Source organism: Bacillus luti, assembly GCF_001884105.1.
Lineage (GTDB): Bacteria > Bacillota > Bacilli > Bacillales > Bacillaceae_G > Bacillus_A > Bacillus_A luti.
On sequence record NZ_MACI01000008.1, the window covers coordinates 1 to 41,223 of the forward strand.

Genomic DNA, 41,223 nt, shown 5'->3' on the forward strand with positions numbered 1-41,223 from the left:
AGCTCGCTAATGTGTTAACTCCCCTGACGTTAATCGTCCGTTAGGTCGAAACGTTAGAAACCCCCACTTCAAACTTCGCTAAGTGGGGGAGTGTTCATCACTTTTGTAAAAATTTATTAATTTTTATTTCTATGTATATGATAACAAATAAAATACCTAAGTTCAGAAAGTGGTATCTACAATCTGAACTTAGGTATTAACAATTAAATTATTCACTTATACTAACGTTTCATCACAAAGCTCTGTTACATTTTTAAAGTATTGCAAGTTCTCCTTCGCTTCAGCTTCATTAAATAAATTGAGTTGATTCATTATTTCAGTAGCAAATTCAACATAAGCAGACCCTACCGCTGTTATTATTTTTCCATCAACAGTTACATCTTTATTTTGTTTATATTCCCATTCATGTAAATGCGCTAAGTGTTTTTCATCTGATGTTAATGATGTTGAAAATTTCTTCTTATTAAGTACTCCTGCTGCATGTAGTAAAGATGTTCCTGCACAAATACCCGCTATCCATTTATTTTGCTTATGTAATCCGTTCACGATAGATAACAATTGTTCATTTTCTAAATGATCAAAAATATGTCCTCCTGGTACAATAAACACTTCATAGTCCACTATTTCAATATGCTCGATAGAGACATGTGGTTGACACAAAAAACCACCTTCTCCTGTAACTGTTTTTCCATCTACAGTTGCTGTTACTATTTCAAATTCCTTACTTATCAAAAATAAAGTGAAACTTTAATCAGTGGGGGTTTTCTTCATCCCCCACTGATTATTAGTTGAACCAATCGGACTTTTATGGGCAGTTGATCCCCCACCTGACTTCTTTGCTTTCGCTGAATTTTGAGGTGGGGGTCTTACTGCCCATTAAAGCGGGATAAACTCGCTATATTCACTTCAAATTCTGCAAATCCATCAAATAAAAAGATTAAAGCTTTTTTCATATTATCCCCTCCCCCTATATTTATTCGAAGACAATCATATTTCTCCTCCCAAAAAGGCGGACCTGCATGCAAGTCCGCCTTTTTACTCATTTCTTATTAAGTCCTTTTTCACTTAAAAATTCTTTCATATGCATTCTTTTTTCTTTAGACATAAACGAACTCATTGATTCCGTCCATGTTATGTTTTTTTGATTTGATGATCTTTCTTTGTAATAGGCACTCATCGTTTCATCGTATTCGCTTAATAATTCATCATATTTCTTTTCATCATATCCATTTTCATGAAGAATTGCCGCTACTGGTAAACGTGGTTTCACTCCATGTTCTTCATTTGGCACGCCAACTGTCATTCCGAATACAGGATATACTTTATCCGGCAAATGCAGCAATTCACTCACTTCCCTCGGGTTATTACGAATACCACCAATATAACAAATACCATATCCTAACGATTCTGCTGCTAATGCTAAGTTTTGCGCAAAAAGTGAAGCATCTACCGTCGCAACGATAAAATCTTCCACCCCTTCATGCTTTATCTCTGTACCATGCTTTTCACAAGCCATTTCAAGTCGCTTTAAGTCTGCACAACAAACAAAAAATGCTGCACAATCTTTCACGTGACGATTTCCGGATAGTTCTGCTAGTTTAGCCTTTAGGTCTTGATCGGTTACATATATAACAGAATACGCCTGTACAAAATGCGAGGAAGCAGCATGCTGCGCAGCTTGAACCATTCTTTCTACTACATCTTTCGGAATTGATTCTTCTTTATATTTACGAACTGAAACGTGTTGCTCCATTTTATGTATGATCTCATTCATGAAAAACACTCCTTTTTTCTCTTCATAATGAAAAATTAACATATCTTTTTCAATATTCACAACTTATAAGCACAAAAAGAGCAATTCTTTTTGAATTGCTCTTTTTTAAAACACCTATTAGTACGGTAAATGAAATTATACCGACTTACCGACAAATAACGACAGATTTACATCAATTTATTACGCTGCTTTCAAAACTTTAATACCTTTTACGATATTCCAAATGAAATAGTAAATTCCTACAAGAATGAATACTGCATATGTGATAGCCATCCCAATTCCCGCGCCATCAGATTGATCGAAGCCTAAACCGTATACGCCTGATACTGCTAATCCAGCAAATAAGATTGCGTACGGAAAAACATGTGACCAAAATGCTTTTTTCGCGTGATATTTCACTTCATCTTCCGCAACGAAGTACACGATAATTGGTAGTAAAAATGGTGCAAAAAAGATACTAAAGTAACAGAGTGAAGATAATATATTATTTCCTTTCATCCGATTCACCTCTAAATAGTTTTTGTTATCTTCATTATGTCAGGAATCTACTCCAGAAACTATCGCTTTACCTTTCATGAACATGACATATTTGTAAGATTTCCCTCAAAAAACCCCGCCTGGAATGCTGGCGGGATCACTTTCACTATATTCGATTCATAAACCAATATTGCGTAATCGCTAAATATTCTCGTACATTTGATGAAATGATAATGGGCTTCGGTGTCTTGGCCGGCAGACCTTCTAACTGCAAACCTTGCTTTGCTGCTATTTTTTTCGCCCTAAACATATGGAAATCGTTCGTTACGATCATACCTTTTTTCATATTGGCTGGAATTAACGGTTTTGAGAATGTAATATTCTCATCTGTACTCGTTGATTTATCCTCCATTATAATACGCTCTTCTGCAATATTTTGTTTCATTAATCCTTGTTTCATCGCTAATGCTTCTGAAATATCTTCACCTTTTCCTTGTCCGCCAGATACGATAGCGATTGTTTTCTCATGTGATTTTAAATATTCAGCTGCTTTATCAATACGATATTGTAATGAGTACGATGGTTTCGTCCCATTTACTTTCGAGCCTAATACAATGATATAATCAGCATCGTCAGTGGCATTCATATGCCCATGCTTATAAATGTTATATTGTAAAAAACCCGCGTACACGGCGCAAACCGTTATAATTGCTATAATATACTTAATTATTTTCTTCTTTCTCATATCCATATACTCCTATGTTCTTTGCTTCTTTCATCATAATATCCATTTATTCGTTTGTATACAGACAAATTCCAACTAACCCTTATTTATCCTCTAAAAGGTAATATTTCTATTATTTTCGGGAATAGTAAGTACAACTTCGCACGAAGGAGTGTCCCTATTGCTTCTCTTTTTATGTAACGTATCATTCTTTTTTATTTTATTTTTACTATCGCTTAAGCTACTCGGTAAATCCGCATTAGCACAACTAACTCCTCATGATTTTGGTGCTATTATCTTTTTATCTTATTTAGCTTTTCAAGCCATACCAGTCTCTGGTGCTTTGCAAGCCTTTCTCGGTATGGTTGTTATTACTTGTTTACATTTGCTCCTTACAAAATTAAGCCTATTCAACAAACTAAATCGTTTCATTCTCGGACACCCCATTATTTTAATTAAACATGGTGATATTATTTTTGAGAACTTGCAAAAAAGTAGATATCCAATTGCTGAACTACTTTCTAACCTTCGCGTCGCAGGGTACCCAAGTGTTCATGAAATTGAATATGCAATTTTAGAAGCGAATGGAGCGATTAGTATTTTACCAAAGAGGGAGCTTGTACCATTAACCCCGAAAGATTTAAACATTGATGTTACATATGCTGGGTTACCAATCGCCCTTATCGTTGATTCACAAATTCAATACGATAACTTAAAATTAATTCATAAAGACGAAAAGTGGTTATATAAAGAATTAAAAGAAAAAGGAATTACAACTATTAAAAACGTTGCTTTTGCGTCTGTTCAAGAAACGGATGGATCTTTTGCGATTAGTTTGAAAGAATAAAAAATCCCCTTAATTGCTTAAGGGGATTTTCTTCATTATATTGCTTCTTTCTCACCTGCCATATTTAATGGAACAGGATGTTTCATACGATTCATCGTAAATACGATAATCGCTGTCATTACTTCAGCAACTGGCATAACGAGCCAAATTCCATTTATACCAAATAATTTCGGCATAATCCATAACAATGGGATAATAAATAGTAATCCACGGCTCATTATAATAAGCACTGATTTTGTCGTTTGTCGCACTGATTGGAAGTACTCTCCATACACAATGTTATAACCTAAAAATACATATTGGATAAAGAATAAGCTAATACCTGTTAAGGTTAACTCCAATAATTCTGGAGATTGAACATCAAATAAACCAATGATATATTTCCCGAAGAATAATCCGACAATTATCGCAACGCCTCCGAGGACAACTGCAATTTTCACAGCAAACTTCAATCCTTCACGAAGTCTCTCTGATAAATTTGCCCCGTAATGGAAACTAGCAATTGGTTGCAATGCAGCACCGACACCGAAGAATAATAGTAATGTCATCGCGTGAATACTGTTCACCATTGCATAGGAAGCAACTCCTACTTCTCCTGCATATTGAACGAATGCGATATTAAAACCAATCGTTACGATTGCCACTGTACTTTCTGCTGTAAAGCTCGGGAAACCTATTATCATAATTTGTTTAACTGTACTCCACTCAAAATGGAATTTCGTCCATTTTAAAATACTACTTTTTCTAAAGAAGTGCGTTAATAATACAAGGAAACCAATCGCCGCTGAAAGAATAGTCGCTGAAGCAGCACCAGTTACACCCCATCCAAAGATGAAAATAAAGATATAGTCAAACACTATATTTAATACAGCCGTTACAACTAAACCTGCCATTGCTAAATTAGGATTTCCATCGTTACGTATAAATGTACTTAAAATATTTTCTAAAACGTATATCATTCCAAATGTTAATAACACATGTAAATAGTCTAACGCATACGGTAAAATCACTTCATTTGCACCGAATACGTATGCTAAATCTTCTATTCTCCATAAGCAAATCGCCGCTAAAACACCTACGATAATTACTGCTACTGTCATGGATTGCGTAAAAATAGACCTTGCTTTTTCTATTTTATTTTCACCTAGTGCAATGGAATATAGCGTTGCCCCGCCCATTCCAATCCATAATGAAATAGAGAAGAAAATTGAAAACGCTGGAATAGCTACGTTTACTCCTGCTAATCCGTTTGCCCCAACCCCTCTACTAATCATAATCGCATCAATTACAACATTCACTGACATTAATACCATTCCAAGAACAGCTGGTATTAAATATGAAATAAATAAACTTTTAATTGGTTTTTCTCTTAATTTTTCTGTTGCTTCCATACTATTATGCTCCTTTTTCAACGCTCTGTTCACAGTTTAAACCTTCAAGTAACTTGAAGGTCAAGAGAGAATTAAAAAAATAGGAAATTTAATTATCAGAATTGATGCAGGTTTGTAATTAATAAAAGTCCTACACTCTATTTTTTCATTACTGGAATTTGAATTTCTGTTACTTGCTCCTCTGGATTTTCTGTTACAGACCAATCAATTAATCCAATCTCAATCGAATCTCCACTTATTTCGTATCCTTCTTGATCAATGTATTCCATTAATTTCTTATATGTTTCACCTGTTTCTTCATATGATCCATGATGATAAGCGCACGCAAACATACCTTCTTTAATTTCATCTGAACTATGTACTTGAAAAGGCATGTAATCCAAAAGAATAAAAACACTGCTATATGCTTGAAACTCATTTTGCATTAATCCCTTTTTGGCAACTGTTACACCGATATCTCCAGAAAATAAACTATCATCCATTTGTCTCATATTTTTTTGCAACGAATGGATATAGTACTCAAACATATCATCTGTCGTATTCGGGGCAACCGCAATTGCTGTAATTTTTCGCTGAGGGATCTTTTTAATTATCATTCGGTCAGCTTTTGCTTTTGTTGCTTCCTTAATTAAATGAATTCTATGTTCCATTTTCGCCAAAGCATACTCAATTTCTCTTTGTTTTTTTAACATCAGTTCTTGTTGTTTTTCCAGTAAATTGAGTGCATATGCTGGATTTCTTTCATCAATATATTTCTTAATTTCCTTTAATGGAATATTTAATTGGCGTAAAAACTTAATCGTATCTAATAGTGAAAATTGATCGATTGTATAATAGCGATAATTCGTTTGCGGGTCTACAATAGACGGATGAAAAATTCCTTTTTCATCATAATAGCGTAAAGTCGATTCCGCTATATTATGCATTTTTGCCATTTCTCCAATTGTAAAACGTTTATTTAATAACATATTCCCTTCTCCAATTCATTAATAGCGTAGTCTTATTTCTTCTTATTATATATTGATTCCCTCCATACCTAAATCGAATCCCATTATGAAAATCTGCTATTTTTTCATTGATTTTTAATAAATTTTATTATATATTAATTACAGGTTCAAATTACGAGTTCAAAAGAACTTGTAATAAGACCCTTTGTTTAATGGGTTTTACATATTTTCATTAGGCAAATTCCGAGAAATCGTATGATAAAAATAAAAATGATGAGGAGAGGATCCGATGGAATTCGAATTTTTCTTTCAAATTGCACTTATTTTATTAAGTACAAAGCTTGCTGGTGATCTTAGTGTTAGATTAGGTCAACCTTCTGTACTAGGTAAATTAATTGTCGGTATCGTTATCGGTCCAGCTGTATTAGGTTGGATTGAAAATTCAGAGCTTCTAACACAATTAAGTAATGTCGGTGTTATTCTTTTAATGTTTATGGCAGGACTTGAAACAGACTTAGAAGAATTAAACGCAAATCGTAATTCTTCTTTAGCTGTTGCACTTGGAGGTATCGTTCTTCCGTTCGTAGGTGGCTACGTTTCTGGTCTTGTTATGGGAATGGAACAAGGAAATGCTGTCTTCTTAGGATTACTTCTATGTGCGACAAGTGTTAGTATTTCTGTTCAAACACTTCGCGATTTAGGGAAGATGAAAACACGTGAAAGTACTACTATGCTTGGTGCTGCTGTATTTGATGACATTCTTGTCGTTATTTTATTAGCATTTGCAATGAGCTTCTTAGGTACAGACGATGTTAACTTAACAATGGTTATCTTGAAGAAAGTTGTATTCTTCGCTTCTATTATTTTAATCGGATGGAAAGGTGTTCCTGCGATTATGCGCTGGTTATCACCATTACGCGTATCTGAGTCTATCGTGAGCGCGGCTCTTATCATCTGTTTCTCATTCGCATATTTCGGCGAACTATTAGGAATTGCTGGTATTATCGGTGCTTTCGCAGCTGGTATCGCTATTTCTCAAACGAACTACAAACATGAAGTAGAAAAGAAAGTTGAACCAATCGCTTACGCTATGTTCGTTCCAGTATTCTTCGTAAGTATCGGTATGAATATTACATTTGATGGTATCGGCAACCAAATTTGGTTCATCCTAGCATTAACAGTAATCGCTGTACTAACGAAACTAATCGGTTGTGGATTCGGTGCACGAATGACTGGATTTGACGCTAAGTCTTCTGCAATTATCGGTGCCGGAATGGTTTCTCGTGGTGAAGTTGCACTTATCATCGCAGGAACAGGACTCTCTTCAGGTCTACTAGCACAAGATTACTTTACAGCTATAGTTATTGTCGTTATTTTAACAACGATGATTACACCACCGATGTTAAAATACACTTTTGGTGCAAAAGATAAAGCAATGAAAGCAAGTAAATAAGTTTACTATAATAAATAAAAGGAGATTACTATCTTATAAGATAGTAATCTCCTTTTTGTTATCTCTTTAAACAATCTCGTTCTTTTTTTACCAGTTTTCAAAAGTAGTTCGCGCTTCTTCATCATCGATATCATCACGAAATGAATATACTTTAATTCCATAATCATCGATATATTCACCTAACTTCATTTCCTCCACTTTCTTATAAAGTGAAACTTTAATCAGTGGGGGTTTTCTTCATCCCCCACTGATTATTAGTTGAACCAATCGGACTTTTATGGGCAGTTGATCCCCCACCTAACTTCTTTGCTTCCGCTGAATTTTTGGGTGGGGGTCTTACTGCCCATTAAAGCGGGATAAAAATTCCCTGCCTCATAGTGCGGAATATAAGCATCCCAAACTGGTTCATTTATTCTTTTGTATGCCGTCACTTCTAAATCATGTCCATCTTCATAATATCCAATGTGATAATGTTGACTAAGATCATATTTCTCCATTAATATCCCCTCCCTAAAGAAACTACAATATTTCACGTAATAAACAAAAGCGAGCCTTATATTACAGCTCGCTTTTGTTCTTTTATTTTATTAAATACGTTCCATCGCCGTCTTCAACGTTCCAACAACGAAAGCAATTTCTTCACTTGAAATAACAAGTGGTGGTGCTAATGTTAAGACATTATTATATCCTGCTGTTGTCATGCCGTTTCTTCCTATAATTAAACCTTTTTCTTTACAAGCATTTACAACACTTGCAATTTTGTCGTTATCAATTGGCTCTTTCGTCTCTTTATCATTTACTAGTTCGATTCCAACTAACAGACCTTTTCCTCTAATATTTCCAACTAACGGATGTTCCCCGATTTCTTCTTTTAATTGCTCTAATAAAAGAGAACCCATTTGTGCAGAGCGCTCAATTAAATTTTCATTTTCCATAATCTCTAAGTTTTTAAGAGCTAATGCACAAGCTGCTGGATTTCCACCAAATGTATTAATATGACGGAAGAATTCATATTCTCCCTTCCCTTTAAATGCTTCATATATTTCTTTTTTCACAGCTGTCGCTGATAATGGTAAATATGCGCTCGTAATCCCTTTTGCCATCGTAATAATATCAGGCTTAACATCATAATTCATAAATCCAAATGCTTTTCCTGTACGTCCAAAACCGCAAATCACCTCATCGCTAATGAGTAATGCACCGTGTTTTTGACACGTTTCATGAACAGCTTTCATATAGTCTTGTGGCGGCATTAAAATGCCCCCTCCTGTAATAATTGGTTCCATAATAAAAGCTGCAATCGTTTCACTTAATTCCCATGTCATAACACGATCTACTTCTTTCACACACTCTACGTCATAAATATTTTGTGATTCGATTTCTGGCATGCGATAACAATCTGGCGGCGTTACATGTAAAAATCCTGAAGCGAATGGCTCATATTGATATCTACGCTGTGCTTGTCCAGTTGCTGCCATCGTTGCCATTGTATTTCCGTGATACCCACGGTAACGTGACATAAATTTATAACGATGCGGTTCACCTTTTTGAGCATAGTATTGTCTTGCTATTTTAAAAGCTGTTTCGTTCGCTTCCGAACCACTATTAGAGAAGAAAATAACATACTCTCCACCAAGCCACTCATTTAATTTTTCTGCAAGCTTTATAGCTGGCTCATGTGATTGTGACATTGGAAAGTATGATAAAGTTTGTAATTGCTTATATGCCGCCTCTGCGAGCTCTTTTCTTCCGTATCCACTATTCACACACCAAAGACCACTCATACCATCTAAATATCTTTTTCCTTGTATATCTTCAACCCAGCACCCTTCTGCTTTTGCCCCTACCATTGTACTATTTGGACTAAAGGGACGCATTCCGTGCCAAACATATTGCTCATCTTTTGCTAATAATTCATCAGTTTGTTTCGTTTTCATCATTTCTTCCACCTTCCATAACAACTTATTTTTCACAAAAGCTGCACTGGTGCCATGATGATTTAAATTTCTCCCTGCTATTTTCATTCCACAAAATTAAGACAAAATCCTACTTACAATACAGTAATATTTACAAGAAAATCCCAAAAGAAAAAGGAGCTTTTCTTTTGTATCGAAAAGCCCCTCCTTTTTAATGTGAAGATGCATCGCTAATACCATGACCAGTATTAGATTTTACAAGAATTTCATCAAATTTCGCTGCGTCCTCTTTCTTGCTAGATAAAACAGTTCCTAAATAGGCTGCAAGAAAACCGAGCGGAATCGAAATAATTCCAGGTGTCGTATATGGGAATATCGCTTCTCCAACAAATATAGCTTTTCCAGCTACAGGGTTCCATACGTTTGGACTTAACGCTACGAGAACTATTGCTGATACAAGACCTACGATCATACCAGAGATCGCACCGGTCGTATTAAAGCGTTTCCAATATATTGTAAACAATATAACTGGTAAGTTTGCACTCGCTGCAACTGCAAATGCTAATGAAACTAAAAATGCTACGTTCAATGTTTGAGCAAATAACGCTAGTATAATAGATAATACCGCTACTCCAATAGATGCATAACGAGCCATTGATACTTGCTCTTTTTCAGTTGATTTTCCTTTACGAATAATCTCATTATAAAAATCATGTGCAAAAGCGGATGCCGCTGTTAATACAAGTCCTGCTACTACAGCTAAAATCGTTGCAAAGGCAATAGCTGATACGAAAGCAAATAAGAAATCTCCGCCTAACGCTTTAGCTAATAAAGGTGCTGCCATATTACCAGCTGGATTTGCTTTAATAATTGCCTCATTCCCTACAAACGCCGCTGCTCCAAATCCTAAGAAAATCGTCATAATATAAAACGCGCCAATTAACCATGTCGCATATACAACAGATTGACGTGCCGTTTTTGCATCACGTACTGTAAAAAAGCGGACAAGGATATGTGGTAATCCTGCTGTACCGAGAACTAGTCCCAAATTTAAAGAAAGCGTATCAAGGCCATCTTTATACTTTACACCTGGATTTAAAAACGACTCTTTTAACGGAGTAGCTGTTTTCATTTGAGCGAACATTTCAGTCACGCTAAAATTAAATTTTGAGAAAACGATAACAGAAATAATAAATGTTCCAGCCATAAGTAGTACAGCCTTAACAATTTGTACCCAGCTCGTAGCTGTCATGCCGCCAAAAATAACATATACAGTCATAAGTGTACCAACGATTAATACAGATGTTGTATATTCGATTCCTAATAATAATTTAATAAGTGCACCCGCACCAACTAATTGGGCAATCATATAAAAAATCGAAATCGTCATCGTATTAAGCGCTGCAACTCCGCGAACTTTTTTCGCATCAAAACGTGCTGCAATCATATCCGCCAATGTGTACTTCCCTAAATTTCTAAGTGGCTCTGCAACGAGATATAGAACAACTAAATAAGCAACTAAAAAGCCGATACTATAAAAGAAACCGTCAAATCCAGTTAACGCTATTGCTCCAGCAATACCGAGAAATGAAGCAGCAGACATGTAATCTCCGGCAATAGCCAGGCCATTTTGCCAACCCGTCAATCCCCCTCCAGCTGTGTAAAACTCACTCGCATTTTTCGTTTTTTTCGATGCAAAATAAGTTATGACTAGTGTACCAAGGACAATAATTAAAAACAGTGCAAACGCTGTCGTATTCAAGTTCAGCCCCTCCCCTTTTTCATGTCTTGCAGAATGTTTTGCGAAATTTTATCAAAGGATTCAGCTTTTTTACTATAAATCATACATAATGACCACGTCATAATAAATTGTGCAAAAGCAAACACCCACGCCCACGTCACATCACCAAATGCTGGTGTATTGAGCACTTTTGAATACGACGTTAAAATAGGCAATGCAATAAAAAAACTAAAGAAGAAAATACTCATCGGAACGATAAACTTCTTTTTCGTATTTAATAGCAATTGAAATTCTTCTGACTGAACAACCTCTGTATAATTCACCTCATTTTGCAGCTTACGTGCTGACGTATCATCTCGTTTCATTCTCTAATCCCCTCTCTGTACTTGAAGTACAATTCCCCCTTGCATACACAAAAAACTAAATTTTATAAATATTCAGAAACTTATTTCCATTTTAGACAATCCACACATCCCTGCAAAGATTTTTCGATAGACATTTTTCGGCATTTTCTCCTAAATTTTTAATATACTTTTTCAACATAAAGTGAAACTTTAATCAGTAGGATTTTGTCCATCTCCCATTGATTATTATCCTTCGCCAATCAAGGTGTTACGGGCGGTTATCTCCCGCTTCAATCCCTCGCACTCACCAATTTTTAAGGTAGGAGTCTTCCTACCTAGCAAATAGCGAGATAAAATTTCCATACTTTAATCCATCCCACTCAAACTTTTATCACATTAAAACAAAATAAAAAAGTAGTGCTTATCGCACCACTTCCGTCTTTTTCTCCTTTTCTAAATTACGGGCTGTTTCACTTAATTCCACGTCTTTTCCATCTTTAAGCGTTCCAAATATAAAATCGAACACTGGATTTGAAACACCGAACCAAAATTTTTCATTTTTATAATGATGTAATATATGCTGTTTTTTGAGCCATCTTCCAAACTTAGTGAAGGGACGAATCGGTCTATGTGCAATATAATGTTTCCATTCGTAAACGAGGAGCATAATAATCATTCCGATTCCAAATGAAAGTGTTACAGTAACACTTTTTGTAATACCATATGCTATAAGTAAATAAATAGTAAAGCTAGGTATACTAAACCATACAGGCAAAAATAAAAGTTTTAAATCATCTGGATATACGTGATGGTCATAATGTAATCTTCTTAACATTTTTAATAAAAATGCATTTTTAGGTGGCTTTAAATGGAATAAAAAACGATGTGTCATATATTCGTTAAACGTATAAAAAATAATGCCAAACAGACACGCTAACATACCAATCCATGTGAAAAATTGCATTTTTAAAATAATGATAAAAATAAATAGAATACTATACATAATAACGATATCATGTTGTAAAAAGAACTCTTTCCCCACTCTCTTCATCTTTCTTCCCCCTTTTCCCCAAAAAACAGCCGCAACATATCGTTACGACTATTTCTTTTCTATTCTTATTCTATTCACTTTACAAATTTGCCTGCTGCTCTATTGTCGAGAAAAAATTGTTTGATCCAAATATATTTTGCTTCGGAATAATATGTTCCACTGCAAATACAGTTACTTCGCCCCTTTGTACTTCTCCAATAATGAGTCCAAATAATTCATTATTTACTGCAAACGTCGGTTGCTTCGTTTGGAGTAATCTTGCAGCATTCTGAAAGACTGCCTCATATAATGGATTCCTATCAGTAATTTCTTTTCGGATTTTTGGTGCTAACGTAATAATAATTTCTTTTCCGTCAATAGTGGTTCGATACATAAAAATCTCCCCTTCAATCTTATGTGAACAACTGTAAAGCCTTGTATGCAAAATGGATAGAATATCCTACTAAAATAATACCTGCTCCGGCTGTTATATAGCCAAGTGCTTTTTTCTTTAATAAAGTCCTTCCGAAATGTACGGAAAAAGCAATATTTAAGTTCCACAAAATAATACCAACAATAATGCAAAGACTGTACAAAAAGGCTTCTTGTTTCGTTACCTTTGTAAGTAATGAGCTAAGCGTACTGCCGTATATGCCAAACCAAAAAACAAGATTTAATGGATTGGATATCGCAATTAAAAAACCTGCCATAAAAGATTGCTTAAGGCCACCTACCTCTTCTTTGTTATATTCCATATTCGAGTGGGAAATTCCTTGTTTTACGCTTTGAAATCCTAAATAAAATAACAAGAAAAAACCAATGCAATACATAAATGCTTGTACATATGTATACATAAACACAGAAGATAAACCGAAGTAAATGAGAAACATAAACAAAATATCTGCAGTCATTCCACCAATTCCAACAACCCATGCATGCCAAAACCCTCGTTCAATTCCTCGTTTTAACATTTCAATATTAATCGGACCTACTGGCGCAGCTAATGAAATACCTAATACAATTTGTTGTATAATCGCTCCAAACATCGCTCTATCCTTTCTACTTTCTTTACTATTAAGTAATGATGTAATGATTAAAAATAGACTAGCTTTCATCAAAATATTTACTACTAAAATACCCTTTTTTATCCAAAATATGCAAAAGAGCCATCCAGATGATGGCTCTTACTTTTCTATCTTATGAAGAAAAGGACATTTTCCTTTTATCGGTTCTATATCATCTCCTATGAAGTATTGTTTCCATTCACGATGATCCGGGTCACCATAATGACTAATGTTAGGATGTTTCGGCAGCTGATCCCACTTTTCAACTCGCTCGCGGACCGTTTGTCTCGAATATGCTCCTTTAGGACGATCGCCTTCTAATCCATCAAAAATGGTGCGTGGCTGAAATCCAATAACGAGGGAATTTCCTAAATGTCTCGTTTTTCTCTGTTTATAAGCTGGCGCATTTCCAAACGCGAATATTGGCTCACCACCAAATGAAAATTCCCATAAATAATGGTCTGGGTCTTGTGGAATTTGCCTAGGCCATGTTTGATTATCGTTTTTATGTAAATACTGTAGTACTTTCCAAAAGTATTCACGGTAATATTCCAATGATTGTTCTTCACATTCTGGTTCTACAAAGAGAAAAAAGCCCCTTCTTACAATCGGCCGCTCTTTCATTAACTCCAAAAAAGATAACATTGTATGCGGCAAATGACTCCAATCATTATGAGAAAGAAACGAATAACGAAGTTCATTCTTTTTCAAAGCTGTTAAACCGAAATAACACGGGAAAGTTGGTTCTAGCACAACACTCGAAAAATTTTGAAATTCTTTTGTAACCCAATTCGGTATGTCAGTTCCCGTTTTCATTCCTTCATTATCTAATAAGTAAGACTCCTTCATTCTTTCACCTCATTATGTATAGCATTCAATTAAGACTATTACATACTTGGCCTGTCCTATACCTATTTAAAAATTCGGCTGAAAAAGTTATTTAAAAATACAAAAAAATAAAATCGCTTACTTGACTAAATTCTACCAATTCGTGTATATTTAAATTAATCATTTAGCAGAATATTCAAGATTATAGCATTTTTAGTTTATATTATCTTTTTAAATGAAGTTCACTAAATGAAAAAAGCAAACGTTTTTAGGAGGAATTGTAACATGCAAGGAAAAGTAAAATGGTTTAACAACGAAAAAGGTTTTGGATTTATCGAAATTGAAGGTGCTGACGATGTATTCGTACATTTCTCTGCTATTCAAGGCGACGGCTACAAAGCTTTAGAAGAAGGTCAAGAAGTATCTTTCGACATTACTGAAGGAAACCGTGGACCTCAAGCTGCTAACGTAGTAAAACTTTAATCCAACATATGATAGGAGGCTACCTTACTTGGTAACCTCCTTTGTTATTCCTTTGTATATTTCCGTTTTACAGAGCAAAAACTATGTGAAATGCGCACTATACAAAGGAGGAATTATTAATGGGATCAGAAGTAAATGATTTTGAAGAAGTAAAATTCCGCGTAGAAACAGCACAAAAAATGGTAGGATCAGCAACAATTTCAATGGATCCAGACACATTAGAGCATGCCACTACTGCTGTAGAAGCAGCTCGCTCTCAACTTGAAATTATGAAATCTGTGGCGACAGATTTAGATGAGCCATTTCTAATGAATGAGGAAAAGAAATTAAGCAAGTGTGAGCATCAATTAAACGAAGCAAAGCACTAAAAAAACATCCAGAGAATTTTCTCTGGATGTTTTTTATGACAACTGTTCTCCATACTTTTTCAATGTTTCTCCAACTGTACATTGCCTAATACAAAAGGAATGGGCATAATATTTACTATTTGTCTTTCGATTATGATCTCGCAAAAAGCACCCTTCACAATATGTTTCCAATAAGTCATTTACCTCCGTAATGAGTTGCTTTTTATCCATCTTTGCACCTCTCTATTCGGTTATTTCTTTATGACTATCAATGACCGTTCCTTCTAATGCTTGCGTAGCTAATTGATGTGCTTCTTTATTTTGTTTTCTAGATATTGGCTCACATACAAGTTTTAATTTCATTTGCTTCGCCTTTTGTTCAATTTGGTCTAAATAATGATTTAAATGCTCATCATAGCAAGGCCATTCTCCGGCCAATTGCTGCAGCACCACTTGAGAATCTCCGCGAAGTGTAACTGCTTCATACTTAATCCCTAATTCCTCGAGTATATTCATACCGTATAATAATGATGCATATTCCGCTTCATTATTATCATATATACCTTCCATATATGCATTGCGGCGAATTCGGTAGTTTGTATTTCCTTTTTTATAATACACACATATACCGACTCCAGCTTCTTTCGTCTGTACATCATAACCACCATCAAAATAAACGAGTATTTCTTGAGGTTCTTCCTCCACTTGTTTACTCAGCTTTTTCATTTCCTTTAATGACCATTCTGCATCCATTTCATCGTAAAATGAAATTTCTTTCACTCTTCCTGTTTTCTCGAAGTCCTCTGCAAATTGAAGTACTTCCTCTATGTTCATATAATCTGTTGTTAATTCAGTATGCAAACCACGCTTCGTTTTATACAGCCAATGAATTTTATATTTCATACTAGATTCCCCTTATGTAAGACTTCTTATATATATTTTATTATATTTTATCAACAGTCACAGTATTATATTCACTATAATCACATACAAAAAGAGCTATCCCCTATAGGAACAGCCCTTTCATCTATTACATAAATCTTTCAAATTGTACTCGCTTATTAATCCAGTACATTACAGGCATACCAATTGCCATTACTACGAATTCACCAACTGCACATGTTAACCAAGTCAACATAAATGGTAAATCAAATGCAAGATGAAGTTCGATCGCAATCATAAACATTGTAATCGTAAAGATAACTGTATTAAAAATCATACGAGCCCAAACACCTTTAATAAATCGCATAGAAATAATTGTTGCAACTAATGCAAGAATAGATTGCCCTACTCCAAATACTAAATCGTAAGCGATCATTGGTGAGAAAAAGAGATTCGTTAAAAATACACCTAATACAATTCCGTAAATTGCTTTCTTATTAAATACAACGAGATGATTAAACATCTCTGAAATACGAAACTGTACATTCGTAAAGCCAAATGGCTGAATAAGCATAGAAACAGCAATATATAATGCCGCTAAAATACCATTACCGACTAATGTTCTTATATTCATGACAAAATCTCCTTAGTTTTTTTACGTGGGATGGTTTCGAACCACGTTATTCGTTTTTTAAGCAACAAGATTATATTTTACGTGGTAGCCACTCTTTCGTCAATAGATTCCTATCATAAACTACCTTTTTCCTTGTAGACAACGTATAATGAAACATATGAAATATTTAGGAGGTTTCACTTCATGACTGCAACAATTCAAAACGAAAAAGTGATCGTTTCCATCTCTGACAAAGGTGCAGAATTACAAAGCGTTCGCTTAAAAGAAGACAACATAGAATATTTATGGCAAGGTGATTCTACTTATTGGGGACGCCGTGCACCAATTTTATTCCCGATTGTCGGCCGATTAGTAGATAATACATATTATGTAGATGGAAAATCTTATTCTTTAACACAGCACGGCTTTGCTCGTGATCTTACATTCTCTGTAAAAGAACAAAGTGAAACGAAAATTACTTATATTGTTACGAGTAATGAAGAAACATTAAAAAAATACCCATACGAATTTGAATTACTCGTTTCTTATGAGCTGGATGGACAAATCGTTCATGTGACATATGAAGTAAACAACCCTACTTCAAAGGAGATGTTCTTCTCAATCGGAGCACATCCTGGATTCAATTTCCCGTTATTAGACGGCGAATCATTTACAGATTATCATCTATCTTTTAATGGTCCAGAACGCTTAGAAACAAGTGTACTAGAAGGACCTTATCTTTCAAATAACAAACAACTAATCGCTGAACATACGAATGAATTACCACTTACATACGATTTATTCAAAAATGATGCGCTTATTTTTGAAAATATGAATACGAATGAAATTTCGATTCGTTCTCATAAACATAATAAATTTGTAAAAGTAGAATTTGATGGATTCCCATTTGTCGGTGTGTGGACACCAGGGGATAATGCACCTTTCTTATGTATCGAACCTTGGTATGGAATCGCTGATGAAGTAAAACCAGCAAAAGATTTCAAAGAAAAAAAAGGAATTCAGTCTTTACAAGCGAATGAAACATTTACATGCCGTTATAGCATTACAATTGGATAAATACTCTATCCCCTACTTTGAGAACACTTGTGAGTAGGGGATAATCTTATAATTTGGAGGTTTCTCATTTTGATTGAAGTATATATTGATGGTGCAACAAAAGGAAATCCTGGTCCTTCTGGTGCTGGAGTGTTTATTAAAGGCGTACAACCACCTGTACAATTGTCATTATCACTTGGGACAATGTCCAATCATGAAGCAGAATACCACGCTTTACTTGCAGCATTAAAGTATTGCACGGAGCATAATTATAGCATTGTATCTTTTCGTACAGATTCTCAGCTTGTTGAGCGAGCGGTTGAAAAAGAATACGCAAAAAATAAAATGTTTGCACCACTTTTAGATGAAGCATTGCAATACATAAAAAGTTTCGATCTCTTTTTTATTAAGTGGATTCCAAGTAGTCAAAATAAAGTAGCTGATGAATTAGCTAGAAAAGCTATCTTACAAAATTAATGGGGGTATGAGTGTGAAAAGAGAGTGGATTGCTCCTCTTGCTTTATTATTTGTCTCTTTTATTTGGGGAGCTACGTTTGTTGTCGTTCAAAATGCTATGTCTTTTGTCGGGCCATTTACTTTCAATGGCATTCGCTTTTTATTCGCCGGAATTATTTTATTATTCGTTCAAATGATTTTCTCACAGAAAACTTCAAAACAAGAATTAAAACATAGTAGTTTAGCTGGATTAATGGTGGGATTTTTCTTATTTGTCGGCTATTTATTACAAACATTCGGCTTACTTTATACAACATCTTCAAAAGCTGGTTTCTTAACTGGACTTAGTATCGTTATGGTTCCAATCCTGTCTTTTATCTTTTTAAAACAAAAGGCTACCATTTTTATCGTAATTGGCATTGCTGTGGCAACAGCAGGTTTGTACTTATTAACGGCTGGTGATTCTTTCCAATTAAACATTGGAGATATACTCGTTCTCGGTTGTGCTGTCGCATTCGCTGCACATATTCTCATTAACGGATTCTTTTCTAAAAAAATATCCCCTTTATTATTAAGCACGTCACAAGTATTAGCTGTTGGTATGTTTTCTTCTATTTGTGCTTTTTTGTTTGAAGATTGGGAAAAAGTATTTTCAGTATCACTATGGACGAATCAGTCCTTTTTATTCGCTCTCTTTCTAACTTCCCTGTTTGCAACATCCATTGCTTTTTTCATCCAAACATCAGCACAAAAACATACGTCTCCAACAAGAGTAGCAATTATTTTCGCAATGGAACCTGTTTTTGCTGCATTAACTGGTGTTCTCGTCGCAAACGAGCAACTTTCCGTCTCTGCTATCGTTGGGTGTCTTTGCATTTTCTTAGGAATGATTTTTGTTGAATTACCTTCCAAAACAAAAAAAGAAGCGCAGGCTGCGTGAAGTTACGCTTGTAACTTCCGCATAAAAGCCTTAGCGCTTTTTTTATCTGTAATTGCTTCCTCTTTCAATCGTTCTAATAACGCAACAAAATAACTGCCATCAAACTGCAATTGATGTTTAATTGTCGCTTCTATTGCTGCATTTACAATCCCATCAGAAGCACCCGTATATCCTTGTCCGAACATAATAAATCCTTGTGCTTCCTCTGATAATTTAAATCCTTTCGTATGTAAGAATGAAAGATAATCTTCTACTGTTTGCATGTTATTCCCACCTACTCAAAAATTCTCCATCTCCTATCATACATGTTTTTACACGCTATGAGAATGAAATTTCTTTGACAACTTTGTAAATCAATCGTCTACTTCGCTTGTAATGGAGGATTTCCTAACAATGTAAAGGAATATGTACAGTGGAACTTATTTCATATTTAAAGGGGAGACACGATGAAACAAGCACTATTAATTATTGATGCCCAGCAAGAGTTAATTGATGGAAATGAACAAGAAAATGAAGTATTTCGTAAAACCGAGCTATTATCTACACTAAATACAGCCCTGCAGAAAGCAATAGATGCAAATGCTCTTATTGTTTTCGTAAGAGATATCGATGTTGCTTCTGGTAGCGGAGAAGGATTTGAAGTACATAATCAAATTAAAGTACCTCAGTCTGCAATCCTTATTAATAAAGCAGCAACAAATTCATTCTACGGTACTTCGTTACTTGAACTTTTAAAAGAAGAAAAAATCAACCATATTGTTATAGGTGGCTGTAAAACAGAACATTGCATCGACACCGCCGTTAGAACAGCCACTGTACAAGGCTTTGATGTTACATTAATTAAAAATGGTCATTCAACAACTGACTCTAACGTGTTATCTGCAGAGCAAATTATTGGTCATCATAATAAAATTTTACATGGTCATTATAACGTTGATCACTTTTCTATGGTAAGAGATATCGAGGAAGATCTCTTTCAACCATCCCATGACCAATATCGCGATTAAATGAACGATAAAAAAGAATCCTTATGTGAAAAGGATTCTTTTTTATCCAAAAATTTGTGCTGCAATACTATATAGCTCATTATTCCTTTTTAATAATTGATTGCTATTTTTCATCATAATTGGCGGCATATTTACCTTTCGAAAACCAGAATTCTCTAACCTTTTCATGAAATTCACTTTTCCTTCTGGTACATCCATTCTTAATTTACCATTATTCCCTTTTGCTAAATAATGAACAATATCTATTGCCATCTCATCATTTTTAGCAACTACCGGTCCTATTATTCTATTTTCCGGCGTTTGTACACTCAAACCATATCCTAGTACCTTTTGTTCCTTACCCTTCACAACGATACACTGTTCACTTTGTATAATCCTTTTCTTTAAAAATGCTTTTCTATTTGTTCCAAACGCATATTCATCTATTTTTATAATTTCTTCTAAATCACCCTCTTCATAATTCATCATATAATCATCATTTCCTACACAATGATCAGTCGCATTGTACGAGTTACATATGTATTTAGAAACATAACTTACTGCCCTAAATCCTAACTTTTCGTATAAAGGCTTCCCCTCATCTGTAGCAATAAGCATAATTGGAGTGCGAGCTGATACGCTATTCATACAAGAATTCATTATCGCCTTTCCAATCCCTCTTCCCTTATAATCCGGATGTACAATTACCATTCCTATTGACACTAACGTCTCTTCGTATAATATAATTGCAGCGCTAGCAATTAGTTCCTCTCTCTCATTCCAAACACCGTATACAATCCCTGCGTTAAAAATAGTCTCAATTTCTTCTCTGTTATAATCCCACCCAATATAAGAAGATAATGATACAACATCCCCTATTTTTTCTTCCCTAAGACGCTCCACGCTATATGCCAGTTCTCTCATTCTCCACCTCATCACTTAGACGTTTGAATCAATCTTCCCAATTCAACTTGTACATGTTTCCCTTTATTTGTCACACACATATCCTATTTTGACCAAGACTATATTGTAAATGAGGTGACAACATGCCCATTACGAATCGATTTTCTACCACCACTAACGGCGCACTCGCTATTACAGGAAATACTTTAGGCTTAAGTAAAATTAGTAATCAAAACCGTGCTGGTACAATCGGGGCAATTGGTGCATTCGCAACTACGAATACGGCTTTACAAGTCCCTACTTTCCCTGCAGGTACAACATTAACCTATACACAAAATAGTTCTACCGCTATTTTAAATATACCTGCTGGTAGTACGATTCTTTACGCAGAACTCGTTTGGGGTGGAAACTATTTATCTCGTGATCAAAACATTACAAGTGTATTAGGCAACCCCGTTTCTTTTACAACACCTGTTTCAACATACTCGGTTACTCCTTCAGCTGTTACAGCTTCTAATCAAACATTCGTTTCTGGATCAGTCACATTTGGATTTTATACGCGTTCAGCAGATGTAACGTCACTCATTCAAGCTGCGGGAAGCGGTTCTTATACGACTGGATCTGTTCCTGGACTTGTGGATCCTATAGATGCTTCTAATGGAACAATTAATTCAGCTGGATGGACGCTTATCGTTGCTTATCAAAATGGGACATTACCCGCAAGAAACTTAACCATTTATGTAGCAGGCAACCGTGTTTCTGCAGAAACTGGTAGTGCCGATGTATCTGTCTCAGGATTTTTAACACCTTCAGGGGGACCTGTAAGCGGGAGATTATTTTTAAGTTCTACTGAAGGAGATGCTGATTTAACCGGGGATCAAGCATTATTTGGACCCAATTTCAGTTCATTAAATGCTTTATCTGGGCCAAATAATGCTGTAAATAATTTCTTTGGTTCTCAGGTCAATAATGCTGCCGGAAACTTAGATACAACTGGGACATTTGGAACGCGAAATCAAAGTGCTTCTACAGGCACAAATATCTCCGCTGGTCGGCAAGGTTGGGACATTACTTCTATTGATATTTCTCCTTATTTAACAAATTCTCAAGTGTCCGCCGCAATCCGTTTAACAACTAACGGAGACGCGTATATGTTAAATACAGTCGGTTTACAAATCAACATAAATTCACCTAATATACAAGCAACGAAAAGCGTGAATAAAAGCGTCGCTGCAATTGGAGATGTCGTCACTTATACCGTTACTATCCCTAATACCGGGCTTCTTCCCGCCAATAACGTTATTTTTATAGATAATCTTCCTAACGGTACTTCCTTTATACCTGGCACTGTAACGGTAGATAGCGTACCACAAACAAATGCAAATCCTGCCGCTGGTATATCTCTTGGAACAATTAATAACAGTGCTTCTCGTACAGTAACTTTTCAAGCGACTGTCGTTTCTCTTCCAAATCCAAATCCGATTTCTAACACTGCTAATATTACATTTCAATATACACCAATTGCTGGAGGAACAACCTTTAACGGTCTTGCAACAAGCAACTCTGCAGGAACACAAATTAACCTCGCAGATATTAATGGAACAAAATCAGTTAACAAACTTTTTACCGATATTGGTGAAACGTTAACTTACAATATTGCCTTAGCTAATATAGGAAATATCGCTGCAACTAACGTTATATATACGGATCCGATTCCTAGCGGGACTACTTTCATTCCAGGGAGTGTAACTGTTAACGGGGTTACTCAAGCAGGCGCAAATCCTGCCACTGGTATATCAATTGGATCTATTGCTGCAAATTCTACTACTACTATTTCATTTCAAGTATTCGTTCCATCTATTCCCCAAACAAATCCAATATTAAATAGTGGTACAACGACATATCAATACGTTCCTGTACCAAATCAACCGGCAGTAAGCGGGACTGATACGACGAATATTGTCTCCACTCAAGTGAATAACGCTACTGTAACAATGACGAAAGCGGTAGATAAAAATTTTGCAGATATTGGTGATACACTAACGTACACCGTTTCCTTTACAGGTACAGGTAATACGAATGCGAACAATGTGATTTTTACAGATGTCATTCCTACCGGAACAACTTTTGTTCTAAACAGTTTAACAATAGATGGCACGACACAAGTGGGCGCAAATCCCGCTAACGGTGTGAACATTGGATCGATCCCAACTGGTACAACAAAAAATGTTTCATTTCAAGTAGTAGTAAATACGATACCCGCGTCAAATGTCGTATCTAATGGATCAAGTGCTTCTTATCAATACACCGTCAACCCTAGCCAATCACCCGTTACAAAAAACATTTCTTCTAATCTCGTTTCCACTCAAATTAATAATGCGAATGTAACATTAACAAAATCAACAAACAAACAATTTGCTACAATTGGCGAAACAATCAGTTATACAATCCTTATTACAAACAGTGGAAATACAGCTGCAACTAACGTACAACTAACAGATCCACTTCCAAACGGAACGATATTAACTCCTGGTACTGTAACGCTAAACGGCGTTTTGCAAAATGTAGATTCTCTCGTTGCCTTACCTATTGGCACAATTCCTGGCGGAGCTACTTTTACCCTTTCTTTCCAAGTAACAGTTATCAATATTACCGCCCAAAACCCTATCATTAATAATGCTTTCGCTTCTTATTTATATACTGTAAATCCAAGTCTGCCACCAACTGCAAAAACAGCAAATTCTAATTCTGTTACATCTACAATTAGACTAGCAAACCTTCAAGCTACTAAGTCTGTAGATAAAACATTTGCGGAAGTTGGAGATGTATTAACTTATACCTTCGCTCTTACAAACGATGGAAATGTTACGGCGAACAATGTATTACTATCCGATTCAATTGCGAATGGTACTGCCTTTATACCAAACAGTGTAACGGTTAACGGTGTTACTCAGCCAGGTGTTATACCAACTAACATCAATATTGGCAGTATCAACGCTAATACTACCATTACAGCTTCATTCCAAGTATTAATAACTAGTATTCCAAACCCAAATCCTATTTCAAATAGCGCTTCTATTTCCTATAACTTCATCGTTGATCCAAACGCTTCACCTGTAAATAAAAGTACTACTTCCACTACTACATTTACCCAAGTAAATGATGCGAATGTCATTTCAACAAAAACAGTGGATCGAGCTTTCGCTACCGTTGGAGATATATTAATATACACTGTTATTTTAACGAATGCAGGAAGTGTTTCTGCTAATAATCCAACTTTCATAGATACAAATCCAGATGGAACTACCTTTATCCCAAACACTTTCCTTATTAATAATGTGCTACAAAATAACGCAGATCCGAACATTGGTGTTCCCTTGCCTGCCATTCCTGCAAACGGCTCAATTACCGTCTCTTATCAAGTAACTGTCACCTCTTTACCAACACAAAATCCAACAATAAATTCATCTAGTACACAGTATAGTTTTATTTTAAATCCAGGCGATCCGCCAACTATAGAAACATCTTTAAGTAACACTGTAAGTACACAAATCAACTTAGCAAATGTAGTTATTGTCAAACAGGTAGACTTAACTATTGCTGATGTTGGGCAACCAATCACATACACAATTGCTTTAGCTAACTCCGGAAATACTCCAGCAAATAATGTAGTCGTTACCGATATACTCCCTCCTGGCACAACTCTCGTACCAAATAGTACTTTTATAGGCGGTGCTTTACAGCTAGGTGCGGATCCAAGTGTCGGTCTTCAAGTTGGTACTATTCCAGCAGGCGGAATTACAACAATTGTTTTCCAAATTAGTGCAAATAGTTTACCTTCACCAAATCCAGTTCAAAATAGTGCTGCACTTCAATATAGCTTTATCGCCGATCCAGTTTTACCTGCTGTTGTGAGAAATGCTACTAGTAATATAGTAACCACACAAATTAATACTGCTAATATTGTAACTACGAAGCTAACGAGCACAAACTTTGCTGATGTTGGCGATTCTATAACGTATACAACTACTTTAACGAACAACGGAAATATTTCTGCTTCTAATGTAACGTTTACAGATATCATTCCAGCCGGTACTAGCTTCATTCCTAATACAGTAACGATTAACAATGTCCCTATAGCCAATGCAAATCCTGCTAACGGCATCTTGATTGGTACGATAGGACCGAATTCATCACGTACTGTTGCATTCCAAGTTTCTGTACCAACTATCCCTGCTATAAATCCGATTACGAATCAATCAGGCACTACATTCCAATACACGTACGATCCATCCAAACCAGCTGTAATGCAGATGGTTGCTTCTAACACTGTACAGACAACTATTAATAACGCCTCTATTACCGCTGTAAAATCTGCTGACAAACAGTTTGCCAATATAAATGATATTATTACGTACACGACTACTTTAACGAATAATGGGAACGTTCTAGCATCAAATGTAATTTTTACAGATGTTATTCCAAACGGGACATCGTTTATTCCTAATAGTGTAACAGTAAACGGCAATACACTCCCTAATACAAACCCAGCAAGCGGAATTGCAATTGACCCAATAAACCCTAATACAAGTTCAACAATCTCATTTCAGATAAAGGTAAACTCCATACCTAGTCCAAATCCAATCCCGAATCAAAGCAATACAATATACCAATATATCGTAAATCCTAACTTACCTCCTGCTTCCGCCAATGCGCTAAGCAATCTAATAACAATTCAAATTAATAACGCTACAATCATCGCTACGAAGTCAGTGAATACACCGACAGCTGCAATTGGTGATATCGTTACCTATACGATTGCAGTTACGAACACAGGGAATATCCCTGCTAGTGCTACAGTTTTAACAGATGGACTCGGTGCAGGCGCTTCATTTGTCCAAAACTCTGTAACTATCGATAATATTCCGCAGCCAGGGTTAGATCCATCACTTGGTATTCACTTAGCAGATATTCCATCAGGAGATACTGTATTCATTACTTTTCAAGCCCAAATTTTAGCGATACCACCTAGTGGTACATTAACAAATAATGCTCTTGTAAATTATGAGTATACCGTGAACCCAAACCAATCACCTGCTGTTGGTAGTACAATTACGAATACGACGGTTACTCCAATTATTGATGCTACTTTAGTTTTAAATAAAAATGCGAGTACAACTTTCGCTACGATTGGTGATACGATTACATTCACTTCATCTGTTACAAACACAGGAAACACTACTGCAAACAACATCGTTTTTACAGATACAATTCCAAACGGTACTGCCTTTGTCCCAAATAGCTTTAAGATAAATGGTGTAACCGTCCCGAATGCAAATCCACAAAACGGTATCAATATTGGTAACTTGAATGCAAATGCATCGATTACACTCAGTTTTCAAGTAAAGATTACAACGCTTCCAAACCCTAATCCAATTCCGAACAAATCATCGCTTCAATATAGCTTTATTGTTGATATAAATGAGCCGCCTGTTTCACGAACAGTTCAATCCAATAAAACTTTTACACAAGTAAATACCGCTTCCGTTATCGCAACAAAAACTGCAAGCAGTGCATTTGCTGCTGTTGGAGATACACTTACGTACACAACTACCCTCACTAATAGCGGAAATACTACTGCAAATACACCTGTCTTTATCGATATATTACCACCTGAACTTTCATTCGTTCCTGATAGCGTACAAATTAACTCCATCCCACAACTTGGATTTAGGCCAGATAGCGGGATTTCTTTAGACTCAATTCCAGTTGGAGGAACGACAACAATTAGCTTTCAAGCTATCGTTGGCTCAATACCAACTACAAATCCAACATTGAACCAATCTAGCACAACATACTCTATCATTGTTGACCCTACTCAGCCACCAGTGACAGAAACAGCTACAAGTAATCCAACTTTAGTTCAAATTAACGAAGCAATCATTCAAGCAACGAAAAGTGTGGATCGACTATTTTCTGACGTCGCACCTGGAAATTCATTTTTAACGTATACTGTTTTATTAGAAAATATAGGGAACACAACTGCTACTAATATCCTTTTTACAGATCCGATTCCAAATAATACAGTATTTATAGAGGATAGCGTTCGAGTAGGTGGAGTTTTATTACCTGGAGTAAATCCAGCTAACGGGATACCGATTGGGGATATTATTGCAGGAGATTTTATAAACGTTACCTTCCGTGTGCAAGTAGTTAGCATCCCAAATCCTATTTTTACAATCGGACCTGGAGGACCAAACTCACCAGTTGTAAACGGCGCTTCCATTGATTATCAATTTATGACAGGACCTAATTTACCACTTGTTTCACGAAATACGACATCTAATTCTGTTTCGACACAAATAAATTCTGGGGAAGTTGTGGCAATCAAATCTGTAGATAAAACTTTCGCAACGATTGGCGATACAATTTCTTATACAATTACATTAAGTAACCCTGGAAATGTCACTTCACAAAATATAATTTTCACAGATATTTTACCTGAAGGAACAACATTTCTTTCCGGAACACTTACAAACAATTCTGGTACACAGCAAATTGGAAATCCAGCTAACGGGATTCAAATTGAAAATATAAACCCAAGTGAAACGACCATTATTACTCTCAATGTACTTGTTACAAACATTCCAAGTATAAATCCCATTTCTAATTTTAGTTCTGTACAATTTGCACATGTGGTCGATCCTAGCCAACCTGCCGTAACACAAACGAATGTATCGAATGCTGTTTCGACAACAATTAATAGTGCAATATTAACAACCCAAAAAAGTGCTGATAAATCTATCATTTCTGTTGGAGATACTGTTACGTACACAACTACGATTACAAATACAGGAAATACACCAGCAACGAATATTACATTTACGAGCGCAATTCCAGCTAGCACTACCTTTATACCAAACTCAGTCACAATAAATGGAAATCAGCAATTTGGTGCGCAACCAGCACTTGGAGTAACTATACCAAATATCGCTCCAGGTGATACAGTAACCGTTACTTTCCAAGTAAATGTTCTTTCTGTTCCTCCTTCAAGTTCAATTATGGGTAATGACACAATTTTATATTCTTATACTGTTGATCCAAACGGAACTCCTGTTTCAACTTCTACTTCAACGAATATCGTTACAAACCCTGTACAAGATGCTATGATAACAATGATAAAATCAGTCGATCAAACACTTGTAACACTAAGTGATACCATTACCTATACGACGATTTTGATGAATACCGGTAATACAAATGCAACTAATATTACTTTCACTGATCTTATACCAGATGGTACAACATTTATTACTGATAGCGTTACAATAGACGACATCACACAAATAGGACTCAATCCTAATACAGGTATAACAATTGGATCAATTGCTCCTAACAGCTCCATATCTATATCATTCCAAGTTATAGCTACTTCTACACCAGTTCAAAATCCTATCGCAAATGTAGCTACTACTTCTTACTCTTTTATCGCTGATCCAAGTGCACCAATTGTTACAAGAACTGCAACTTCCAACACAGTGTTTACTACAATGAATACCGCTACCATCCTTTCATCAAAACAAGTGGATAAATCATTTAGTCATATTGGAGACACACTCACTTATACTGTTACTTTAACAAACAACGGAAATTCATCTGCACAAAATGTTATTTTCACAGATACTATGCCGAGCGGAACTACATTTATTGCAAACTCATTTTCTATTAATGACATTCCTCAAAGTGGCGCGAATCCAGTGAATGGTGTAAATATTGGCCCTATAACAGCCGGGTCTACATTAAATGTTTCCTTCCAAGTAAATGTGACCTCCTTACCAACTGAAAATCCCATTGTAAATTTCTCATCGACATCGTATCAATTAGTCTCACCACCTGATGCAGAAACTTCTATTAGTAATCCTGTTTCCACGCAAGTGAAAGAAGCTATATTATCCATGACGAAAAATGAAAGTGTATCCTATGCTGATATCGGGCAAACTGCTTTTTACACTACTTCTATTACCAATCTAGGAAATACCGATGCAACTAACATTGTATTCACAGACATATTACCAAGTGGACTCACATTTGTTCCTAACACATTAACTGTCGATGGCGTGTTACAACCTAATGCGAATCCAAATACAGGTGTATTACTTGCCACACTTCCACCGAGTGAAATATATAGTATTGTTTTTCAAGTTACAGTGAATAGCATTCCCACTAGTAACCCAGCACCAAATACAGCATCAACGACGTATGAATTTACTGTCGATCCTGTTAATCCTCCCGTTTCAAGTACAGCTACTTCCAACACTACACTTCTTCAAATAAACAACGCAAATATTATAAGTACAAAAACAGCAGATCTTCCTTTCGCGGATGTTGGTAATACAATAACATTTACACTTAACCTCCCTAATACCGGGAATGTGGCTGCAACTGATGTTACCGTTATCGATATACTTGATAGCAATTTAACTTTTGTTCCAAACAGTTTCACAGTTAATGGGCAAACCATTCCAAACGCTGATTTATCTACTGGCGTAAATATAGGTTCCATTAATGGTGGTAATGCGGCAATCGTCACATTCCAAGCAACTGTTACTACACTTAATCCAATCTCTAATTCTGCTTCTATCACATATCATTATGTCGTTGATCCTAGCCAGCCATCTATTACAACTTCTAATCAATCTAATACAACGACTACGCAAATTAATAGTGCTATCCTTACTGCACAAAAAAATTCAAATGTATCAACGGTAGATATCGGGCAAGATATTATCTACTCCGTTACAATTACAAATAGCGGAAATGTTAATGCTACGAATGTTATTTTCACCGACCTTATTCCAGACGGAACGTCATTTGAACCGAATAGTTTTACACTTAACGGAACTACCATCCCCAATGCAGATATCGTTACGGGGGTTCCAATTGGTGATATCGCGCCGAACCAGTCTGTCATCGTAGCATTTCATATTAATGCCAATGAAATTCCACCTATAAATCCAATTACTAATCAAGCTAGCGTTAGCTTCCAGCATATCGTTAATCCAGCTAATCCACCAGTTTCAAAAAATATTACTTCTACTACTGTTTCAACAAAAATCGAAAGTGCAATTTTAAACACGATTAAAATCGGGGATAAAGCTTTTGCAACGATTGGTGATACGATTACGTATACAACTACGATTACGAACACAGGTAATATTCCTGCTAACAATGCTATTTTCTCAGACCCTTTACCAACATGGACACAATTTGTTGCAGGATCAGTTATTGTTGACGGTACTCCGTTACCATCCGCTTCTATCATTGACGGTGTTGGTATAAATACAATCAATCAAAATCAAACTGTAACAATCATATTCCAAGTTCAAATTGTAAGCAATCCAACAACATTCACTCCTGAACTTCAAAACTTAGGATTTGTGAATTTCCAATATAACGTAGGCAATGCATTACAGGCTCAGCCTGGCAACGTGGAAACGAACGTCTTCGTTACTTCTATTAATTCAGCAATACTTTCAGCTGTAAAGACTGCTAGTACAGCCTTTGCGAATATTGGAGACACGATCACTTATACAGTTTTCATTCAAAATAGCGGCAATACAAACGCTACGAATGCAAATTTCTCAGACCTCATTCCAGTAGGAACGACCTTTGTTGAAAATAGTTTTGCTGTAAATGGAAGTACCATTCCAGGTGCAAATCCAAATAACGGAGTTACTATCGGAACCGTTAGCGCGGGCAGTTCCTTAACTGTTACTTTCCAAGTCATAGTTACATCTACTCCACCTTCAAATCCAATTACAAACGTTGCATCTATTCAATTCGCATTCACCGTTGATCCGGCTGCTCCTCCTGTTACAGGCACAATACATTCTAATAGCGCTTCAACACAAATTAATAACGCGACTGTTACAACTGTTTTAGAAGCAAATCGAGCAATCGTATCTATCGGAGATGTAATTACGTATACAGCAAAATTAACAAATACCGGAAACTTCCCTGCAAACTCTGTATTACTCATTAACGGCGTTCCTGAAGGAGCATCATTTGTTCCAAATAGTGTTACACTCAACGGGATTTCACTTCCAGATGCAAGTCCAACTCTCGGTATTCCAGTTGGTATTATCGCACCAGGTGATTCTGCTACTATTACGTTCCAGTTTCTTGTAAGCTCTATTCCACCGCAAGGAGCAATTATAAATCAAGCACTTACAAGTTACACGTATATTGTCGATCCGAGTCAACCTCCAGTTACAGCAACATCCTCATCTAATACGGTTAATACAGCTGTCGTTGATGCATCGTTATCCGCAATTAAAAATACAGATTCTCTCGTACAATCTACTAACGGTACAATCACTTACACAGTAGTCGTTCGAAATAACGGAAATACAACTGCCAATGCAGTTACTTTAACAGATTTAGTCCCAGAAGGAACTGCATTTATTCCGAATAGCGTAACCATTAATAGCGTTTCCGTTCCAAATGCCAATCCTAACGTAGGAATACTATTAAACTCCATCGCACCATCAGAAATCGTCACCGTTACATTCCAAGCTATCGTCCAATCCATTCCAATTGTGAATCCAATCTCTAATACAGCCCGTATTGACTATACTTTTATCGCTGATCCAGCCGCACCTATTGTCTCTCGAACAATTACGTCTAATCCAGTTTTTACACAAATTTCGGACGCGAATATTCTTTCTTTAAAAGCAGTCAATGCACAACAAGCAACAACAGGTGATATTTTAACTTATACGATAACACTAGAAAATACCGGAAATATTCCAGCTACGAATCTCATATTTTCAGATACTATTCCAGAAGGGACTACATTCGTAGAAAATAGTTTCACACTTAACGGGACAGCTATACTTGGTGCAAATCCAAATGCAGGTGTTACTTTGCCTAACCTAGCAGCAAACGCTACTCACCTTATTTCGTTCCAAATTCTTATTAACGATCCATTCTCGCAAGAATCGATTACAAATCATTCCAATACAGCATATACAATTCAACCAGACCCAGGGCAACAACCTATTACTGAAACATCTACAAGTAATATCGTCAATACAAATTTCGTGCAAGCACAATTAACAATTATAAAAACATCCAATCCAATAGCTGTAGATATTGGTGGAACTATACTTTATATTTCTGAAGTGAAAAATATCGGAAACGTTGACGCAATAAATACTATTTTCACAGATTCTATTCCGGCTGGTACTACATTCGTTCCAGATACTGTCACAATTAACGGTGTCTTGCAGCCAGGTGTAAATCCAGAAAACGGAATACCGATTGGAACGATTCCATCAAACGGTTCCAAAACGATACTATTTCAAGTACAAACGAATAATCCACCTACTGAAACCGAAATTATAAATCAATCATTTGCAACTTACCAATATGTAAGTATTCCTACAGCTCCACCAGTGAATCGCTCTGCAAACTCTAATATCGTTACAACATCACTTCAAAATGCAAATATTATTTCTGTTAAACAGGCGAATGTTACTTTCGTATCCATCGGGCAAAATATTACCTACACAAATACACTACAAAATACCGGAACCGTTCCAGCTAACAATACAGTGTTCATTGACAACATTCCAGAAGGTACTATATTCATTGAAGATAGCTTATCAATAAATAATGTGATTCAGCCTGGTGCGAATCCAGAAAACGGAGTAACTCTCGGCACGATACAACCAAATGTAACAGTCACTATTTCATTCCAAGTGCAACTTACAAATATACCTTCTGGCAACACAGTCATTAACATTTCAGACACTTCGTACGAATACCAAATTGAACCTAGTTCCCCTATTATTCAGCGTAGATCGTTATCAAATGCAGTAAACACAGAAGTGCGGACAGCAAATGTTAGCGCAATTAAATCCGCCAATAGATCCATTACACGTCTCGGCCAAATCATCACATATACAGTCGCAGTTACAAATGCTGGTACAGTACCTATTACAAATACTCTCCTAATCGACGCAATTGCAGCTGGGACCATATTCGTTCCAAATAGTATCCTTGTAGATGGCATACCAAGACCGGACGAAAATCCAATTACCGGTATCAATCTTGATATAACACTTCCAAATAATACGATTATTGTTACGTTTCAAGTAAATGTAATCTCTATACCTTCACAAAATAATATTAATAATACCGCTGTTATTCACTATGAATATCAACCGGAACCAAGCGCACCACCAATCTCAGAAACGACCTCTTCCAATACTACAAATATACAATTTATTGATGTTATTCTTACCGCTACAAAATCCGCTAATAAAGTATTAGCTAATATTGATGAAATCATTGAATATACAGTATTCATTCAAAATAACGGATCAACTACAACTAACTCCATCTTTTTTACAGATACTATAGAAGATGGAACAGTATTTATTCCGGGAAGTGTCATAGTTAACAATACCGTCCTTCCTGCAGCAGATCCGAATATCGGCTTTTCCATTCCTAATGTCGCATCAGGCCAATCGGCTACAATAACGTTCCAAGTTTCCGTTACGAATTTACCTGCTGTAAATCCAACACCTAATACTGCAAACATCGTCTACGACTTTATTTTCAATCCTGACTTTGCACCAATTCAAAAATCTACTACTTCCAATACTACTTTCGTTCAAATTAATGATGCTGATATCGTTTCACTTAAAGCTGTTGATTTGACCTTTGTAACGATTGGTGACATTTTAACTTATACAACAACTTTAACGAACACAGGAAATACGGATGCCACTGCTGTTGTATTTACAGACAATATACCTGATGGAACAACCTTTATTGACGGTAGCGTTTTAGTAAATCATATTCCTCAGCTTAACGCCAATCCAAGTACTGGTATACTTGTAGGAACAATTGCTCCTAACATTTCTATCCCAGTCACGTTTTCCGTTACTGTGGTATCTCTTCCAGCTAGCAACCGTATTCAAAACCAATCCACTTCTCGTTATACGATAAATAGTGAAGAACAAGTATCGACTAGTAATATTACCTTAACTGAAGTCATTTCTGCCAATGTAATTGCGACCAAAACTACACCTATCCAATACGCTGACCTACAAACTATAATCCCCTATACAATTTCCATCATAAATAACGGGAATATACAAGTGGAAAACATTCTTGTTACAGATATCATTCCAGCAAATACGAGCTTTATAGAGAATAGTGTTATTGTAAATGGAAATGCTCGTCCAAATGATAATCCACTTAGCGGGATACAACTTGATAACATTCCGCCTAATACAACAGCAACTGTTCTATTCCAAGTACGGGTTACTTCGATTCCACAAACAAATCCAATCTCTAACACAAGTACAGTTGAATATCAATACACTGTACCGAATCGACCCCCAATTACAGAAACTATTATTTCATCAGCTGCCACAACAGCAATTAATCACGCGAATTTGAGTAGTAATAAAGTTGTTGACCTTGCATTTGCAACAGTCGGTGATACGTTAACATATACGATTACACTAAATCAAACTGGTAATGTTTCAGTAAATGATGCAGTCATTCAAGATATCATTCCTCAAGGTACTACGTTTATAGAAAATAGCGTTATTGTAAACGGAGAAACGCTTCCGGGAGTTAGCCCAGTAAGTGGCATACCAATTGGTACTATACTTGTCGGTGGCAATGCTATCGCTTCATTCCAAGTTACTGTGACTTCTATTCCAACGCCAAATAAACTAGACAACAAAGCAATTACTACTTTTAAATATATAGCCAACCCAAATAGCTTACCTGTTACAAATACGACTACAACAAACACAGTCACAACAACCGTCCAAAATGATAATGTCATTGCTATGAAGTCTGTTGATGTCATGCATGCCTTACCTGGTCAAACTTTAACGTATACAATTACGATTACGAATAGCGGTAATATAACGATTGAAGATCTTCTTGCCACAGACATCGTACCAGTAGATACAACCTTCGTTACTGGCAGTGTTACGATTAACGGAATTAATCAGCCTAATGCAAATCCCGAAAACGGTATCACGTTAGATAATCTTGCTCCTAATAAAGCTGTTATTATTACGTTCCAAATCACAATATCGGCTTCTACTCTTCAATCCGCAATAAATAACGATGCTTCTATTTCTTATGCTGTTACCATTGATCCAACCGAACCACCTATTACAATTACAAAGCAAACAAATATCGTTACAACGACAATCGTTGACCCAATGGTTATCATTGAAAAAACTGCTGACAAATCTATCGTCGTTATAGGAGATAGTATTACATTCACATTAAAGATAGTTAATCATTCCCCAATTCCTACAATAAATACTTCCGTTTTAGATATCATTCCAGCTGGTACAACATTTATAGAAAATAGCGTAACAATTAACGGTACCCAAATCCCTAATATTCGTCCAGACACTGGTATGAATATCGGCGCTTTACCTGCAGATGAAGTAGCAACGATAACATTTCAAGTTCTCGTCACTTCTATTCCTTCAAACAGTACAATTATCAATTCCGCAACAGTTACAGCAGCTTTCCAATTGACACCACAAGATCCGATTATTACTTTCATTGTTAATTCAAACATTGTACGCATACCAGTTCAATTTATTACTGCAGCAGTAATAAAAAATGCTTCCGTCAGCTCAGCTTATTTAAATCAATATTTTGATTATACGGTGCGTATTACGAATACTTCTGATATTTCACTTGCAAATGTTTCTCTACAAGATACCATTCCAGCAGGTTTACAATTTATGAACGGCACCGTCTTTATTAAGGGCGAACGTTCTCCGCTAGCGAATCCAAATATCGGTTTCCTAGTCGCTACTAATTTGGAACCAAACGAAACACTTATCGTGTTATTCACAGTACAAGTGATAAGTCCACCTGTTAATAATGAATTTATAAACAGTGCAAATGTTTCTTTACAACTTCAAACCACTCCTACAGATCCACCAATTACAGTAACCGTTACAAGTAACGAAAATATCGTCACCTTTATTCAAGACAATCCAAATGAAACACTTCCAAATTTAAATTGCTTCTTTGACGGGGAACGTTTTATACGCATTACTCCTCGGAATATACGAAACTACTTTTGGCCTTGGATATGGTGGAAGTGATCAAAAAAAGAAAAAGCTTGTAGTTTGGATACTCTCCAAACTACAAGCTTTTTTCACGAACAAAATGATAATACTCAATTGCTAGTAGCGCTATATGCTACGTGTCGTTTCTCAATCCGATCTTCAATTTCTTTCATATTTTCCTTATTCGTTAGTAGGGATTGTTTATTTTCTATTAATAATTGTTTAAAGGATTTTCTCATTTTTTTTCTCATTTTCATTTTCCTCCTTGGGGGATGGTTTATATAAAAGATAAAGAATTATCTGTGTGTTCTTATAATAATTGATTGTTGTGAATTCCATTTGAACTTCATATGAAAATTCCGTTTATTTTCTGACAACTTTGTGAACAAAAAAGAAAGGCCGATTAAAAATATTTAATCGGCCTTTCTACTTCTTATAACATATTTATTAATATTTCAGGTCTTCCCCAATTCATTTCTTCACAAACGAATCTAAGTTTTTCTTCATCCATTGTGTGTAATCCTTCTTCTAGTGAACATGAAATAGGAACTTCACAATGAATTTGTGCTAATTGTAATGAAATATTTAAGTTCTCTAAATCACTCTCAATTTTTGTACGCTGTGCTTTCGTTAATGAGGCTACGTTTTCTAGTACCGCTGATACTGTTCCGTGCTCTTGAATAAGCTTATACGCTGTTTTTTCACCGATACCTTTTACGCCAGGATAATTATCACTCGTATCCCCCATGAACGCTTTCGCATGAACGATTTGCCATGGTTCCACACCTTTTTCTTCCATGATTTTCTCTGGTGTGTAATACTCGTAATTTCCGATTCCTTTACGTAGAAGCATAACTGTAACGTTCTTATCAACAAGTTGAAGTAAATCTGTATCACCTGTTAAAATATAAACTTCCGCTTCATTGCAGTATTGTTTTGCAAGCGTACCGATACAATCATCTGCTTCATACCCTTTCATACCGATGACCGGAATAGATAATTTAGCAGTCATTTCTTGTACTAAATCAAATTGCGGAATTAATTCTTCTGGCGGCGCTGCACGATTTGCTTTATAATTTGAGAACGATTCTGTTCTAAATGTCGTACTTCCCATATCCCAGCATGTTACGATATGTGTCGGTTCAATTGCTTGCATAGCTGTTAATAAATGTTTCATATAACCATGAATCCCGTTCGTCGGGGTACCATCTTGTCGTTTCATAAATTGTCCGTAGACACTTGTTGCATAAAAAGCACGAAATAATAGTGCCATACCATCAACTAATAATACCTTTTTCATAATCCCTCTCCTACCAAAAAATAATAACCCCACGTTATGACGTAAGGTTATATAAATAGATTACCATTCTACGTTGTTCAACTTTGTCTATTATACATTGTTTTTGTATATTTAGCATCATTTACACATTAAGACGTTCTACTACAACAAGTATGAAGAATTCCTGCATACGTATTTTTCCCAGTCGAAACAACTACAGCCTTTGCATTTCCGCCAACAATATATGTCCCTTTGAAACACACGTTTTCAAGTTCAAGTGGATTGTAGTCTTTCATTCGTTTTAAAGGAATAAATCGTTTACGCTCAAGATGATAGCAACTTTCAAATTTCTCAACACTTGCATCATTTCCTGTTAGCACAGATTCATTTACTAATAAATCATTCGCATAAATGATACGTACATCTGCTGGTACTGTATCACCTTCTGAAAGAAAAATCATATCGCCAGGAACAAGCTCTTTTACTGGCAAATTCATCATTTTCAATTCACCGTTTAAACCTGTTACACTTGAACATTCTACTCGAGACACAGTAATTTTTTCACATTGTAATCCATCACGCACATGTTGTTTTGAAAGACCTGGAATCATTCCACTTAGCTTTATCATTACTTCTGCAATACGTGCTCTTTTTGAAATCAATTCATTTCGACCGTATACTTGAATACGTTTTTGTGCTTCTTTCATGGATAGGCCGTCTCTAGTTGTTTTAAAATACGCAAATACAGATTTCACGTCTCTTGTTGCGATTTCAATTAATAAATCTTTATTTTTTTGAAGCATTGTTTGTTCTTTCATTGATTTTTTACTTAGTTTATATGATGTGTTACCCACAGTTTTGTTTGCATATAACATATTATCGTCTCCTCCTTTACAACATAGGAAGAAACGCTTTGTTTCTCAATTTATCCACTTTATCGTGAAAGTGTTTAGCGCTTAAATATGTAAATAAACGCTACATTATGATAAATATAGAGGGAGGAACAAGTCGTTTCCTGCCTACATCATATATTTTTGATTTGAAGTATATGGGTAACGGAACCGAGTCAGAATTCGACATGCTCCTCACCTCCTCGTTTATTTTTATAGTTTATACTATGAAATTACTCATAGATTGGTAACAAAAAAGACCCCTACTCTTAAGAGAGTAGGGGCCATTACATACACAAATAAGCGATTTCTAATATCATTAGAAATCTACAGACCTCTCCCTCGTCGAGTTTTAGCACTGTATAGCATAGGTACATTACCAGCTACGTTAAGAAAAACCTTAATTCGATCATTCCTGTTGACCCATTGGCGTCTCTCGACATTTTTGGGCAGTAGCATTTCTCTATACAGGAGCCTCACCTAACAGAGACTTATTTTCATTACATAGAAAATGTTACTCTTATTTAAAATAGATGTCAACAGTAGCCTATAATTTTTTCGAAAGGGATGATGAAACTACATATAAACTAACGTAAAATTTTTAATACGTTATACAACCCGCAATTACAATCCCAATTGCAAGCGATAAAAACATAAGAAAAAGGCCGACTGCTTGATTATCTTCTTCGAGGCTTTTGTTTATATTAAAGCGTGGTGTAAGCCACTCAGCTAAATAAAAGACAATAATTTGAGCCAAGATCCCAACTGCTCCCCATGAAACCATATCAAGCAGTGAAATGGAATTAGCTGCTGTCGAATATAAAACAATTGCTAGCCCAAGTAATCTTCCTCCAAGCACATAGCTTACCGCCTTATTTCCTTGAGCCATTAACTTAAATTCCTTTACTTTCGTTGTCACTTCCATCAAGAAAAGACCAATTCCTAAAAGCCCGAGTGTTACTGCTAAATATAATAAAAAATTAAGCATTTTTTTCCTCCTTTTTCATACCTATTGGTAAATAGTACGATTCATTCCCCGTAATTTTTTCCCCAGCACGAATACCGATACTACTCGCTTTTCCAGCGATTAAAAACGAACCAAACACATACGATAATTTCTCCATCCCTTTTTCAGTTTCTAAAAATATGAATGGAAGTTCTGTATACTTTTGAAATATCGGAAGTGACGATTTATATGTTTGATGTACATTTTGAATCATAATATTTTTTTCCTTATCACGAATCGTAATTGTGTCTCCTTCTCTACCAAATGAAGGCTTTTGAACGAAAGAACCTTTTCCTAAAAATAAATCTGGTTCTAAATATGTAGGTAACATATATTCTTTAATCCACTGTTGTTCCTCACGTGTATAAAAAGCCCCTGCTTCTGCTAATCCCCAAATAAGACACTGAATTGATTTTGGCTGAAGTAAAAATGCTGACAAAGGATTTATAATAAAAAGCTTTCCCGCTTTTACAAGGTGCAGCAGTTCCACACCTACTAAATCTCCTGTTTCAGGATCTTGATCCTCAACTAAATCTTCTACCGGATATGTTTGGCGATATAAAACATCAATCTGCACTCCATCCCTATCCACTAAAGCATCTTTTGTAATTCTAAGTTCTGACATCGGCACTACTTTATTTTCAACATGGCATAGCTGACTCAAATACACCGTCGTATTCCAATCCTCTATATGTTCGTGATGTGCTGTAAAAACAACATTTGGATTGTCTATTCCCTTTATTGCTTCCATTACGGCTTTTGTAACACCAGAAGAAAGTAATCGTTCTTGACCCAAGTTTGGATCATCATAGCCTAATTCTTCACAAATTTCCCCATTCATTTGAAAGCACTCCATAATAAAAGTTGGTGTATCGCTGTTAAATTCAAGCATTTTAATTTGGTTATCACCCGTTAAGACGAAATCAAATCGTGAAATAACAGATTCAGGATACAGCCCTTTTATTCTAATAAAAGGTAGGCTTGCAGGTGGAAAACCAAACTCTAGAAGTTGCTCATCAGATAAACTCCGAAGAATTCTAGCAGTCTTAAAAAATATTTTCCCCATTCGTTCAGTTGCTAATTGTATTTGTTTCACAGCTTTTTCTGTTATTGAAAAAACATGAAACAAACTATACTCACTTTCATATAAATCCGACCAAAAATTCGGATATTTCGCATAAAATTCTTTTCGTTTCTTTATGTATTGCGACATATTTTATCCTCCGAATCCACCCTTCGAACCACTTCCGATTCCCCCTTTAAATTCCGCAGACGATTGATACGACTTAAACGCTGATGAATTTTTGAAAGTGGATTTATTTTTATAGTATGTTCCCCCATAAAAGTAATGTCCTCGATAACCTGAACTACTATCATCACACTGCCATACCCCAAGTTCATCATCCCAATCCCAATCTGAACAACTATTATCATTCGGTTCGGGGGGAACATCTTGCGCGCAGCCAAATAAGGTGCCCGTCATTAAAGACGTTAACACACCGCCTACTAGCCATTTCGTTTTTGTCACCTTCGCACTCCCCTTTATAAAATATATTTCTATTATATAAGAAGCCATGATAAAGTAGAAGAAAAAGGAAAAAGAGGGTAACTAACTGTTACGATTTATTTAACCAATTATAACGAAAGTTAATTAAATATATCAGTAAGCCCTGCTAGTCAAGTGATTGGCTAGTAGTGAGGGTTAACTGCGGGCA

33 protein-coding genes, 2 pseudogenes and 2 riboswitches are annotated in these 41,223 nt (G+C 35.9%); of the genes and pseudogenes, 9 read left to right on the plus strand and 26 right to left on the minus strand.

Features of this window, described 5'->3' with window-relative positions:
• Nucleotides 1–216: 216 nt before the first annotated feature.
• The 5 genes and pseudogenes from BAQ48_RS01375 to BAQ48_RS01390 form a co-directional block, all read right to left on the minus strand.
• Nucleotides 217–741: pseudogene (locus BAQ48_RS01375) on the minus strand (DJ-1/PfpI family protein); the annotation flags it as partial.
• A gap of 125 nt (nucleotides 742–866) precedes the next feature.
• Nucleotides 867–1,043: a hypothetical protein gene (locus tag BAQ48_RS28155; protein WP_415783921.1), complete on the minus strand. Its 177-nt coding sequence runs from the start codon at nucleotides 1,041–1,043 to the stop codon at nucleotides 867–869.
• Nucleotides 1,040–1,774 carry an oxygen-insensitive NADPH nitroreductase gene (gene nfsA / locus BAQ48_RS01380; protein ID WP_071709718.1) on the minus strand — a complete coding sequence of 245 codons (735 nt, stop codon included), beginning with the start codon at nucleotides 1,772–1,774 and terminating at the stop codon, nucleotides 1,040–1,042. Before nfsA ends, BAQ48_RS28155 begins: the two co-directional genes overlap by 4 nt.
• A gap of 180 nt (nucleotides 1,775–1,954) precedes the next feature.
• Nucleotides 1,955–2,272 (minus strand): magnetosome magnetite crystal formation protein family, encoded by a 318-nt coding sequence (locus BAQ48_RS01385; RefSeq protein WP_000678050.1) that lies wholly within the window; start codon nucleotides 2,270–2,272, stop codon nucleotides 1,955–1,957.
• 145 nt (nucleotides 2,273–2,417) lie between these two features.
• On the minus strand, nucleotides 2,418–2,996 hold the full coding sequence (locus BAQ48_RS01390) for a YdcF family protein (protein ID WP_071709719.1): 579 nt from the start codon (nucleotides 2,994–2,996) through the stop codon (nucleotides 2,418–2,420).
• A 160-nt stretch (nucleotides 2,997–3,156) separates the two neighbouring features.
• Here BAQ48_RS01390 and BAQ48_RS01395 point away from each other — a divergent pair, with 160 nt between their 5' ends.
• Nucleotides 3,157–3,822, plus strand: coding sequence for a DUF421 domain-containing protein (locus BAQ48_RS01395; protein WP_071709720.1), 666 nt, complete (start codon nucleotides 3,157–3,159; stop codon nucleotides 3,820–3,822).
• Nucleotides 3,823–3,857: 35 nt separating this feature from the next.
• On the opposite strand, the gene BAQ48_RS01400 is transcribed toward BAQ48_RS01395, so the two are convergent.
• Together BAQ48_RS01400 and BAQ48_RS01405 are read right to left on the minus strand one after the other, a co-directional pair.
• Nucleotides 3,858–5,213, minus strand: a complete 1,356-nt coding sequence (locus tag BAQ48_RS01400; RefSeq protein ID WP_071709721.1) for an MATE family efflux transporter — start codon at nucleotides 5,211–5,213, stop codon at nucleotides 3,858–3,860.
• 137 nt (nucleotides 5,214–5,350) lie between these two features.
• Nucleotides 5,351–6,181, minus strand: a complete 831-nt coding sequence (locus BAQ48_RS01405) for a MerR family transcriptional regulator (RefSeq protein WP_071709722.1) — start codon at nucleotides 6,179–6,181, stop codon at nucleotides 5,351–5,353.
• Nucleotides 6,182–6,449: 268 nt separating this feature from the next.
• Here BAQ48_RS01405 and BAQ48_RS01410 point away from each other — a divergent pair, with 268 nt between their 5' ends.
• On the plus strand, nucleotides 6,450–7,613 hold the full coding sequence (locus tag BAQ48_RS01410) for a cation:proton antiporter (RefSeq protein ID WP_000393907.1): 1,164 nt from the start codon (nucleotides 6,450–6,452) through the stop codon (nucleotides 7,611–7,613).
• A gap of 87 nt (nucleotides 7,614–7,700) precedes the next feature.
• On the opposite strand, the pseudogene BAQ48_RS28530 reads toward BAQ48_RS01410, so the two are convergent.
• The 8 genes and pseudogenes from BAQ48_RS28530 to BAQ48_RS01455 all read right to left on the minus strand — a co-directional run bounded on the left by BAQ48_RS28530 (nucleotide 7,701) and on the right by BAQ48_RS01455 (nucleotide 14,557).
• Nucleotides 7,701–8,110 (minus strand): annotated as a pseudogene (locus tag BAQ48_RS28530) (DUF3986 family protein).
• Nucleotides 8,111–8,200: 90 nt separating this feature from the next.
• The gene (locus BAQ48_RS01425) at nucleotides 8,201–9,550 is read right to left on the minus strand and encodes an aspartate aminotransferase family protein (protein WP_116758448.1); all 1,350 of its coding nucleotides are present in this window, start codon (nucleotides 9,548–9,550) and stop codon (nucleotides 8,201–8,203) included.
• Between the two features lie 190 nt (nucleotides 9,551–9,740).
• Nucleotides 9,741–11,291, minus strand: a complete 1,551-nt coding sequence (locus BAQ48_RS01430) for a solute symporter family protein (protein ID WP_071709724.1) — start codon at nucleotides 11,289–11,291, stop codon at nucleotides 9,741–9,743.
• A 2-nt stretch (nucleotides 11,292–11,293) separates the two neighbouring features.
• Nucleotides 11,294–11,635 carry a DUF485 domain-containing protein gene (locus BAQ48_RS01435; protein ID WP_000817370.1) on the minus strand — a complete coding sequence of 114 codons (342 nt, stop codon included), beginning with the start codon at nucleotides 11,633–11,635 and terminating at the stop codon, nucleotides 11,294–11,296.
• A 400-nt stretch (nucleotides 11,636–12,035) separates the two neighbouring features.
• Complete coding sequence (locus tag BAQ48_RS01440; RefSeq protein ID WP_071709725.1) at nucleotides 12,036–12,665, minus strand: sterol desaturase family protein; 630 nt, start codon at nucleotides 12,663–12,665, stop codon at nucleotides 12,036–12,038.
• Between the two features lie 79 nt (nucleotides 12,666–12,744).
• Nucleotides 12,745–13,038 (minus strand): hypothetical protein, encoded by a 294-nt coding sequence (locus tag BAQ48_RS01445; protein WP_000286378.1) that lies wholly within the window; start codon nucleotides 13,036–13,038, stop codon nucleotides 12,745–12,747.
• A 19-nt stretch (nucleotides 13,039–13,057) separates the two neighbouring features.
• Nucleotides 13,058–13,690: a LysE family transporter gene (locus BAQ48_RS01450; RefSeq protein WP_071709738.1), complete on the minus strand. Its 633-nt coding sequence runs from the start codon at nucleotides 13,688–13,690 to the stop codon at nucleotides 13,058–13,060.
• A 138-nt stretch (nucleotides 13,691–13,828) separates the two neighbouring features.
• On the minus strand, nucleotides 13,829–14,557 hold the full coding sequence (locus tag BAQ48_RS01455; protein ID WP_071709726.1) for a YqcI/YcgG family protein: 729 nt from the start codon (nucleotides 14,555–14,557) through the stop codon (nucleotides 13,829–13,831).
• Between the two features lie 264 nt (nucleotides 14,558–14,821).
• Here BAQ48_RS01455 and cspB point away from each other — a divergent pair, with 264 nt between their 5' ends.
• Together cspB and BAQ48_RS01465 are read left to right on the plus strand one after the other, a co-directional pair.
• On the plus strand, nucleotides 14,822–15,019 hold the full coding sequence (gene cspB / locus BAQ48_RS01460) for a cold shock-like protein CspB (RefSeq protein ID WP_001161725.1): 198 nt from the start codon (nucleotides 14,822–14,824) through the stop codon (nucleotides 15,017–15,019).
• A 119-nt stretch (nucleotides 15,020–15,138) separates the two neighbouring features.
• Nucleotides 15,139–15,387: a DUF2564 family protein gene (locus BAQ48_RS01465; RefSeq protein WP_000534394.1), complete on the plus strand. Its 249-nt coding sequence runs from the start codon at nucleotides 15,139–15,141 to the stop codon at nucleotides 15,385–15,387.
• Nucleotides 15,388–15,420: 33 nt separating this feature from the next.
• On the opposite strand, the gene BAQ48_RS01470 is transcribed toward BAQ48_RS01465, so the two are convergent.
• The 3 genes from BAQ48_RS01470 to BAQ48_RS01480 form a co-directional block, all read right to left on the minus strand.
• On the minus strand, nucleotides 15,421–15,597 hold the full coding sequence (locus BAQ48_RS01470) for a zinc-finger domain-containing protein (protein ID WP_071709727.1): 177 nt from the start codon (nucleotides 15,595–15,597) through the stop codon (nucleotides 15,421–15,423).
• Nucleotides 15,598–15,609: 12 nt separating this feature from the next.
• The gene (locus BAQ48_RS01475) at nucleotides 15,610–16,269 is read right to left on the minus strand and encodes a ribonuclease H family protein (protein ID WP_071709728.1); all 660 of its coding nucleotides are present in this window, start codon (nucleotides 16,267–16,269) and stop codon (nucleotides 15,610–15,612) included.
• A gap of 127 nt (nucleotides 16,270–16,396) precedes the next feature.
• Nucleotides 16,397–16,882, minus strand: coding sequence for a QueT transporter family protein (locus tag BAQ48_RS01480; protein WP_001026469.1), 486 nt, complete (start codon nucleotides 16,880–16,882; stop codon nucleotides 16,397–16,399).
• Nucleotides 16,883–16,888: 6 nt separating this feature from the next.
• A riboswitch (PreQ1 riboswitch) is annotated at nucleotides 16,889–16,933 on the minus strand.
• Between the two features lie 132 nt (nucleotides 16,934–17,065).
• Between BAQ48_RS01480 and BAQ48_RS01485 the strand changes: the two genes are divergently transcribed.
• The 3 genes from BAQ48_RS01485 (at nucleotide 17,066) to BAQ48_RS01495 (ending at nucleotide 19,313) form a co-directional block, all read left to right on the plus strand.
• A complete protein-coding gene (locus tag BAQ48_RS01485) occupies nucleotides 17,066–17,938 on the plus strand; it encodes an aldose 1-epimerase family protein (protein ID WP_071709729.1) in 873 nt (290 codons plus the stop codon).
• A 69-nt stretch (nucleotides 17,939–18,007) separates the two neighbouring features.
• Nucleotides 18,008–18,394 carry a reverse transcriptase-like protein gene (locus tag BAQ48_RS01490; protein WP_071709730.1) on the plus strand — a complete coding sequence of 129 codons (387 nt, stop codon included), beginning with the start codon at nucleotides 18,008–18,010 and terminating at the stop codon, nucleotides 18,392–18,394.
• A 13-nt stretch (nucleotides 18,395–18,407) separates the two neighbouring features.
• On the plus strand, nucleotides 18,408–19,313 hold the full coding sequence (locus BAQ48_RS01495; RefSeq protein WP_071709731.1) for a DMT family transporter: 906 nt from the start codon (nucleotides 18,408–18,410) through the stop codon (nucleotides 19,311–19,313).
• Nucleotides 19,314–19,315: 2 nt separating this feature from the next.
• On the opposite strand, the gene BAQ48_RS01500 is transcribed toward BAQ48_RS01495, so the two are convergent.
• Complete coding sequence (locus BAQ48_RS01500) at nucleotides 19,316–19,576, minus strand: DUF6123 family protein (RefSeq protein WP_001195211.1); 261 nt, start codon at nucleotides 19,574–19,576, stop codon at nucleotides 19,316–19,318.
• Between the two features lie 183 nt (nucleotides 19,577–19,759).
• Here BAQ48_RS01500 and BAQ48_RS01505 point away from each other — a divergent pair, with 183 nt between their 5' ends.
• A complete protein-coding gene (locus BAQ48_RS01505; protein ID WP_071709732.1) occupies nucleotides 19,760–20,320 on the plus strand; it encodes a cysteine hydrolase family protein in 561 nt (186 codons plus the stop codon).
• A 42-nt stretch (nucleotides 20,321–20,362) separates the two neighbouring features.
• Here the strand turns inward: BAQ48_RS01505 and BAQ48_RS01510 are convergent, their stop codons facing one another.
• Nucleotides 20,363–21,223, minus strand: a complete 861-nt coding sequence (locus BAQ48_RS01510; RefSeq protein WP_071709733.1) for a GNAT family N-acetyltransferase — start codon at nucleotides 21,221–21,223, stop codon at nucleotides 20,363–20,365.
• A gap of 122 nt (nucleotides 21,224–21,345) precedes the next feature.
• Between BAQ48_RS01510 and BAQ48_RS01515 the strand changes: the two genes are divergently transcribed.
• Nucleotides 21,346–36,369: a DUF11 domain-containing protein gene (locus BAQ48_RS01515; RefSeq protein WP_071709734.1), complete on the plus strand. Its 15,024-nt coding sequence runs from the start codon at nucleotides 21,346–21,348 to the stop codon at nucleotides 36,367–36,369.
• A gap of 74 nt (nucleotides 36,370–36,443) precedes the next feature.
• Here the strand turns inward: BAQ48_RS01515 and BAQ48_RS01520 are convergent, their stop codons facing one another.
• The 6 genes from BAQ48_RS01520 to BAQ48_RS01545 all read right to left on the minus strand — a co-directional run bounded on the left by BAQ48_RS01520 (nucleotide 36,444) and on the right by BAQ48_RS01545 (nucleotide 41,036).
• Nucleotides 36,444–36,584, minus strand: coding sequence for an FbpB family small basic protein (locus BAQ48_RS01520; protein ID WP_071709735.1), 141 nt, complete (start codon nucleotides 36,582–36,584; stop codon nucleotides 36,444–36,446).
• Nucleotides 36,585–36,766: 182 nt separating this feature from the next.
• Entirely contained in the window at nucleotides 36,767–37,633 is an 867-nt protein-coding gene (locus tag BAQ48_RS01525; protein WP_000757046.1) for a 5'-3' exonuclease, read from the minus strand.
• Between the two features lie 128 nt (nucleotides 37,634–37,761).
• The gene (locus BAQ48_RS01530; protein ID WP_071709736.1) at nucleotides 37,762–38,487 is read right to left on the minus strand and encodes a P-type ATPase actuator domain-containing protein; all 726 of its coding nucleotides are present in this window, start codon (nucleotides 38,485–38,487) and stop codon (nucleotides 37,762–37,764) included.
• A gap of 346 nt (nucleotides 38,488–38,833) precedes the next feature.
• Nucleotides 38,834–38,997, minus strand: a riboswitch (M-box (ykoK) riboswitch).
• Nucleotides 38,998–39,103: 106 nt separating this feature from the next.
• Complete coding sequence (locus BAQ48_RS01535; protein ID WP_000931540.1) at nucleotides 39,104–39,490, minus strand: DUF350 domain-containing protein; 387 nt, start codon at nucleotides 39,488–39,490, stop codon at nucleotides 39,104–39,106.
• Entirely contained in the window at nucleotides 39,483–40,721 is a 1,239-nt protein-coding gene (locus BAQ48_RS01540; protein ID WP_071709737.1) for a glutathionylspermidine synthase family protein, read from the minus strand. Before BAQ48_RS01540 ends, BAQ48_RS01535 begins: the two co-directional genes overlap by 8 nt.
• A 3-nt stretch (nucleotides 40,722–40,724) precedes the next feature.
• A complete protein-coding gene (locus BAQ48_RS01545) occupies nucleotides 40,725–41,036 on the minus strand; it encodes a hypothetical protein (RefSeq protein WP_000169016.1) in 312 nt (103 codons plus the stop codon).
• Between the last annotated feature and the right edge of the window lie 187 nt (nucleotides 41,037–41,223).

Coding starts and splice junctions, on each gene's coding strand:
- BAQ48_RS01390 (WP_071709719.1), bottom strand. CDS start 2,996: ATGAGAAAGAAGAAAATAATTAAGTATATTATAGCAATTATAACGGTT.
- BAQ48_RS01465 (WP_000534394.1), top strand. CDS start 15,139: ATGGGATCAGAAGTAAATGATTTTGAAGAAGTAAAATTCCGCGTAGAA.
- BAQ48_RS01535 (WP_000931540.1), bottom strand. CDS start 39,490: ATGCTTAATTTTTTATTATATTTAGCAGTAACACTCGGGCTTTTAGGA.
- BAQ48_RS01515 (WP_071709734.1), top strand. CDS start 21,346: ATGCCCATTACGAATCGATTTTCTACCACCACTAACGGCGCACTCGCT.
- BAQ48_RS01530 (WP_071709736.1), bottom strand. CDS start 38,487: ATGTTATATGCAAACAAAACTGTGGGTAACACATCATATAAACTAAGT.
- BAQ48_RS01435 (WP_000817370.1), bottom strand. CDS start 11,635: ATGAAACGAGATGATACGTCAGCACGTAAGCTGCAAAATGAGGTGAAT.
- BAQ48_RS01455 (WP_071709726.1), bottom strand. CDS start 14,557: ATGAAGGAGTCTTACTTATTAGATAATGAAGGAATGAAAACGGGAACT.
- BAQ48_RS01480 (WP_001026469.1), bottom strand. CDS start 16,882: ATGAATATAAGAACATTAGTCGGTAATGGTATTTTAGCGGCATTATAT.
- cspB (WP_001161725.1), top strand. CDS start 14,822: ATGCAAGGAAAAGTAAAATGGTTTAACAACGAAAAAGGTTTTGGATTT.
- BAQ48_RS01520 (WP_071709735.1), bottom strand. CDS start 36,584: ATGAGAAAAAAAATGAGAAAATCCTTTAAACAATTATTAATAGAAAAT.
- BAQ48_RS01540 (WP_071709737.1), bottom strand. CDS start 40,721: ATGTCGCAATACATAAAGAAACGAAAAGAATTTTATGCGAAATATCCG.
- BAQ48_RS01405 (WP_071709722.1), bottom strand. CDS start 6,181: ATGTTATTAAATAAACGTTTTACAATTGGAGAAATGGCAAAAATGCAT.
- BAQ48_RS01440 (WP_071709725.1), bottom strand. CDS start 12,665: ATGAAGAGAGTGGGGAAAGAGTTCTTTTTACAACATGATATCGTTATT.
- BAQ48_RS01385 (WP_000678050.1), bottom strand. CDS start 2,272: ATGAAAGGAAATAATATATTATCTTCACTCTGTTACTTTAGTATCTTT.
- BAQ48_RS01450 (WP_071709738.1), bottom strand. CDS start 13,690: ATGTTTGGAGCGATTATACAACAAATTGTATTAGGTATTTCATTAGCT.
- BAQ48_RS01425 (WP_116758448.1), bottom strand. CDS start 9,550: ATGAAAACGAAACAAACTGATGAATTATTAGCAAAAGATGAGCAATAT.
- BAQ48_RS01400 (WP_071709721.1), bottom strand. CDS start 5,213: ATGGAAGCAACAGAAAAATTAAGAGAAAAACCAATTAAAAGTTTATTT.
- BAQ48_RS01505 (WP_071709732.1), top strand. CDS start 19,760: ATGAAACAAGCACTATTAATTATTGATGCCCAGCAAGAGTTAATTGAT.
- BAQ48_RS01445 (WP_000286378.1), bottom strand. CDS start 13,038: ATGTATCGAACCACTATTGACGGAAAAGAAATTATTATTACGTTAGCA.
- BAQ48_RS01410 (WP_000393907.1), top strand. CDS start 6,450: ATGGAATTCGAATTTTTCTTTCAAATTGCACTTATTTTATTAAGTACA.
- BAQ48_RS01470 (WP_071709727.1), bottom strand. CDS start 15,597: ATGGATAAAAAGCAACTCATTACGGAGGTAAATGACTTATTGGAAACA.
- nfsA (WP_071709718.1), bottom strand. CDS start 1,774: ATGAATGAGATCATACATAAAATGGAGCAACACGTTTCAGTTCGTAAA.
- BAQ48_RS01510 (WP_071709733.1), bottom strand. CDS start 21,223: ATGAGAGAACTGGCATATAGCGTGGAGCGTCTTAGGGAAGAAAAAATA.
- BAQ48_RS01525 (WP_000757046.1), bottom strand. CDS start 37,633: ATGAAAAAGGTATTATTAGTTGATGGTATGGCACTATTATTTCGTGCT.
- BAQ48_RS01485 (WP_071709729.1), top strand. CDS start 17,066: ATGACTGCAACAATTCAAAACGAAAAAGTGATCGTTTCCATCTCTGAC.
- BAQ48_RS01475 (WP_071709728.1), bottom strand. CDS start 16,269: ATGAAATATAAAATTCATTGGCTGTATAAAACGAAGCGTGGTTTGCAT.
- BAQ48_RS28155 (WP_415783921.1), bottom strand. CDS start 1,043: ATGAGTAAAAAGGCGGACTTGCATGCAGGTCCGCCTTTTTGGGAGGAG.
- BAQ48_RS01500 (WP_001195211.1), bottom strand. CDS start 19,576: ATGCAAACAGTAGAAGATTATCTTTCATTCTTACATACGAAAGGATTT.